Genomic DNA, 57,671 nt, shown 5'->3' with positions numbered 1-57,671 from the left:
GCAGCCATGAGACAGCGCCCCCAACTTCTTATAAAATCGTCTTTTCCATATTTAATCTTCTTCCATCCCATTTGGATAAATGCAAATATTATATAGAGATACAGTACAAGGCCTACAAGGCCGAGTCTAACGGCCACATCAATCAATAAGTTGTGAGGAGCCTTATAAGCAATTGGTTGCCTATAGTTAGTAGGCACCCTTGCATTGTATTTGTCTAAAAGCTTTTCATCTGCATACGTTTGCATCCCAAAACCGATACCAGTGATTGGGTAATCTTTAATAACTTCGATAAAATTATAAGCTATTCCTGTTCTAGGATCGTCCCGTAATTTATTTATAATATTTTCCATGTTGAGACGGTGCCTTACAGGCAAAAACGCGATAGCGATTAAAAGAGATACAGTAAAAACCATCAATACCTTTTTATTTTTCAGAGATAATATAGTTAATGAAAAGACCATAGCAAGCAAGGTGCCGCGCGTTTGCGTTAAAAGTGTTGCCAGAGATGTTATTATTAGGCAAATAACGAGGAAGGTTTTACGATATACATTTGTTACCTGGCGGAAAAGGTATAATGACAGGATAATTGCAAATAAGGTTACAATGCCAATAATATTAATTGGGATTTCAGTAAAACCGAGACCAAGTTGGGTTGCTATATCATTTCCCAGGAAGAAGTAAAAATAAGTGATTGCCCAGGTTGAAAAAGCCGCTGCTGATAAAATTATGATCCATATTAGAACTCCGAGCCGTTTCTTAGTATTAAAAAAATTGACCAATAGATAATAGAAAGCCAGATACTTTAGTAAATGTGCATAAAAATCATGGATGCTATTTGGCTTATCAAGCGCAAAAAAGAGGCCAAAGAAACTCCAAAGAACAAACAATGTAAAAGGGATGGATAAAGGTGTCTTAAAGGAAAAAGCAGTCTTTTTAAAAACCAAAAGCAGAAGTACGATGAAAGCCGAAAGATAAAAACAAATTTCTTTTATAGTAGTTGTGTGGGGAAATGGGTTGAAGAATAGGAATATTCCCATTAACAGAGGAATACTTATGTTGAGCGAGTTAATCGCCTTCCCGTTTAATTTAAGTTTTCTTAACTGATACATGGGACTTTAAGCTATATCGTACATACAGTCCGTTTTTTGATAATTTATAATAAGAGGAGCTACGGCTCGAATACCCCGGTTATATATCATACTTTCCTATAAATTTCATTGTCTTAATGGCACCGTAGTGGTATGAAAAGTGTAAAGTACGGTCAGCTAACTTCTTATTTCTATGGATATCGTATCCATTTGGCCTGCTTACGGTCAGCGCACAGCCAGATTTGGGGAGTCACAACGCATGCGTCTCAGAATTTTCATAAAAGGCGTGCCATTTTTTGTTTTTATGAAGGGAATGCCTCTATTTTTGAAAAATTATTATGAGATCAAACGACAGGCACAACAAACAAAAATGGGTCTCCCCTTTGGGGGAATGTATCCTTGTTTAGAGGACAGGTATAAAGAAAGCGGAATCGCATCAGGACACTATTTCTATCAGGACTTGCTAGTTGCTCATAAGATATTCAAAAATAAACCAATTAAACACGTCGATATTGGCTCAAGAATAGACGGCTTTGTTGCTCATGTTGCATCGTTTAGAGAAATTGAAGTCTTTGATATTAGGGAGTTAAATAGTAATATTCAAAATATTCGCTTTAGGCGTGTCGATCTTATGGATAGAAATTTCAATTTAACAGATTACTGCGATTCAGTCTCATGTCTTCATGCGCTGGAACATTTTGGCCTCGGTAGATATGGAGATAGGTTGGACTATAATGGACACCTGTTAGGTTGGGAGAACATTTATAAGATGCTAAAAAAACGGGGGAAGCTTTATTTTTCCGTACCTATTGGTGAACAAAGGATTGAATTTAATGCCCACAGGGTTTTTTCCATAGAATATCTGTTAAACTTGCTGGGTGATAAATATAAAATCAATGCCTTTTCCTATGTAAATGATCGTGGCGATCTTATTGCAAATGCCGACTTAGAAGAAGTATCCATCAAAAACAATTTTTCGTGTCATTATGGATGTGGCATATTTGAGCTTTCCAAAACCTGATGATTTCGCAATCGCAAAAAATGGTAAGCTGCCTTGAGGGCGGTCACCTTACACCACCAAGACTCATTCCACTCCATAGGGACATTGTTACAATCTGTTCGACCAATAGCGCATGAATCATACTTCCGGGGTGAGAGTTGTGGATAATCGTTTGCAATATCACAGAGAAAGACATAATCTTCCGGTTTCATCAGGGCTGCCAGATCATTTCCCAGTATGGCCTCAGTTGTGCAATTTCCATCATAGGTCTGTACCCCTGTTTCAGCAGGAGGATAAACACGAATAGGGATTTGTTCATCATCCTGGTCTTGCTTGGGATTTATCAACGCACGCATAGCCCGTTTAAGCTTTTGGTTCCAAGATAATCGAGAATTGGGGTCCAGAGGTGTTCCTTCGACTGGTGGTGCATTCCAGCAGCGGACACGTGCATGACGGGGCAAAATATCGTGCATGTGAAACAAGGCGTTTCTCCGGTTCGTGGGCATTACATGCGTTTCAATGAACCAGCGTGCAAATGTCTCTGTATGGAGGCTATCCAGGAAATATATATCGTAATCTAATGGCCCCGGTTTTGACAACTTTCTCGCGTCCCCCACATGCAAGTTGACAAACTCTACCAATTGATGTTGTTTGAATAATTTGGCGGCAGCGTTTGCAGCTTTTGCGTCTAATTCATAGGTATCAAGTTTACCTTGGCCGTTCTTCTTAAGAGCTATCGCCATGAACATAGCTGAATAGCCTGAGGCAGTAGACATTTCCAGAATTTTGTCCGGCTTCAAGTATCGGATCAGGCAATACAGCAGTTGGCCCGAAAACCAGTCATATTGACCCGTTGTAGGAAACATAGTTTTGTTATAACGATTCTCGGACAAAAACTCTAATGCCCCTGTTTCGGAACCGAACTGCTCAATTGCCCTATGAAATAAGGTGCGGATATCTACGACAATCTCTTTCAAAGAAAAGATTTCCTCCACACGAGCCAAACAAAAATCAGAAGTATACGGTAACCTTGCTATAAGTCTTTTAATTTAATATGAATATAACTTGGGTGCATGTTTCAAAGAAACTTGACATATACATCACTCCAGAGAAATTCGCCATCCAATGAATTTACTCTCTTGTATAGCTCCTCAGGTCCTACCCAGTCTGTCAATAATAGATCCTTGATTCGCCAATCGACCTATTGATAAAAGGTAATTTCTACAATTTTTCGCGTCATAAAAAATTCCCTTGTAACTTCAAAAGATATTAAAGAAATCGGGCGGGTTAAGCCCCTTAACACTTGTTCTTCAAATCCTTCAACATCTTTTTACAGAATGCGGGGCGTCCATCTAAGCTAATTAACGTATCAAGTGTCGTGGTCGATAATTGTTTTGTCGATTATAATGACGTTTTTTGTCTTTTCCAAGCAAAAAAATCATTCTTTTAATAAGATTATATCTATGTTAAGTATTATTCGAATTCCTAAAATAATAGCCAACTTATGGACAATAAGACACCTTTCTCTGTAGCTATCATAACCAAAAACGAGGCAAATAACCTGCCCGATTGCCTCAAAAACATAGATTTTGCCGGGCAGATTGTGGTGGTGGATTTTGGGAGCACGGATGACACGGTAAAAATTGCATCAGACTTTGGGTGCGACGTATTCATCGAACCCTGGCGGGGATTTGGTCTCCAGAAACAATTCGCCATTGATAAGTGCAGAAATCGGTGGGTCCTTGTACTGGATGCAGATGAGCGAATCCCACCGGAAACCGCTCTTGCTATAAAACATATTGTTTCTAAAGATTCAGGAAGTATTGCCGGGTATAGCTTCCCCAGAAAAAACTACTTTCAGGGGCGATGGATCAGGCACTCCGGATGGTGGCCGGACCGGGTTATCAGGTTTTTTCAGAAGGATCGCGGCCAAATGTCCCCGGCAAACGTTCACGAATCCATCGTGGTCAATGGCCCTGTGCAGGACTTGGATGTGCCCATAGAGCATTACACTGAAAGTCGCCTCAGCCAGATTTTACTCAAGATCGATCATTATTCCGCCTTGGCCGCCCAAGAGGCATTTGACCAGGGCAGAAAAGCCTCGGTCTGGTCTGCTGCCCTGCGCGCAGTTCTTACATTTTTACAGGATTATTTTTTAAAATTTGGGGTCCTGGACGGCGCACAGGGATTCACCTTGGCCATTACCGATTCGGTGAATAAATTTTTTAAGTACGCCAAGTTAGCTGAATTAAATAGAGAGGGTAAGTCACGTACATATAAGGATCAATGAGTGGATTTTTTTGTCATAGGCCATCAATGGATATTTCAATCATTATCGTCAACTGGAACACGAAAGACCTGCTGCGAAACTGCCTGAACTCCATCTACGGGACAGTACAAGGTATCGCCCTTGAGATCAGCGTGGTTGACAATGCTTCTCATGATGGAAGCGTGGCCATGCTGCGCGGGGAATTCCCCCAGGTTAATGTGATAGAAAATAAAGAAAACCGGGGATTTGGGGCGGCCAATAACCAAGCTTTTGGTATTATGAAGGGTCGATATGCATTGTTGCTGAATACAGATACAGTTTTAAAAGAACATGCCGTTTATGAACTATTTTTTTTCATGGAGGCCCATCTGGAAGCGGCTATGGCCTGCGGACAACTTTTAAACGCCGATGGGAGCAAGCAGAATTCAATAGCAAATTTTCCCACCTTATTAACACTTCTTTTCAATACGCCCCTCCTCGAATACTTGTTTCCAAAGCGCTATCCAAGCAAGCGATATGATTATAAGGGGCCGATTGAGATTGATTCAGGGATTGGGGCATGTCTTATGGTGCGTAAGCAGGCCATAGATGAAGTCGGAATGTTCGATGAACGCTACTTTTTCTTTTTTGAAGAGACGGACTGGGCGTTACAGATGAAAACTGCAGGCTGGAAGATTTACCATGTCCCTTCAGCCTTTATTTATCATCTCCAGGGACAGAGTATCGGTCGGGATGTTCGTTCCCGGATCGAGTTTTATCGTTCCAGATACCAATTTTTCAAAAAATGGAAAAGTCATAGCTACTATCAACTTGTTTCTTTCGTTATCTTCGTACGTACCATCATAAATTGGTTGTTAACGTCGTTTGGGAATCTGATCACGTTTTTTACTAATAAAAAATTAAGAAATAAATGGGTAGTCAATTCAAAGCTTATACTCTGGCATTTAAACGGTTGCCCCTGAGTGGATAGATGTTTATTAAAGGTCAACCTCTTCAAAAAAGAGATACAAAAAATATCCTCATCATACAACTGGGGGATATTGGTGATGTGGTCTGGGTTACCCCGACCTTATGGGCCGTCAAAGAAAAATATCCGGACGCAAAAGTATCTATTCTTGTGTGGGAAGGTTTTGGAACAATTTTAGAGGAAGATCCGTCTCTCCATAAAATATTTGAGGTCAGGCGTTATAAAGGAAGCTTCTTTAAAAAAGCCATCGAGCAAATACGCTTTATAAGAGGCTTGCGTAAGGAACAGTTTGACCTTGTCTTTGATCTACGGGCCGGGGATCGGGGGGCAATAATGGCCTATATTACAGGCGCCCCGGTGAGAGTGTCCATGTTTTACCGTGACGTGCCCTTCTGGCGGAATATGTTATTTACCCATGTAGTCGATCCCCCGGTACCAACAAAAAAAACACTGGGAGCTGCAGAGCAATCCCTCCGTATTGTGAGAGAATTCGGCATCGATACGGAAAATATTGTCCCCAAATTGTGGGTTTCTGAAAATGTTAAAGAGCGGGCGAGGCAGATACTCGATCGCCAAAACATTCTTAACGTCAATCAACGATGGATCACACTGAATCCTTTTTCCAGGTGGCAATACAAGGAATGGGATTATGATAAATGGGTTAAAGTTATCGACTGGATATGGGATAAGTTCAAGTTTCCAACAGTCATCGTCGGCTCTCCCGAGGAAAAAGATAAGGCATCTGAATTGGTTAAAAAATGCCGCAGAAGAGTGTTTAGTCTCGCAGGCCAGACCACATTGGGTGAGTTAGCTGGAGTACTGGCCCTGAGTTTTTTACATATAGGGGTAGATAGCGCGGCTCCTCATATAGCTGCGGCTGTGGGCACTCCCACCATAACCATCTATGGTCCCTCAGACTGGAGGGACTGGGCGTCTCCAGGCGACATCCATAGAGTTATCACCCCCGATGACGACTGTGTGCCCTGTCATCAGAAAGGCTGTGATTCCATGGGGTGGAGTAAATGCCTTCATAACTTAGAAACGGATAAGGTACAAAGAGCTATTCAAAAGATGATGGATATATTAGCGTCGAGGTAGTATCTCTGAGTATAAAAAATTGTTATTGTAATTATTCGGGTTGTTTGGTTTACAGTTCACGGTTGGTTTCCTTATCTTCAACCCGTTCAATCTTCATCGCTTTCTAGCCGTGAACCTTGTAACTTTGAACGTGTGTAGTTACGTTTTATTAACTTAACAAGATGATTTTATTAAATCTTTTTTGCCTCGTCAATCAACATGACAGGTATATCGTCCTTGATCTCGTATAGGAGTTTACACTTATCACAGATCAATCCGTCTTTCGACTCGTTCAATCTGACATCGCCCTTACATTTAGGACAGGCCAAAATCTCTAAAAGTTCCTTGCTAATCATGGTAACTCCTTAATTGGACGTCCGCCTGAGCGGACTGGTACACGCAGAAAAATATTTGTCAAGTTGCCTTTTCCAGAAAAAAACATAACAAAATTTATTATAATCTCCCCAACTATATTTTCAGTCCTTTGGCAATAGGTTGATCCTGTTCCATATCACCTGCAAAACCTCTTCCACCTCGATTGTACTCATGCATCTCGGATCGGTACACTTTTTTTTGAAGCAGGGACTACAGGGCAGCTCCTTGCGAATAACCACATGGCCATCCCCAAATGGTCCCGTTCTCCAGGGGGCGGTAGGGCCAAAAAGGGCTACTACCGGTGTCCCTACGGCGGCCGCAATGTGCATAGGTCCGGTGTCCGTCGTCACCATCACCCGACTGAGGCTGTAGAGATGAGCCAGCTCCCTTAAGTTGGTTCGTCCGCAAAGATTAACCGCCCTCTCCTGCATCTGTTCCATAATTGACTGAATCGCAGCGTCATCTTCCTTGCCACCGGTAAAAATAACCGGGAGCTTAAGTTCCTTTATACAATGATCAGCCAGCAGGGCAAACCTTTTTTTATCCCAGAGCTTGCTGTCCCACTTGGCTATAGGGTTAATGGCCATAAAAGGCCCCGCGATCCTCTCATTTTCTAATATCTGTCTTGCGGAATGCCTATCAGCATCTGAGATGGAAATCGGAAAGTAATAACCATTTGGCCGCGCTCCAAGGTATCTTGCCAGGTTCATGTAACGCAGAATAGCATGTTCTTCGATATCATACGGAGGAACCTTTTCGTTCAAAAAAATAGAACTGCCTTCATCTCCCCGGGCATAGCCGATTTTTCGCTTGCCCCGGGCGAGAAAGATCAATAGCCCGCTCTTTAAAAGGGCGTGCAGGTCGAGAACAATATCGTATTCAGTATCTCTTAGTTCATGAATGAAGGATTTTATCTCGCTTATAGCCCTTTTTCTATTACCTGCGTGGCCGAGGGCCTTAAGCCAGCTTTTGCGTTTTGACACAATAAGGCGATCCAGCAAAGGATGGCCTTCGAGTAAACTGGAGGCGGCTTCCTCTACCAGCCAGGCAATGTGGGCCGAGGGAAATCTCTGGCGCAACGCGTAGAGGACAGGCAGGGAATGAACTACGTCGCCGATAGCGCTTAGTTTAACAATAAGAATCTTCATATCTCACCGCAAAGGCGCAAAGACCGCGAAGATAACATATTGTTATCAAAGAAAAAACTTTGCGTCCTTGGCGGCTCTGCGGTGAATACTTTCTTATCTTCTTCTTTTATCACTTCAGGTCCTTCTTTGCGTCTTTGCGGTGAGATGATATGTCCTGGAGTATCCACCGGGCTGCTTCATAAAGGTCTTCGGCCACAAAATCCGGCCTTATAGGACTTGAGTCGCCCTGATACATCAACTCCCCTCTGCCGTAACCGGTCAGTACCAGGATGCCTTTGGCCCCGGCATTATGGGCAAGCTCGATGTCCAGAAAGCGGTCGCCCACCACATAAGATTTCGAGAGATCAATAGCCAACTCTTGAGCCGCTTTTTTTAACAGGCCGGCTCTGGGCTTGCGACAATCGCAGGCCACCCGGTAAGAAGGAACAACGGCCTCGCGGTGATGCGGGCAGTAATAAATCCCATCGAGGCGCGCATCCTGTTCTTTCAGGATATCTATCATCTTGTCATTTACCGCGCCGATCAACTCCTCCGGGAAATATCCCCGGGCCGGGCCGGACTGATTGGTAGCCACAACTACCTTTAATCCGCTATTGTTTAAGAGCCTTATGGCCTCAGCCGCATGCGGGAGGATATGAAACCGCAAAAGGTGATTAATATATCCCATCTCTTCATTAATAGTCCCGTCCCGATCCAGAAAGACACCAATATTCAATTTCTATACTCCTCGTAATAGTCCACCGCAAAGGCGCAAAGAACGCAAAGTATTCCAATCTTGACGGCTTCGTAAAAAAGCCTTTTTCACTGCTGAGCACTTATTTTTCGTTGTCCGTAGTCCGTTGCAACAGGCTACTAACTATTGACTACTGAATGTTATCTCAGCGTTCTCGGCGAGCACCGCGGTAAATTTTACTTTTTGCGAAATCATCAAAATTGGTCAATAAGGATAGCGTGGCCTCATAGACCTCCTCCGTTGTAATTTCCTTCATGCAGCGAAAGTCTGCCGGACAGACCGTTTTCAGGCAAGGGCTGCAATCTATATCCTTACGCACGATCACGGCCCGGTCTGAAAATGGCCCGGTAGTCACCGGATTGGTAGAGCCGAAGATGGCCACCAGGGGAATATGCTGGGCTGCGGCTACGTGCATCAGGCCTGAATCGTTGGTAATGAAGACCCGGCAACAGGCCATCAAGGCCATGGCCTGGCCCAGGGTGGTCTTCCCGGCCATATTGATCACGCGCCCCGATGCCGCGGCTAAGGCCCCCTCCCCTACTTTTCTATCCGCATTAGTCCCGAAAATGACTACCCTGGCATCCGCCTGTCTTGTAAGCATCCCGGCCAATTCTACAAAACGTTCCGGCAGCCACCTTTTGGCCGGGCCATAGGATGCTCCGGGATTGATGCCGATCAGTTTATTATCATCTGAAAATCCCCCTGTATCCCCCTTTTCCAAAGGGGGACTTAACGTATCTCCCCCCTTAGTAAAGGGGGGGGAGGGGGGATTAGTTTCATTGTTCTTTGTGTTGCCATGCGACATGTGTGTTTCATTTTTCACACCCGCATCGAGGAGCGCCTTCTGTGCCCAGGCCATATCATCAGGCGCTGGTTTTAAAAAGAGCTGCGGCTTTTGCTCCACCTCCAGGCCCAGACCTTCCAGCATACGTAAGTAGTAATAGACCTGATGTATCTTCTTTGTCTTTTTTTTCAGGGGGACGCCATGTGTCAGGAGAAGACTCCTTGCATCCGTATTATAACCGGCACGTCTGGGGATGCGCGCCAGATAGGCCAGCCAGGCCGCCTCAAAGGCGTTTTGCAGTAAAATAGCCAGGTCAAAGCCTTTTTCAGCCAATTCCTTGGCCAGACGTACCTGCCCACGCAAACCCTTGTGGCTATGCATGCTGTCATAGCCAATAATGTGATCAATACAGGGATTGGCGGCAAAGACATCTTTGACCCAGGGCTTGGCCAGGATGCTTATCTTCGCAGCGGGGAAATTCTGCCGGATGGCCTGAATGGCCGGGGTGGTCATTATGGCGTCGCCGATCCAGTTGGTGGATCGGACAAGGATATTCTTAATGTCTTTGTCTTGCCTTAGCTGCATTAGATGCCCATACGCTCATCGATAAAAGACGCAAAATCAGACTCAAAGATAAATTCTGTCTTTAAGACACCGATAGGGATCGACATCCCTAATTCAATCAGTTTTTCAATTTTAACGGCGTCTTTTTCTGTAGTGATTATAAACTCTGCGCCTTTCCCGGCGGCCCTCTCCTCGATCTTTTCCAGGTCACCTCTATGATAATCATAGTGGTCACGATAAGCTATAAAATCAACCAGATCAATACCTAAACGAATCAGCATATTCCGGAAAGACTCGGGATGGGCTATACCGCAAAAGGCAAGGGCCTTCTTTCCTTTTAGTTCTGATAGGTTATGTGATGCCTTTTCATCTGAAAATCCCCCTGTATCCCCCTTTTCCAAGGGGGGAATTGACGGGTGGTTCCCGTCTTTTCCCAGAGGGGGGCTGAACGTATTCCCCCCTTTACTAAAGGGGGGTGAGGGGGGATTATTTTCATTGTCCTTTCTGCCTGTGCGTTGCACGCAGACAGGTGTGTCGCCATGCGAGATGTGTGTTTCATTTAATAAATAAAATGAAATCGGCTTACAGTAGCTTACAAAAACCGGTTTATCGGGGAATCTTTTTTGCAAAAAGAGCCGTTGTTCCTCCATGACAGACCCGGAGTCTTCCTCCGCATAGGTCAAAATAAAGGCATCCGCACGCTTAAGCGCTGAAAGGGGTTCGCGTAAAGTTCCGGCCGGAAATACACGCCCATTTCCAAAGGGTTTGACCGTCCGGAGAAGAAGGAGATTTAGATCTCTGGCCAATCCCAGGTGTTGGTAGCCATCGTCAAACAAGACCACATCGGGGCTAAAATCTTCTATGGCCCTCATCCCCACCGGGAACCGCTTTTTACCGATAAGAAGCGGAACACCCGGAAGACTGCTGGCCATCATGAACGGCTCATCTCCGGCCTCATCCGGACCAAGAAGGGTGCGCTGACCGTCAGCGACGATGGATACGGATCCCTTATTTTTTGCCTTATAACCCCGGCTCACTATGGCAACCTTTTGACCCTTGTCCTTTAGGTATCTGGCCAGCCATATAGTCAGGGGCGTCTTTCCCGTGCCCCCCAGTGTCAGGTTGCCAATGCTGATGACCCGGCAGGGCAGACTCCGAGTCTTAAAGAGACCAAAGTCATAAAGTTTTGCTCTCAATCTCATGATCTGGCCGTACAGATAGCCAAGAGGTGATAAGAGATAATTAAGCATTGTTACGAGTTACGAGTTGCGAGGTGCGGGTTGCGAGTTATGGTCTTGGAAATAAGGTCAACGGCCTTCTCCACTGCGCCTCTATTTTCCTCAATCACCTGAAAGGCCCTCTCCCCTGCCTTTTGGGCCAAAACATCGTTAGACAGGATAAGTTCTAAAATAGTTACAAGTTCGTTTTCACTATTCACCATGTAGCCACCACCCCTTTTTATCAGGGCCGCTGCCGCCTCTTTAAAATCCTCTGTGTGAGGCCCGAATACGACCGGCTTGGCATGGGCAGCGACCTCCAGGACGTTATGTCCCCGTTTCGGCACCAGACTGCCGCCGATAAAGGCTACCGTGGCCAGGGCATATAATTTCGAAAGTTCCCCAAGGGTATCAAGAACAACTACCTGAACCGTGTTACTTTCCGGCAACCCCGGGAGTTCAGTCCTTTTATAGGCCTCAAGGCCAGCAGATTGGGCCAGCCTCTTCACCTCGTCCGCCCGTCCCGGGTCTCGTGGAGCCATTAAGAGAAAGAGATCAGGATAAGTAAAAATTAACTTACCATAGGCCGAAAGGATTATCTCCTCTTCTCCTGCGTGGGTACTGCCAGCGATAACGACTTTACTTCCAGGAGGTATGTGCAGATTACGTCTTAACTCCCCGGTCTCCTTTTCTCCGACCTGAACGCCTTCCTGATCAAATTTCAGGTTACCGACCCTGTATATCTTCCGGGGACTTATTCCAAGCTCTATCATCCTTTCTTCGTCGGCGCGTGACTGCATGGCAATTTTGTCTATTAAAGAAAAAATAGGGCCAAAAAACAGGCTGAACCTTTTATAGCGAATAAAAGAAGACCCGGATATACGGCCATTAAGCAAAATAATCGGTGTCCCACGGCGTGAAAGGGCGCTCAGCATATTGGGCCACAGGTCGGTCTCAATCAGGACAAAAAGGTCAGGCCTGATGCCTTTAACTACCTGCCGCACCGACCAGAACAGGTCGAGGGGATAAGTAATCAGGTAATCGACCATGTCACCGAGTTTTTGCCGCGCGATACCCGCGCCTGTGGCTGTGGAGGTAGAGTAAATTATCACCCAATCCGGAAATCGCCGCCGCATCCCCCTGACCATGGCTGTTGAAGACATCACCTCACCCACGGACAGGGCGTGGATCCATATCCTGGGGCCGGAGTCATTTACCGCATTCATGGAAGGGGGGCGTAGCCCCAGCCGGTTTAAAATCCTCTGTCTGTACTTTGGCGTAAAAGCTATTTTAAGCAGGATAATTGGCAGACATATAGTAAGGAACGTTAATTGTAAGATGTTATACAGTATAAACATGTCACAAGCTATCAGCTATCAGCTATCAGCTATCAGCTATCAGCTATCAGCTATTAGCTCTCTGTATCCTTTGTGCTCTCTGCGGTGAGATCTGATTCATCCCGGAACTGCATATCGTGCAATTTACGATATTCGCCGCCCAAGGCCAAAAGCTCATCATGTTTTCCTTCTTCTACGATGGCGCCATCCTTGATGACGATAATCCGGTCGGCATTTCGAATAGTGGAGAGCCGATGTGCAATTACCAGGGTGGTCCTTCCCTGCATCAAATTATCCAGGGCCTTCTGCACCTCAAGTTCAGACTCAGTGTCCAAAGAAGATGTGGCTTCATCCAGAATTAAAATAGGCGCATTTTTAAGAAGCGCCCTGGCGATGGAAATCCGCTGCCTTTCGCCACCTGAGAGCCTGACTCCCTGTTCACCGATTGCGGTATCCCATCTCTGAGGTAACCTCTCAATAAAATCGTAGGCATAGGCGGCACGAGCGGCCGCTATTATCTCTTCTTCCGACTTCCTGACGTCGCCATAGGCTATGTTGTTACGTACCGTGTCATTGAAGAGGATTGTCTGCTGGGTCACTATGCCTATTTGGGAACGGAGGGAAGAGATGGTAACGTCTCTGATGTCTGTGCCGTCAATATAAATTGCGCCATCGGTTACGTCATAGAAGCGGGGAATAAGGTTGACCAGCGTGGTCTTGCCTCCGCCGCTAATCCCGACAATGGCCAGGATTTCACCGGCCCTCACATTAAGATTTATATCCCTGAGTACAACTGCCTCGTCATATTTAAAGGATACATTTTTAAACTCAATATGCTGCCGGATAGGCGGTAGCGCTACAACACCCTCTTTGTCTCTTATCTCAGGGGGAGTATCTAAAAGGTCAAAGACCCGGATAGCGCCGGCTACCCCTTGCTGTATCGCACTGTTGGCGCCGCTGAGGTTTTTCACCGGTTCATACAGCATTATCAGGGCTGTTAGAAAGGAAAAAAATGTACCCGGCGTTGAGGTGCCTTTTATGACCTGTAAGCCTCCGTACCACACTATAAAGGCAATTCCAATACCACCCAATAATTCCATAAGGGGATGGGCGACAGCCTTTACCTTAACGTCGCTCATAATGATGTCGTAAAGTCTTTTAATCTGCTTTCTGAATCTCTTGATTTCATACTCTTCCATAGTAAAAGCCTTTACGATACGACTGCCGGTAATACCCTCATGCAGTAATACAGTTACATCTCCAACAATCTGCTGGCTTTTGGTGCTGATGTTACGTAGTTTTCTGCCGAATTTAACGATAGGAATTACTGCGGCAGGAAATATCGTCATGGCTATAAGCGCCAATCTCCAGTCCTGATAAAAGATAACAAAAGTCAATCCGATTACAGTAAAAGCATCTTTTAACGTGCTAACAACGACATTTGAAACCGCACCCTGAATCATGCCTACGTCGTTTAGAACTCGTGAGATAAGGACGCCGGTTGGCGTACGATGGAAATAGGATAGGGATAGGCAATTTAAGTGCCTGTATACCGCTTCCCTGAGATCTGCCACAATCTTTTGTCCCACGGAGTTTATAAGGTAAAAATAACCATAGTAAAAAATACCTTTGCTCAAGAAAAGAAAAACTATGGCCAGCGGAATCAAATGGATCATGGTCATGTCTTTCTTAAAGAAGACTTCATCCAGCATGGGCTTTACTACATAGGCCGTGGCCGAGGTAAGAAGGGCCACTCCCACCATGCAGATCATGGCTACGGCCATTCTCTTCCAGTAAGGAACGATTAAGTTAAATAGACGTTTATAAATTGACATACAATTTCCGCCACACGAGCAGATGCACCCGGTCCGCCCAGCCTGTTTTTTACTCCTTCAAGTTCATTTTTCACAGTCTGGTAATACTTATCATCCACTATAATTTTATAAACCCCTTCCGCTATCCTCTGGCCGTTAGCCTCTTCCTGGACCAGTTCAGGGACGATCCTTCGACCGGCCACCAGGTTGACCAGGCCAATATGGGATACCCTTACCATTATTTTTCCCACAAGATAACTTAATCTCGAAACCTTATAGACGATTATCATAGGCACACCTATAATAGCCGCCTCCAGGGTTACCGTACCCGAAGCGGCGATAACGGCACGAGCCGCCTTCATAGTATCATAGGTCCCAGCTTCAATAACCTTAACGTTAAGCCCTGTTGGATGAATAAAGGCCTCAACGCATCTTCTATCGATAGTTGGAGCCAGGGGCAGGACAAACTGGATGCCCGGAATCTGTTTTTTTAATCTCCCGGCTGCGTCCATAATAGAAGGCATGAGGCTCTTTACTTCTTGCCACCGACTGCCGGGAAAGAGGCCAACAACAGGCCGGCTGCGGTCAATCTCAAAATGTTTGTAAAAATATTCGTCATCCAGGGCCGGCTTAACTATATCCAGAAGTGGATGCCCGACAAAATCCACCTCCATCTGATACCTACTGTAAAACTCTACCTCAAAAGGGAGGATAACCACCATTCTATTTACAAGCCGTTTTATCTTTCCGACCCGCCCGCTGCGCCAGGCCCATACCTGCGGGCTTATATAGTACATAACCGGAATTCCCAGGCCCCTGGCTTTGGCCGCTAAGAGGAGGTTAAAATCCGGATAGTCAATCAGTATAACCAGATTCGGCCGCTTATCACGCATGGCCTTTCGTAAAATACGCTGGGCCTGAACAATCTGCCATAGATGTGTGAATACTTCGGAGATGCCTACTACGGCCAACCGGGTAGAATCAAGGAGTGTTTTAACCCCGGCCTCGCGCATCTTTTCCCCGCCCAGCCCCCAAAAATCTATTTCGGGATTAATATCATGCACGGCCCGGACCAGACTGGCCCCGTGCATATCACCGGAGGCCTCCCCGGCTACTATGAGAATGTTTTTAGCTGACCCGGCAGGCATGTTCCGGCAAGGACATATTTAGTGAGCGACCAAGGTTCCCTATAGTCCGATTTATTTGTTTCATAATCTTTAAGGCCACATGGAGGGCCCTTTGGCCATCCTCGCCTGAAACAACCGGCGGCTTCCTGGTTCGGACAGAAGAGACAAAGGCCCTGAGTTCTTCTGCCAGAGAGTCACTCTCAGGAAAAGAAGCGACCTGTTCCTCAATGCCCGGGAAACCATACATACCGTTTTGGGTAGTTTTCTTAATAACTACGATTTCCCTTCGTGCATAATCGACGGACAGGTAGGCGTTGGGCTGGAATATTCTGATCTTCCGCATATTTTTATTAGAGATGCGGCTTACCGTGACATTGGCCGTACAGCCATTTTCAAATTCCAGACGCACATTGGCTATATCTGTATTAGGCGTGATAACCGGCACTCCGACCGCATGGATATTCTTAAGCTTTGATTTGACAATATTCAAGATAATATCAATATCATGTATCATGAGGTCCAGGACTACGTCCACATCGATTCCCCGGCCCTTAAAAGTTGAAAGCCGGTGAGACTCGATAAAAAGCGGATTCTCAAGGTGGTCCCTTAAGGCCACTACCGCCGGGTTAAAGCGTTCCAGATGGCCGACCTGCAAGATAAGATTTTTTGCCTTCGCCAGTTTAATCAACCGGCTTGCTTCGGATAGGGTACAGGTCATGGGCTTTTCAAGTAAAACGTCTATCCCCTGTCTGAGAAAATGGCCGGCGACCGGGTAGTGTAGAGTGGTGGGGACGACCACACTTACCGCTTCAACCTTTCCGATGAGATCCTTATAGTTAGTATAGGGTTTAGCTCCATATTTTTCTGCAATTTCATGGGCCCGTTTTTTGTCGATATCCACTACCCCAATCAGATCGGCCTCTGCCATAGATGCATATTTTTCGGCATGGTACTGGCCTAAATAGCCTACACCTACAACCCCGACTTTAACTTTCTGCATAACCTCTCCGAAAATGAATTTCACCGCAAAGGGCACAGAGAAAAACTGTATCTTTCCTTAGCGTTCTTTGCGTCTCTGCGGTGAATAATTTACAATAAGTTTACAGGGCAATAACGGCAATTTTACTGCGGTCGGCCTCCCGCAGCATCTCCTCTTTTTCAAAAATCAATACCTTGTCCGATTCGACGGCCAGACAGGAGGCCCGTACCTCCTGCATAGTGCGGATGGTCTGAAGACCAACCGCCGGTAAATCAAAACGAAGATCCTGTTTCGGTTTAAGAACTTTTACCACGACCGCCCCTTTATTAGCCAGTTGCCCGCCCCGCCGGATAGTTTCATCCGTCCCTTCGATGGCTTCCACTGCCAGAACGACCAGGTCTTTAACCACAATGCATTGCCCGATATCAAGTCCACCGATCTCCTTGGCCACTTTCCATCCGAATTCTACGTCGTTCATCTCCTCTTCCGTGGGCTTACGCCGGGTCAAAACACCCTTCGGCGACAGAAGAGACCGGAGAAACAGGGTTGATTCGCGGACTGTTATGCCCTCTTCCTCCAGGACACCGGCCAATGCCCGCAAGATGCCGTCATCCAGCCGGTTCTTTAACCTCGACCATACAGAAATGGCCTTCAGATCCGGCCAAACCTTTCTATAGATATTCTTTTTATCTATACCCCCGGCCATGACCACATCGCGCACCCCTTCTTGCTTGAAGATATCGATTATCTTCCCCAACTGGCCCAACTTTAGCCAGAAAATCTTATCTACAGTCTCAGCCAGTTCCGGCCTGGTCTCTCCTTTGTGCGCAATAGCTATGACCTCAAAACCTTCCCGGCGCGCCGCCTCGGAAAAAATGAGCGGGAACCTGCCGCTGCCCGAGATGATCCCGATTTTCCTGGTCATTTTCTTGGAATGCCCCTCTTGGAGTTCTTAATAAAATCGATAAAGTATTGAACCTCTGGCACCTGCAAAACCTCTTTTTCTGCGGTTTCAACGGCCTCTTTAAGAGTGAGCGGCGAACGGACTATTAATTTATAAGCCGCCCTCAGGGCATCTATGACCTCGGGCGAAAAATTATGCCTCTTTAAGCCGATAATATTTATACCAAAGAGCTTGGCCCTCTCCCCTGAAGCTATAACGTAAGGCGGGATGTCTTTAATGATACCGGATAAACCACCCACAAAGGCATAACCTCCGATACGGGAAAATTGGTGGACAGCTACCAGGCCGCCCAGGATGGCATGATCCTGGATTTCCACGTGCCCTCCCAAGGTGGCGCAGTTAGCGAAAATAACATGGCTTCCGATCTTACAGTCATGAGCTATATGTGTATAGGCCATCAAAAAGTTATAGTCGCCGATCCGGGTGACTCTTCCACCGTTTTCTGTCCCCCTGTGAATGGTGACATACTCCCGTATAATATTGCCGTTGCCAATCTCAACCGCGGTAGGGTTCCCTTTATATTTCATATCCTGGGGAGCCGCACCGATAGTCGCAAATTGCGCTATCTTGCAGTCTTCACCGATAGTGGTGCAGCCCTCTATGGTAGTATGGGGACCAACTGTAGTCCGGGCCCCGATCTTTACATCATTGCCAATTATGACATAAGGACCGATCTCGACACCCTCTGCCAAAACAGCGTTTGTATCGACAATAGCTGTAGGGTGAATCTTCATGTGATCTCCTTTTCTATAGCTATCAGCACTCAGCTATCAGCGTTCAGCTTAAGATATCGTGTGCCTTGATATTTTACTGAGAGCTGATGGCTGAACGCTGATTGCTAATTTTCATCCGACATAGCAGCCATCAGCTCGGCTTCAGCCACCAGCTTGCCGTCGACCGTGGCCCGGCCGGCCATCATGTACACCTTCATTTTTCGTTTCAGCATGGTTAAATCAAAGACAATCTGATCTCCGGGGACTACCGTCTTCCGGAAACGAACCTTATCCAGGCCGATAAAATAAAACAGCCTGTTTTTCATTTCCTCCTCGTTGGAAAGATAGGCCAGTATCCCCCCTACCTGGGCCATAGCCTCTAAAATCAGCACCCCTGGCATGATCGGCTGACCCGGAAAGTGGCCCTGAAAAAATGGTTCGTTAATAGTGACATTCTTAAGGCCTTTTATCGATTCTCCCGATTTGCACTCCAGGATCTTATCTACCAATAAAAATGGGTACCGATGCGGTAATATCTTCAATATTTCTCTGATATTTATCTTGTTTGTTTCCATGTTCATTTCTCATGTCCCCCTGCGTTCTTTTCCAGGTTGGCGATTCTCTTCTTAAGATTACGGACTTCTTTAAGAAGATCGGGTAAACGTCGATAGACAGCGCTGGCTTTTAACCACTCCTGGTGCGAAATGGCCGGGATGCCGGAGACTGTCGAATCTTCCGGCAGGGAACCCGGCACGCCCGATTTTGCCCCGACCATAACCCGGTCGCCGATTTTAATGTGTCCGGCCACTCCTACCTGGCCGGCCAGAATGACGTTGTTGCCGATCTCCACGCTGCCGGAAATACCCACTTGAGAAATGAGAAGCGTGTCTTCTCCGACTATCACATTGTGAGCCACCTGGACCAGATTATCAATCTTTGTGCCACGCTTAATCCACGTCTTTCCCAGGGCAGACCGGTCGATAGCGGTATTGGCGCCAATCTCTACTTCGTCATCAATCTGCACAATGCCAAGTTGCGGGATCTTAACATGTTTAGCCCCGTCCCTGGCATAACCAAAACCATCGCTGCCGATTACCACACCACTGTGTATTATGACCCGCGCGCCGATAATACACCTATCCATTATGGTTACATTCGGATAGACAGTACTCCTCTCGCCGATAGAAACCTCGTTTCCGATATACACGCCGGGATAAATGGTAACTCCCGAATCAACCCGCACATTGTCTCCAATATAGATAAAGGGATATATGCTGACGTTGGGATTAATCCGGCAGTCTTTGCCCATCCAGGCCTCTTTACTTATACCCCTTGCCTCAAATGGCCTGGCGCTGAAAAGGGCGGCTGCCCGGGCATAGGCCAGATAAGGGTTCTCTGTCCTTATAATGGGTACACGGGCCCCGGTCACCTCCATAGGCACAATGAGAGCCGATGCCCGGGAGGTTTCCATCTTTGTCAGGTATTTTCTCTGGGCGACAAAACTGATCTGGCCGTCTGTGGCCTCATCAAGGCTGGCTATACCGGTGATGATGAGATCGCCGTCTCCTACCAGTGACCCATGGCAATATTCGGCTATTTCTTTTAGTGTTTTCATTACGTAAGGGCTTTCAGCGATCAGCCGTCAGCCCTCAGCTTCAGATCCCACAGGTGCACCCATCATAGCTGATAACTGAATGCTGATCGCTGAGGGCTTATTTAAAAGGCTCCTCCAATTGTAAAATCCCAGCTACTCGATTTTTCACCCGGCTCAGGGTCTATGTTATAACCCCACTCCAGGCGCAGCGGCCCAATGGGTGAAAACCAGCGAAAACCGAAACCAACGCTGGTTCGGAGGTCGGTCAGGTTGTAACTGTCCTCTTCCCGAAAGGCGTTACCGGCATCAAAAAAGACCACACCCTTTAGCCCGGCCTTCTTTATCAGGGGAAATATATACTCAACGTTGAAGAGCAGCATCTTCTCGCCGCCTATGCGCTCACCGGTGGCCGGGTCGATAGGACTGATGTCACCGAACTTAAAACCGCGCACTGAATTTAGACCGCCCAGATAAAACTTTTCATATACAGGCAGCTTACCGTCCGGATTCTCCTTCACATAACCTATAGCCCCGTTAATGTGCCCCACTGTATCCCAGAAAAGCGGATAGTACCAGCCTGATTTGGCCGTGTACTTAGTATAAGCACTGTCACCCCCCAGGAATCCGCCCGCATACTCGATGGAAAAGCTGTTTATCGACCCGGCAGTGGGATCGACGTAACTGTTGCGTGTATCCCTCTCTATAGCGGCATTTAAGGAGCTGGTTACATGGATGTCCATGGACTCAACTATCACCCATGAGGCTGTGGAACTAACGTCCGACATGGTGGCATCTTCGAATCTATAACCGCCAAATACCCTCAGATTGTCGGTTAAGGGATAGCCCAGCCTTAATCCTCCGCCGGTACTCTTCTTGGTATAATCATCGTACTCCGTTTCCCAGTTGAAAAGGTCGACGCCGGTGGCCAGTTTGGTATCAAGAAAATAAGGCTCGGTAAAACTAAGGTTATAACGGGTGGAACGGCTGCTGGTTTGAGCCCGCAGACTCAACTCCTGCCCGCGGCCAAAAAGGTTTCGCTGTGATATCTCGGCCATACCAATAAAGTGCTCCACAGAGCTGTAACCGCCGCCTATACTGAAGGCCCCGGTAGGCTTTTCTTTAATCTCGACGTTGAGGTCCATTTTAGTTTCGTCAGTGCCTTTGACCGGGGCTATATTCACATCCTCGAAGAAGCCAAGCCTCTGCAACCTCTGATTGCTCTTACGCAGGCCTTCGGCGTTAAATTGATCTCCTTCCGCTATCCTGAGTTCACGTCTTATAACCTTATCCCGCGTCTTGGTATTCCCGGATATCTCTATACGATCGAAATGGACTTTTCCCCCGGGCTGAATAAAAAAAGTTATATTTACCTTTTTCCCCATATCATCCTTGGCGATCTCGGGTGCGACCTCGGCATAGGCATAACCGGCGTCCGCATAGACATCTGTTAAGACCAGGATATCCTTCCTTAAGACATCACGACTGTAGGTCTTTTCCTGGCGAATCTTCAATATCGACAGCAACTCCTCTTTTGGCTTTATGAGCTTACCCTCAATATCCACCGACCCCACTGTAAATTGAGACCCTTCCTCTATAGGGATAGTGATAAATATGAATTTCTCCTTGTGTTCGATCTCAGGCTCTCCGATCTTGGCCTCGATATACCCGTTGTTATAGTAAAATGAAGTTATCTTGGATAAATCACGCTCCAAAACATCCCGGTTTAAAATGCCGGAGGATGTGAGCCAGGATAAAAACCCCCTTTCCGTAGTTTCCAGCATATCTTTTAATTGCTTGCTGCCAAAGACCTTGTTTCCAACGAACCGGATCTCCTTTATATGCACCTTTTCGCCTTCTTTAATGGAAAAGGTCAGTATAGCCTCATTATTAGGCAGGTCTGATAACTTGTGATCCAGAAGTGTTCCGTAATAACCTTTCTCCCGATAGAGAGATCTGATCTTTTCCTCGGACTCCTGGATATCCTTGAGCTTTAAAATTGAGTTTGTCCGGACGCTGATTACTTCTTTTACTTTCTCCGTTTCGACACCGATATTCCCTTCTACCTTGATGTCTTTTATAACCGGCTTTTCTGTAACCATAAAGGTTACAATTTTCCCTTCCGGAGAGTCTTTAACATCGATATTTATCTCTGTAAAATAACCCATCGCAAAAATGGAGCGCATATCTTCGCTCAACCTGTCCTTGTTAAAAATATCGCCCGGTTTGGACTTGATATGGGTACGGATGGCCTCAGATTCAATCCTTCGATTACCGGAAAAAAAGACCTCTCCTATACGTTCTTTTTTTAAGACGGCGAACTGGATGTTGCCCACTATCTTATGCAGCGCCTTATCCAATTGTTCGGCCCCGGTGGTTTCGGCATAAAGTGGCATAGGACCTTTAGTGCCGGCGACCTCAAGCAGCCAGACATCCAGGCTCAGACGCTGGCCGATTTTAGTAATGCTGCCCCATACGATGCAATCCGCCCCCAGCTTCCCTGCCGCATCCCGCATATATTTGGCATCAAAAAGCCTGCTTCTGTCGATCTCCCCGACTACCCGGGCCGGTTCAATCACTTCAAAGCCCGCTGATGCCAGAGCAGACATCAGGTTCTTTTCCATCGAAACGACCAGGGAACTGATGTCTTCTTTACTGTGCACGATAAAAGGCGCAGCCGCTATAGTCTTTTTTTCTGCGGCTATGGCCGGTTGAAAAATAGAGCTCATCATGAAAAACAGGATCAATGACCTTAAAAATATCTTCATATCAAGAAAATCTCCCGGGATCAGATTGTTCCAGGCGTCCGTCAACTATAGTCAGGCAGCGTCCCATGCACTGGGCCAGCCGCAGATTATGGGTTACCACGATTGTGGCCATATTATTCTTTTCCCCCAGGCTCAAGATAAGATCGTGTACCTTCTGGCCTGTTTTTGCATCCAGATTCCCTGTGGGTTCATCTGCCAGAAGGAGCCGGGGGGACAGGACAATGGCCCGGGCCAGGGCCACCCTCTGCTGCTCACCTCCGGAAAGTTCTCCAACCCTGTGCCTCAGGCGGTCTTTTAACCCGACCTCACAAAGAACGTCTTCGGCCAGGGCGCAGGCGCTCTTTTTCTCCTGGCGGGCGATAAGGGCCGGGATCATCACATTTTCAATAGCGGTAAATTCAGGCAAAAGGTGGTGGAACTGAAAAACAAAGCCTATATATCTGTTTCGAAAGGCGGCCAGATCCTCGTCAGTTAACTTCGATACATCCAGTCCATTATAAAGAATACTGCCGCTATCCGGTAGTTCCAGGGTGCCAAGAAGGTGTAACAGTGTGGACTTGCCTACCCCGGAAGCGCCGACTATGGCCAAAGACTCTCCAACCTTTACAGTCAGGTCGATGTCTTTCAGCACTTCTATCCTTTGCCCGTCTGTGGCAAATGATTTGTGGATGTTACGGGCCTCTATGACCGGTCCGGTTCCCTGGCCCATGGAGAAGCCGGTGAGCAAGCCCTTGCTATTCATATCTCAAGGCAGTCGCCGGTTCCAGCCTTGAAGCCTGCCAGGCAGGATAAAGGGTAGCCAAAAAACTGATAACTATAGCCGCAAATGAAATTAAGGCCACATCCAGCGCCTCCACCTTTACCGGCAGGGTGGATATGTAATAAACATCGCTGGGCAATTTAATGAACTTATATTTTTTAAGCAGGCTCGTGAGGCCAAAACCACCTATAATCCCAAGTATGGTCCCGGTAAAGCCGACAATTACCCCTTCCATGACAAAGATTTTCATGATGCTCTTCCGCGTAGCGCCCATAGACTTTAAGATGGCTATATCCTTGTTTTTCTCCATAACCACCATTATCAGCGTACTGACAATGTTGAAGGCCGCCACCAGGACAATCAGGGCCAGGATTATGAACATGGCTATCTTTTCCAGTTTTAAGGCCGAAAAAAGGTTCTTATTCATCTTCATCCAGTCTCTGGTCCAGTAAGGATAACCAAGCGTGTTGTTGATAGCGGCAGCCACCTGGTCGGCCTTATAGATATCTGCTACCTTTACCTCCAGGCCGGTTATTCTGCCGCCTAAACCCAATAAAGATTGGGCCGCTCTCAGGGATATGAAGGCCATCGAAGAATCATATTCAAACATGCCACAATCAAATATACCGACTACCCTGAAGGCCTCCATCCTGGGTATGACCCCCACAGGCGTAATCATGCCGGTCGGGGACATAAGTTGTACCCGGTCGCCCCTTATCACACCCAGATTTTTGGCCAGTTCCCTGCCGATTATAATACCCGGAGTCCCTTCTGTGTTTCCCCCCGGCGCTTTCTGCCCGGAAGGAATCTCCAGATTTTCCAATGAACCTTCGACCATGTATCGATGCAGATTGATGACCTTTTTGGATGACTTAAGATCAATTCCTCTTAAGACCACGCCTGAGGCCCCGAGCTGCGAGCTCAGCATGGCCTGAGAATAAATAAAAGGAGTAGTAGCCACTACCCCTTTTGTCTTTTCTGCCTTTTCCTGCAGCCCTTTTACATCCCCAATGGAATCACCATATTTAAGCACCAGGACATGGGCATTAAGGCCCAGTATTTTACCCTTCAGATCCTCTTCAAATCCGGTCATAACCGCCAGAACGACTATCAGGGCCATTACCCCGACCATGACCCCGGCCACGGAAATAAAGGTAATCACCGAGATAAAGGTTTGCTTTCTCTTTGCCTTCAGATAACGAAGGCCGATAAACCATTCAAAGTTCATACTTGGTCGCAGGCCATAACCTATGAATTTAACGCTCAGGACGCAGATGCGGAAATAGAATTACGTCCCGGATAGAAGGTGAATCCGTAAAAAGCATAACCAGCCGGTCTATCCCGATCCCCTCCCCGGCCGCAGGGGGCATGCCGTACTCCAGGGCCCGGAGAAAATCCTCATCCAGAATAGGGACGATTTCCTCGTCCTCATCTACCGTATCCCTGTTCATTATCTGTTTAACCAACCGCTCCCGTTGATCAACCGGGTCATTCAACTCGGAAAAGGCATTGGCCATCTCCCGGCCGGCGATAAACAGTTCAAAACGATCTACCACCTCGTTATCCGCCTCATTCTTTCGGGAAAGCGGAGAGACCTCCAAAGGATAGGCATAGATAAAGGTTGGTTGGATTAGCTTCGGCTCCACCAGATGATCAAAGAGCTTTACGAGCGTCTTGCCGAGGCCGTCTTTTTCACCCAGTTTAATACCCAGGGAAACGGCATAGGCCCTGGCCCCTGCCTCATCATGAAGAAGCTCATCCTTCAACCCGCCGACTTGCACCAGGGCATCCTTCAATGCATACCTCTTCCACGGAGGGGTGAAGTCTATCTTATAATCCTGGTAAGAAATGACCGGCTGACCACAAATCTTACCGGCCAGCATGAAAAACATCTCTTCGGTAAGGGCCATCAGATCTTCATACGTGGCATAGGCCTGATAAAATTCCAGCATGGTGAATTCGGGGTTGTGCTGGATAGAGATGCCCTCATTACGAAAGTTGCGATTAATCTCAAAAACCCTTTCAAATCCGCCCACGACCAGGCGTTTCAGATATAACTCCGGGGCGATTCTCAGGTACAGCTCCATATCGAGGGCATTATGATAGGTCTTAAATGGTTTGGCCGTGGCCCCACCGGGAATGGGCTGCATCATCGGCGTCTCAACCTCCAGAAAACTCCTTTCAGCAAGAAAATTCCTCACTTCCTGGATTATCCGGATACGTTTCAAAAAGACTTCCCGTACCTGGGGATTGACCATTAAATCGACATACCGCTGGCGATAGCGCGTTTCCACGTCCGTAAGGCCATGGAACTTCTCCGGTAAAGGACGGAGTGATTTGGTCAAAAGGTTTAGTTTCCGGGCCAGAATCGTCAATTCGCCGGTTTTAGTCCTGAAAGTTGTCCCTTCAATACCCACAACATCGCCGATATCCAGACGCCTGCACACCTCATAACTTTCACTACCCAGGACATCCTTCCGCAAATAGACCTGAATCTTTCCATTCCCGTCCTGGACATGGGTAAAGATGCTCTTTCCAAAGTCCCTCAGTGCAATCATCCGGCCGGCTATAACGAACTTCTGATCCTCGCCGGGCAGATCATTAACCTGGGCATATTTACATATTATGTCCCCTATCCTGTCCTTGACCCTGAAGTTATTGGGATAAAGGAGAAATCCCATTTCTTTCAGGTCACTGGCCTTTTTTTGTCTCTGCTCTATAAGCTTGTTAAAATCTTCCACTTCTCGCACCGTATTGAACAAAAAAATTGACCGTCAAACCTAATTAACTAATTTATTTTCTTTGAATAGTCAAGCTAAATAGAGGCTATATAGCGCAGCCCTTCAAGTAGGACAAATCGTCCCAGAACAACCACTTCACAGGGCATGCTTTTGACAAAGACGGTATTCTCAGAAAGGCCGCCGGAGAGGTAAAGCTTGGGTGGGGATCCGGCAAAACGGTAGGCGTTTAGGGCGATGCCTTTAATGAAAGAGGCCACCGCCTCTTCCGGCCTGGCACCCTGAATAATGGCATCAAAGATGTGGCTGAGGCCCAGCACCCCGCAGGTCACTGATAAGTGGGTAGATGGCACGGACATTCGGCGGTGATCGAGATCATAATACCTCTCCAGTAATTCTATGGTAAACCCAAGGGAGGCCCCGCACTCGGCATTCCACCCCGTATCCCTGACCTTATCCCCGCTGAAACTCACAAATTTCAGGTCCCGGCTGCCGCAATCCAGGATGACAAAATCGTCCTCTTTAATCAGCCTCTTCGCGCCGCGGGCCAGGGCCGTAAGCTCATTAACGTAGCGTTCTCCGAACCGCGCCCCATTATGGCCGGTGGCCAACGTAGTACGGAGACCGCCAGCTATATCCATACTGCGCACAATGCGCGGGACAGGTTCTTTTTCTATATCCCATAATTTTGTATATGATGTGCCAAAATCGCCTAATATCAATTTATTGCTCCATTTAGCTCAAGAAATGCTTGAACTTTTGACCTAGTGCTGTGCCCCATATATACATCAGCATCCACATAGAGTCCACAGGGATGTCTTCTGGCCAGATAATAGGCTAAGGCCGTCTTCTGACAAAAAGACTGGGCAAAGAATACGGTAGGGACATCAGGGTTGGCTATTTTTTCCAACTCTGCATCAGCCGGGGTCTTATTCTCCATACACCTCGTCCAGCCAAAGACATGGGTGCGCGCTGGGAACAGAGTTAAAATAGAAAAGTCCCTCGGCGGTACGCCCCAGAATCCGGCCACCGGCTCACATCGAACCAGATCATTTTTTATTGCCTCCGGCTCTAACACACTCTGCGTTATCAGCTCCATTTTTTCCACCAAAGGCAGGTCGCTCTCGCAGACAGGGTTACCGAAACGCGTCTTATCTTCGTTGCGTGTCTGAATAATCGGGATATTAAGTTCTACTTTCAAGATATCAGCAAGATAAAGGGCCCCGCTGCACTTTCCCTCGCCCACATCTATGTAAATGGCATCTAAAGACATCTTCTTGGCATTGGTCAAGACCGTGCGCAGGATGGCACAATAAACCCGTGGTATATACGAAGCCGTAATCTCAAGGTCAGGTTTTACATGCAGGGCATCAAGATCATAAATCTTCGCGCCTTCCCCTTTAAGGCGGAACATAACCTCCCTCGGAGGCATACCCACTATTCCAACGTTTATATCCACTAGACGATCCCCAAGGATTTCGATCAGAATAATAACCAATAATTAAGAAAAAATAAACAAAAGTTGGTCTAATGGAAGGTTGAATGCCTATTGGTAACTATACATGGTCAGAGATAGATAAGACAAAAAATCGTTGATGTTTTGACAACCATATCATATCCTAACTTTTGGATAGTTTTAGATATCGGCAAGCTATACATAATTTTTAGCTGAAGAAATAACCACAACGTTTATTTGTCGGTCTACCTAAGCCCTTCCTCTGCGTAGGACGAAATGATTGCGTAAGTGTGAACCCTGTAGGATGTTGACGATATCGCCGATATTATGAGAAACTATTTGAACATGCATAGCGAGTGCATTCCCCGCTGCTTGCAGCGGGATTAGCGAGCGAATACGATGCATTTTACCTTGCATACGGAGATCCCCCGTCCGCCCAAGGCGGACTGCGGGGAGCTTCAAACCGAACCTGCCTTGAAATAGCGAACTGAAATTGTTGGCTAATCTGGGAGTCGCAAAATGAAAGATGAAGATAAGACAAAAGAGCAACTGCTGAATGAATTGCTAGAACTGCGCCAGCGGATACCTGAACTGGAAGCGTCAGGAGAGGGGTGCAAGCGGGCAGAGCAGTCATGGAGAGAAAGCGAAGAGCGATTCCGGACTATTGTCAATACCGCCCTGGATTCAATTTTCATTAAGGACGGTTCCTGTAAGTATCAGTTTGTGAATACGGCCATGGAGAGGCTATTTGGTGTTCCAGCTTCGGGGCTATTAGGAAAAACCGATGAGGAACTCTTCGGGAACGATGCGGGAAAACATATAAATGAGATAGACCGTCGTGTACTCCAGGGGGAAGTTGTGGAAGAAGAGCACACAAAACCTGTGCAAGATGTTTTGACAACCTTCCACGTCATAAAAGTACCGATGAAGGATACCGCCGGTAACATTGTTGGCTTATGTGGCATAGCAAGAGACATCACCGGGCGCAAGCAGGCTGAGCAGGCGCTGAAAAAGACTCATGAGGAGTTGGAACGCCGTGTCGAAGAGCGCACCGCCGATTTGGCCAACAAAAATAAACAGTTAGAGTTCGAAATCGCCAAGCGGAAGCGAGCGGAGGAAACCATAAGGCGCAGGCTTCAATCTGAAAAAGTCGTTTCCGCTATATCTTCGCGATTAATCAATGTTTCCAAATTTGATGATGCCATTAATGATTCACTTGCCGATATGGGGAAACTCAGCGGTGCGGACCGGGCTTATCTCTTTCTTTTCCGTCAAGATGGGGCCATCATGGAAAACACTCATGAATGGTGTGCCGAAGGAGTGACTTCAGAAATAGATAATCTCAAAAATCTTCCTTCCGAGATGTTTCCCTGGTGGACGAGGAAACTTCATAAGGGAGAAGTCCTTAATATCCAGGATGTTTCAACCATGCCTGCGGAGGCAAAAGCCGAAAAGGAAATGCTGGAACGTCAGAACATCAAATCGTTCTTGGTATTGCCTGTCAATATTAAAGGGAAAATCGCCGGATTCATAGGCTTTGACAATGTAAGGGAAGCCGGGGCATGGACTGACGATGATTTGGCGATTCTGCGCACCTCTTCAGAGCTTATCGGGAACGCCCTCGAGCGCAAGCGAGCAGGGGAGGCCCTGCAGGAGAGCGAAGAACGGTACCGAACACTGTTTGATTTGTCCCCCCAAGCGATAGCGCTCACCGATGTATCCAGCGGGAGATTGATTGGGGTTAACGACAAATTTTGTGAGCTGACAAAATATACCGTGAAAGAGATCCTTGGCCGGACTACCACAGAATTGTTTTACTCGAGGGATAAGCGGGATAACTTCATAAGGAAGTTGCAGGAATCAGGAGAGATCCATGGATTGGAAATGGATTACAGTGCCAAGGATGGCTCGATTATCAATACACTCATGTTTTCCAAACTAATTCGGATTGCAGGAGAGTCATTCATCCTTACAATATTTCTTGACCTGACGCATCTCAAGCGTCTCGAGGCTCAACTACTCCAGGCCCAGAAGATGGAAGCCATCGGTACTTTGGCTGGAGGTATTGCTCATGACTTTAACAACCTGCTCATGGGTATCCAGGGAAATGCTTCTTTAATACTCCTAGACATCGACCCGGATCATCCACATTACAAAAGGATAGAAAGCATCCAAAAACAGGTTCAAAGCGGGGCTAAACTGACCGGGCAACTTCTTGGATACGCCAGGAAGGGAAGATATGAGGTCAAGCCTCTTAATCTCAACGAACTGGTAAAAGAAAGCTCTGAGGCTTTTGGCAGAACCAGAAAGGAGATTACGATTCATCGAGAGCTTCCAGAGGATTTATTTACCGTTGAGGCAGACAAGAACCAAATTGAGCAGGTGTTGTGGAACCTGTATGTCAACGCGGCAGATGCCATGCCTGGCGTGGGAACCCTTATCTTGAAAACCATGAATGCGACCCATGAAGATATGAAGCGCAACCTGGGTGATCTAAGCCCGGGCCACTATGTTCGGTTAACAATTACTGACACAGGCATAGGGATGGATAAAAAAACCATGGAGCGCATCTTTGATCCGTTCTTTACGACCAAGGAGTTGGGCCGGGGTACAGGTCTTGGGTTGGCTTCTGCCTACGGCATTATCAGGGGCCATGGCGGATATATTGATGTCGATTCTGAGAAAGGGGCAGGTACTACCTTCAGTATTTATCTGCCTGTATCAGAAAAAAAAGCCCGGAGAACTACCAAAGCTGCTGAGCGACTTGTCAAGGGAACGGGAACCGTTCTCCTGGTAGACGATGAAGAGGTAATCCTGGAAGTAGGTCAAGAATTGCTGAAGGTCATGGGCTACAGAGTACTGATAGCCAGGGATGGAAAAGAGGCTATTGATGTGTATAGAAACAATCGGGATGACATAGACATTGTTGTCTTGGACATAGTAATGCCCAACATGGGTGGCGGTGAAGCCTATGACCGCATGAAGGAGATTAACCCCAATATAAAGGTACTCCTATCAAGTGGGTACAGTATTGAGGGCCAGGCAGCCGGGATATTGGAACGTGGCTGTAATGGTTTTATTCAGAAGCCCTTTAATATCAAAGCACTGTCTCGTAAGATAAGGGAGATTTTGGAGAAGCAATAGGCTATAGTGCTCCACCCGAAATGACAACTTACTATATATTGTGACAGCGTTTGGTTAAAAGTTGTCTTCGTCGGTATCCGTAGAGTCGCAAAAACTAAAAAGGGCTATCCGCCTTTGGTGGATAGCCCTCTGATTTTAAATGGCTGGGGGACGAGGATTCGAACCTCGGTAGACAGATCCAGAGTCTGCCGTCCTGCCGCTGGACGATCCCCCAACAATATTATATTATCCTATGGCTTACGCCGTGAACATGCACAGCGAGCGCATTCCCCGCTGCTTGCCATCCAAGTCCGACCTTGGTGGGCTGCAGGGAGCTTCATTAATTAAGGAAAAAACCGGGAAAAGTCAAGGACAAATTGGGCTCCGACCTTTAACAGCCCTGACCTTAATCAGACAGGCCGTAGCGTTTTATCTTCTCGCGGAGGGTCTTACGATCAATGCCCAGCGCCCTGGCTACCTCGGACTTGTTCCCTTTATAGCGATGCAATACGTGCGCAATATGATTGCGCTCCATATCGGAAAGGGCGTAAGAACCGGCAGATAGTGACGGGCTGGAACCCGGCAACCCGGCATACATAAAATCATGGACGTCCAAGGTCGGCTTTTCGGTCAGGATAACCACACGTTCGAGCGTGTTTTCCAGCTCCCGCACATTACCCGGCCAATTATAGTTCATCAATGACTTCAATGCCTCATCAGATATAGAAAGGCCGTCTCTTTTATACTTGGCGCCAAGTCTCTCCAGAAAATACAGGACCAATACCGGAATATCCTCCTTACGCTCACGAAGAGGAAGGAGATATACGGGCATGACGTTCAGGCGGAAAAAAAGGTCCTCGCGAAATGCCCCGCGCTGGATGGCCCCATCGAGATTCTTGTTCGTAGCCGCAATAATACGGACATCTACTTTAATGGAACGATGGCTGCCGACCTTGGATATGGTTTTCTCTTCTACGGCCTTGAGCAGCTTGGCCTGGACATCCAGGCTGATATTGGCGATTTCATCAAAAAAGATAGTGCCGCCTTGCGCCAGCTCGAATTTGCCGATCTTGGTAGCCTCTGCACCGGTAAAAGAGCCTTTGACGTGCCCGAAGAGTTCGCTCTCAAAAAGGGTTTCCACCAGTGTTCCGCAATCCACGGCCACAAAGGGATTTTTACTGCGCTGGCTCATCTCATGGATCTGCCTGGCCACCAGTCCCTTTCCGGTTCCGCTCTCACCGGTTATAAGTACGGTGCTGTCCGTCGGCGCTATTAGTTCCATCATACGGATGATCTTGGACATCGCCTTGCCTTGATAGACAATGCGGGGCGTACCCTCTTTACTCTTAAGCTCCTGTTTCAGATAAATATTCTCCATGGCCAGGCGCCTGGTATCCATGGCCCGTTTTACCAGTATGCGAAGCTCGTCCGGCTCAAAAGGCTTTGGGAAAAAGTCATAGGCCCCGGATTTCATGGCCTCTACCGCCAAAGGTATAGTGCCAAAGCCGGAAATAACAATTACCACCGCCTGCGGGTCCTGCTCCTTGATCTGGTTAAGCACCTCCATGCCGCCCATATCCGGCATCCTCATATCCAGCAGAACCAGATCAAAGGAAGACTCTTCGAATGCCTTCAAGCCAGACCGGCCGGTGGCAGCCGTGCCCACCTCATAACCTTCCCTGGAGAGGGCATGGTAGCAGCCGTCGCGGATGGCCTCGTCATCGTCGATAATTAGTATCTTACCGCGCATCCTCATGGTTATCTTTTCCTACCGGCAGTTGGATGATAAATGTCGTGTCCTCTCCTGGTCTGGAGTTGATCTGAATCGATCCCCCGTGCTTCCGGATGATTCCGTGACTGATGGAAAGGCCCAGTCCAGTCCCCTTGCCACGTTTTTTCGTCGTAAAAAAGGGCTCAAATATCTTGTTCAGGTTTTTCTTGCTTATACCCGGCCCGGTATCTTTAAAGTACATGAAAAAATTAGACTCTTCCTTCGAATATCCGGTCTCAATCGTTAAGGTCCCCTGCCCTTCCATGGCCTCAGCCGCATTAATCATCATATTTAAGGCTACCTGCTCCAGATTGCTGCGATTTCCCCATACCCGGGGCAGATTCTCGCCCAGCTTCATCTCTACGCGAACCGGCCTGAAGAGGATGTGGTCACAAATCAGGTCGAACATATCGAGGATAACCTGGTTGATATCCACCCACTCCCTTTCGGCCGTGTCACTGCGGCCAAAATCAAGGAGCCCGCGCACAATCATACGGCAACGGGTCGCTAATCTGGAAATCTTCTCCAGACGCTGGGCCTGGGCATCGCCTTCAGGCAGGTCTTCCAGGGCCAGTTTCGCGTACATCAGTATGCCGCCCAGGGGATTATTAATCTCATGCGCCAGCTCTGCGGAAAGCTTACCCATGGCCGCAAGTCGCTCCAGATGTAAAAGCTGTTTCTCCAGCCTTTTGCGTTCACTGAAATCCCTGACAATCCCCTCATAGCCGACGACCTTACCGCTTCCATCCCTTATGGCATTCCCGGTCAAAGAGACGGAGATCTTGCCGCCGTCCTTTTTTCTGAGCGTAAGTTCATAATTACGTATAAAACCTTCCTGCTCGATCCTTTTTCTAAAATCCTTCTCATCCTGCGGATAGTAAGATAATTGATGGATTGACCCCACGGCCAGTAGTTCCTGCGGTGAGGCATATCCAAGGAGGCTGGCGCCATAGGGATTTACAGCCAGCAATCGACCCTCCCTGTCCGCTATAAAAAGCATCTCCGGGGCCTCTTCAAAAAATCGGCGAAAACTTTTATCAGAAATCTCCATCGGATTTGTTCTATCGTAACAATTTAGATTTTCGAAAGCCTGTCGTAAATGCGATGCCCCTCCAGAGGCGGGTCTTTGAGTTATAAAGCCTAAAGTGTTACCACTTATATGAACGAATCCGGAAATCAAGAAATCAGGAATAGAATAGTATTTTTCTTCATGAGTTCCTGAGTTCCAAATTTAAGAATCTGTAGTATTCCAGGCTCTTGAAATCCAATGTTTTCAACCAGCTAATAATGTCACATTCTATCTAGTTCCCCTTCGGAACCCCGTCGCGTTCTTCTTTTGTAGGAGCACCTTCCAGGTGCGATTTCTGCTTCCCAGATGGACACTATCTAATAACAAACAGGGTAAAAGTCAATGTCAACGTCCCTACGTGCCCTCGATCCGTCTGCGGTCCGCCGTAGGCGGACTCCGGTAAGTTTCGCTCAGAAACACAGGGGTTCCCTAAAAAACTAAGGAAACTCCGGGCGCTTAAAAACTTGACACCTTCCAGCCCAGGTGTTAAATAATGCTCACGGTAAAAAATCGGGACGTAGCGCAGTTTGGTAGCGCACCTGAATGGGGTTCAGGGGGCCGGAGGTTCAAATCCTCTCGTCCCGACCAGATTTCTCGAAAAGCGGTCTATCCACCAGATAGGCCGCTTTTTTTGTGCTTTTGAAGGTCGCTTATCCGCGGTTTGATGTCCGGGCCTTGTCCTTGGGCTTGAACAGGAGACAGGACGTTCCTGAGCTTGTTTGCACTACTTGCGACGGGAACTCCTGGCTTTTGAAATTCATGGCCCGACACCCGTGCGGAAAGTTTTTATCCCAGGTCACATAGTAGTGTTTGCACTTATGGCAGTCGATCATGTTTCCAATCTAAAAAGGCTGTCAGCTATCAGCGTTCAGCTTTCAGAAGTCAAAAGTCAAAAGTCAAAAAACATTCGAACGACTCGAACAATTAGAACGCTTGTAACACGTTAGGTGTTTGAAACAGTCCTACATTCAGAAAAGGCTATTAATCTGGAACTCAGAAAATCAGGAAAAGATAGACCCCTTTATTTGGGTTTGCACTTCCCTGAGTTCCTGATTTCCAGATTTGATATGTTTCTTTGCACTTTTTGTCATGCGTTTTCAAAACACTAAATTGTTACGAACGGTTGAAGGCCAATTACTGATTGCCGGGAGGGCTATGTTGAGGCCGGAACGAGACATGACCTGATATTCTGACCGATCTCCCGAACCCTGGATAACACCTCTTCTTCGTTTACAGTCTTGATAATCCCGTTCTCCATGATGACCCGGCCGTTTATCACCGAAGAAATCACATCCGCGCCACTTACGGCATAGACCAGGTGCGAGTACAGGTTATAGACCGGCGTCAGATGGGGCTTATTCATATCTATGACGATGATGTCCGCCTTCTTGCCGACCTCGAGACTTCCGATCTTTCTGCCGGACCTGAGGACCTTGGCTCCATTAGTAGTAGCCATGCGTACGGCCGTTCTGGCATCTATAACCGTGGGATCCAGGCAATAAACCTTGTGCAGTTTAGCCATGGTGTCTATCTCCTGAAAAAGGTCCAGGTTATTGTTACTGGCGCACCCATCCGTGCCTATGCCTACGGTTATGCCTGCTTCCAGGAGCTGCGGCACCGGCGCCACCCCCGAGGCCAGTTTCATGTTGCTCTCCGGGCAATGGACAACCTTTACCCTGTTTTCAGCCAATGCCTCTATATCCGCCTTATCCAGCACTACACAATGGTTGGCCACCAGATGCTCATCCAGAAGCCCTAATTCCTTCAGATGAATGACCGGTGAATGCCTGTACCGGGCCCGGATAGCCTCCACCTCGCTCCTGGTTTCAGCCAGGTGGATCACGATAGGCACATCATATAATACGGCCAGGTCTTTGGCCCGCTGAAGGAGGTCCGGCGAACAGGTATAGGTGGCATGGGGATCGATGGTAATAGAGATAAGAGGGTGTCCCCTCCACTTGAGAATGAGTTCTTCTGTATATTTGAAGCCGTTTTCCAGTTCGCCGTAATTGGGCGAAGGGAAATCAAATAATCCCTCGCCGATCCAGGCCCGCAGGCCGGCCTTGGCCGCGGCCTGAGCCACCTGATCCGTAAAGAGATACATATCACAAAAGGTGGTGGTTCCGGAGCGTATCATCTCCACACAGGCCAGAAGGGTTGCCCAATAGACCACATCCGCATTCATCTTACGCTCGGCCGGAAAGATATAATCGTTAAGCCAGGTCATAAGGGGCAGGTCATCGGCCAACCCCCGGAAGCAGGTCATGGCCGCATGGGTGTGGCAGTTGATAAGGCCGGGCATAATCACCCCGCCCCGGGCCTCCAGCACACGCCCTGCCCTTACTGAACCGGCAACTACCGGCCCCGGACCAACGGCAATAATGCTGTCACCCTTTATAGCCACGGCCCCATCTTCAATAATTTCCCCGTCGGCATTAAGGGTAAGCACCGTACCCCCGGTAATGACCAGGTCAGCCGCCATTTTATCGTTACCACCGCTCATATAATTTCCCTTCATGTATTATTAAGTATTGTCAAAAATAAACCACAGAGGACACAGAGTTTTTAAAATTTAAAATTCTTTTTCTCTGCGCTCTCTGTGGTTAATCTTTCATGGCCTTAAGCAGTCTCGAAACCAGAAGGACAAGATTTGGCTCCGCCTTGCCGGCAGTAGCAATAACATCTTCTAAATGTATAGGCTGCATGCACTCAGGAAGATTCACATTGGCGATCACAGAGACGGCAAAGACCTTGATCCCGGCATGGTTGGCTGCTATAACCTCCGGCACCGTGGACATGCCGACCGCATCCGCGCCGATCATCCGCAAAAAACGGGTCTCGGCCGGGGTCTCCAGACTGGGGCCGGAAACCGCCACATAGACGCCTTTTTGTACGGGGAGGCCGGATGCCAAGGCGACCTCCTCCGCCTTATCACAAAGCGCCCGATCATAAGGCACAGACATGTCCGGAAAACGCGGCCCCCATTCGTCAATATTCGGCCCCCGCAAAGGATTTACCCCCATGAGATTGATGTGGTCACGGATAATCATGAGGTCTCCCGGCTTAAAGAGCGGATTTAAGCCTCCGGCGGCGTTTGATAAGATCAATGTCCTGACGCCTAAGGTAGCCAGTACCCGTACCGGAAACGTAACTTCCTCCAGAGAGTAGCCCTCGTAGAAATGAAAACGCCCCTGAAAGGCCAGGACCGCCTTACCGCCCAGATGCCCGGCGATCAACTGCCCGGCATGACTCTCCACGGTAGATTCGGGAAAATGCGGGATGTCATGGTATGGGATGATCTTGTGCTTCTCAATCCGGTCCGCCAGACCGCCTAAGCCGGTTCCCAGGATAATGCCGACCGTGGGCTTTAGATCCAGCCCATCGGCTAAAAAACGCGCCGCCTCGTCAATTTTTTTACGGTATTCAGATACGCTCACGGCAGTCCATGCTCCTCCGCAATGCAATATTGAAAAATTACCTCAGAGACCGCCAAGAACGCTGAGATAACATGTTTAATAGTTTACAGTTTTTCTCTGCGAACTCTGTGTGCTCTGTGGTGAAAAGGCTTTTTACGAATTGTTCAATACTTCACCGGCCTAAAAATGTAAAGGACATAAATGTAGCCAATATCACCGGGGAAAGCAACTGCAAATAGGGAGTACGAACATATACTTCGCCTTCGGTGGCCATAATCTGTCTAATGTTTAATTACAATTTTATCCTGTTGTATTTTTTAGCAAATTTCTATACGATACTTGTCATATTCAGCTCAGACGAAAAAAGTAGAGTCTACATGATATATATAAGTTGGCGTGAGGAACCATGACAGAAACCTACCAATTCGCGTTGAAGTACGATGGCGAAGCGTTTCGCACGCACGAGATGGATGCGAGGGATCTCGCACCTGCACTCATCGGCCTCTGTGACCTTGTTGACGAGGCGAACCGCACTCTGAACGCCGGACGATCTCGCATTGACATCAAAGTGCGCACCTTGCGCGACGGCAGTTTTCAAATTGATGTTGCGCTCGTTCAAAGCATCGTTGATCAGGCGGTTGATCTGCTGTCCGGCAATAATGTCACGGCTCTCATTGCATTGGTCACATTGCTGGGACTCGGCAGAGGTGCGTGCATTGGCCTTATTGAATTGATCCGGCGACTCAAAGGCCTTGCGCCGCGAGCGGTGAAGGACCTCGGCGAAGGAAAGGTAGAGATTCTGTTGGAAGATGGTCAGGCGCTTCAGATTCACAAAGAGACTCTGCTCGTCTATCAGTCCCGAAAAGCAAGAGAAGCCGTGCACAGAGTGGTAAAGCCATTGGAACGTGAAGGAGTGGACACCGTTGACATCCTGCACGACACCGAGATTGTTCAGAGAATCACGAAGGATGAGGCGAAGTACTTCGAACCGACATTTGAAGAAACCAGAAGAGTCACAGACCGCCGTACAATATTGAGCATTCAAGCTCTCTGGTTTCGAGGCGATAACAAGTGGCGATTCATGGAGAGGGACGCCCCTATTTCAGCCACAATCGACGACCAAGCGTTTATTGAACGAATTCTGAAAGAGGATGAACCGTTTCAGCCCAGTGATCAACTTGAAGTCGTCCTGCAACAGACCGAAACCACCACGCCCCAAGGAGATTTGAAAGTCGAGTACAGCGTGAAAGAAGTCTTAAACCATATTAAGGCGCCGAGACAACAGAGGCTCGGGATATAACGCCAACGGGCTGCGGATGAGGAGAATCCGCAGCCCGTTAAACCGTTACAGCTATGGCGACTCCAGATTTTCTGTACAAGTACCAATCACTAAGCGCCCATTCGCTGGCCGCGTTGACCAACAATACCATTTGGCTAGCGAAGCCAAAGAGCTTCAACGATCCGTTCGATTGCGCCATAACGCTGGACCGCCAGAAGTACAAGGAGTCCGTCATGCACGCAATATCTGTGGCTATGGAGCGTGCCAAGTCAGATAGACTGCGGCCTGAACATCTTCAAGATGTCTGGCCCGGGGATAAGGAAGCGTTCGAGCGTTTCAGGGACAGCTTGCTGAAGTTGGTTCAAAACATGGGCATTTGCTCGTTTAGTGCATTACCAAACCATCTGCTGATGTGGTCGCACTATGCCAACCACCATCGCGGGTTCTGCATCGGATACGACTGCTGTGAGGGCACCAAGTTTCGAGAGCTAGCGCATGAAGTGCGATACGAAGATTCAGTACCGAGCCTGACCGTGGCTGACTTCGCTCCTCCAGACAACGAAGAGGCATTAGACGCACTGTGGCTCACAAAGGCGAAGTGCTGGTCGTATGAGCAGGAGTGGCGTGTCATGATGAACGAAGGGGACAAGGCCTATCAAGCTCCTTCGTCGGTAGTCTCCGTAATCTTTGGTGCTCGAATGCCAGAGTCTGATCGAATCATGGTCGCACAAGCTCTTCGGCATCAGCCAGAAATCGAATTCAAAGAGGCGATCCTCAGACAAGGTGAGTTCCTCATTGAGATCGTCGAAGCATGAATCAGCGTTATGTTCTGAACGTGGGTGCAGGCGTCGGCAAAGGCCGCGCCAGGATGGAGGCACCCACTGTTTAGGGGGATAGACGCTAATGGATATCGAAGGCGCACTCCGAAGATACATATTGGACGAGTTGCTTCTCCTTATTGGCACCCGCATCCGGCAGTTGTATGATGACCAGAAGCCGATAGCCGAAGAGACACTGGAGCAACAACACGGCTTACTTGTTCGTCGCGCCCCAGTCACGCTTACGGCTTGGCAGCTATCGGACCTCGCTTACCTTGCAATACTGCATACCCATGATTTTGCAAGTCGGATGCCCAGCCGAGAGGATCTCGTGGAGTTGATGAACCTCTTCCACGAAAGGGACGGCCGAGTTGGCAGCGCATGGTTTGAAGGCCTGAGCGGTGAAGACGCAACCATGGGATTTACACTTGGCTTCTCGCAGAAGCAGTTCTGGTATCAGGAGCTCCATAGGATTCGCGCCGAGTTCAATCGACAAGTGGAAATCCTCGAAGTGCTCTCACCCTGTGCTTTCCCGAATCTTGGACTAGATTCGATATGTCAGGAGGCTACCGGGTTCGATCTCCGCACCTTCAGGAAGCTGGCATTCGCCCTGTATGCTGTCGGTGGGAGAAATACTGACTTGACCCACTTCAGCTTTGACAGGAGGAGCGGCAAGCTCGATGAGGCCATCACTACCGCAAACGTTCATCGGCTGATGGACTTTTATACGGCAGACTACCGTCAGATCCGACAGAGCCCGCTGGCCGAAAACGCCTTCTTCGCATGGCCGATTGTTCGGACTGCTACGAACCGGCGAATTGCCGTTAATGAGTACTTTCTTGCTCGCAAGATCGCGGATGGACCCTACTGGATTCTCCGAGACCATTTTATGTCTCTGCCAAACCGTTCCGACCAGGAGACCTTTGTTCGGCACTTCGGCAAGTTGTTCGACCTGTACTTCGAGGAACTACTCAAATACTACTTCCCGCGAGACTCTTTCAGGAGAGTTGCCGAGATCCCCGGAAGGCGGAACGCGGACTGGATTCTGCAATACCACGACTGGACGTTCATAATTGAGCTCAAATCCGCGTTTATTCCTTTGGCAGTCAGAAGGAACTACCCAGATCCGGCAGCCATAAGAGCCTACTTGCCAAAACTGTCCGACGGAATCCGGCAACTAGACGCAACTGCTGCGGACATTGGCGATCACGACCACGTTCTCAAGATCCTTGTTCACTACGAGCCTCTGTTCGTTTCTGACGGTGTTCTCCGTCCTTTGGCCATCCGAGATTGCTCCAAAGAGTTGGTCTCTCAGGAACGGGTCTTCTTCTCTGACCTGGAAGATATCGAATCCCTGTTCCAAGTTATGTATGACGCACCGACTGTGGCGCAGGCCATCCTCCGGGGAAAGCTCGACCTTGAGACTCGAGACGATGGGGCTGCACGAGGAAGGGAGTTTCATCAAGTGATCCAGCGGAACACAGAGCCTGAGGTCAACAGATTTGTGCATCATCACATTGATCACTATTCAAAGTACATTTTCCCGGATGGTGCGCGCGGTGGCGAACTCAACGACGCCGAAATCGCGGGAACATAACAACTGCATTCACTCGGATGTAAGTTCCGCTGCGGATGAAAAGAATCCGCTGATTGCTCGGCGCAAAGCGCCTCACAACCTGCGGATTGAGCAGACGCCCTCCGGGCGCTCCTCATCCGCAGCCCGTTATACGAGGCAACTACATGAAATGAATGGTGAATCATATGAAAGTATTTCTTAGTCATGCATTAGTAGACAAGGAAATTGCAGAAAAGGTTAAACAACTATTATCCTCAGTATCATTGGGGTTGATAGACCCTTGGTTATCATCTTCACTAGATGGCCTAAAACCAGGCGATGTGCTATGGAATGAGATTCATGAACAGTTAAGAAAAGCTGACAAAATAATTACCATTTTAACACCTAACAGTTATTTACGTCCCTGGCTTTTGTATGAAAGCGGGTATGTGGCTGGCTCAAAGGGAGCTAATGTCGTACCGCTCACCGTTGGCATTACCAAATCCGACCTTCCATCTCCACTTTCCGCTTATGTTATATATGCAGCAGATAAAGAAGACGACTTAGCCAAACTGCTATTCCAAATGCTTTCAGAAGTAGTTCCCTCTCCAAATAGAGAATTAATTAATACTCAATCACTGCAATTTATAAAGGAAAGTAAAATCTTATTTGATAAGCTTTCTAAGATAGACGAATTAAATGAATGCAAGTTCTTGGACGCATTAAATATAAAGCTAATCGATAAACTGAAAGCCTCTGAAATTCTCCACAGAAAACTGTCCGATCCTGATGTAAGCAACATTTCAATCATCACTTATACTAATGAAGTAGAAGCTGGCGCTATAAATCACTACAGAGTGCAAGGGAGAAAACAAATTCATATTTTTAAGAGGTCATTATTTGCTGATTTAAGCGAGCAGCAATCATGTAATATTTTACGCATAAGAGATGGCGCATCAGTGAAACAATGGAATAAATATAAAATATCCTTACAGGCGTCTATAGCTCTCGAAGATGAGTTTAAAGAAAATGATGCAGTCAAAGTGGAACAATATTTTTATGACTCCCCACCTTCAAAGCGTGCATATCTTTTTGATGAAACAGAGGCAATTATCGCCTTCTATGAGAATGCAGAAAATCCTATTCTCATAGGGGGTAGCAATTACAAAGGTATGAACAAGTCACAAAGCCTTTGGGTAACCAGTAAAACAGATATAGGCAAATTTCTTATAAATGAATTAATTCAGACAACTAATACTTTCAAAAAAACATGTCGCACATGGAATGAGGAAAAAAAATGCGTAGATAATTTGATGGGCTGGAGACAAGCGGTCCGGCAGCCTTGCTGTAATCCTAAAGCCGTCTTTTTGGATATGGATGGTGTTTTGTATAATTCTTTGCCAAATTATGTAACTGCATGGCAAGAAAGTTTCAAATTGATCGGTATAGAATTTCCAGAAATTGAGGTTTACAGACAAGAAGGAAGACCGGGAAGAGCAACAGTAGAGGCCTTCTTAAAGGCACAAAAAATTAAAGACATTACTATTTCTCAAATTGATGCAGTATTAAAAAGAAAAGCTGAAGTGCTAACTCAGTTGGGGCACTCTCATATTCAAGAAGGTGCCACAGAGCTAGTTGAAGCGATAAGAAAATCCAATCTCGGAATGTGGGTTGTTACTGGGTCTACAAAGGATGGCATAAAAGAGCAAATTGTCAAAAATTTTTCAGGCGTTATTCCAATTGAAAATATCATAACAGGCAATGACTATGCCATCGGGAAGCCGTATCCATTCCCTTATCTTATAGCAGTTTTGAAAGCCAAAATTTGCGCCGAAGATGCAATTGTAATTGAAAACGCACCATTAGGTATCGAATCTGCTGACAAAAGTGGGGCATATTGCATTGCTGTCAATACAGGTATTCTTGAAGATATTGCCTTGGAGGTTGCAGGTGCGAGGGTGATATTTCGCTCTTGTCGCCAGTTGGCTGACAAATGGGCACAGATTTTAAAAGAACTGCAAAATCACATATAAAAGATCGATGGTGACGTTGTTTCTCACATTGCATAACGTTCGACAGATGGAAACGCATGCCCGGCGTTCGGAACATAGATAACCTCGCAACATTTGCCTCAATATTTTTATTTGACTCAGAAGGCTATGGAGTTTATACTTTAAAGTATAAACTTAACCCTTGGAGGATTCCGATGAAAGCCACAGCAAAAGATCTGAGATTTCGCTCAAAAGAACTCATCGATTCTGTCGGAAGAGGGGAAGAGGTCATTATCACTTTCCGTGGCAAGCCTTGTGCCAAGCTCGTTCCCTATCGGGAAATTAAAAACAAAACAGAAAAAAATAAGTTGTTCGGCATGTGGAAAGATAACGACAACGTCGAAAATGTTAATGCGTATGTCCGGAAGTTAAGAAAAGGAAGATTCTAAATGCTTGTCGATACAGATGTGCTCATTTGGTACTTGAAAGGAAACGAGAAGGCCTACCAAGCCATTGAGAATCTGAATAATCTCTATATCTCCGTTGTGAGCTATATGGAGCTTGTCCAAGGAATGAGAAACAAAAAAGAATTGAATAATCTTCGCAAGGGTCTCCATGCCTGGAACGCACAACTCCTTTATATTTCAGAAGAAATCTCTGCAAAGGCAATGTCTTATGTTGAACAGCACTTCCTTAGCCATTCAATGCAAGTAGCAGATGCACTAATAGGCGCCACAGCAATGGCTTACGGCATTCCTGTTCTCACAGGGAACGACAAACACTATAAAGTCATAAGCAATCTTCAAATCAAAAAATTCAGGCCATAGCATATTGAAATATAGCGAATCGAACCGTTTTTTATGTAATTTATCATTCGACCAGATTTAATTGACTTTTGAGAGTTAACCCGCAGGCGAGATTTCCAGGCGGTAGGTTTTATGCATATTCGTTTTGCAGTTCTTTTAATGAAGAAAATCTCTCTCCCCCCTTTTTTTTAGATTCTATCGCCTCTCTGGTTCTCATGTTGACATATTCGATGCAGAAAAGCGACGAACAAATATGTGAGGTCACAAAAATGAAAAAAACAGTATTGGATGCAGAAGAAAAAGATATCCTGGAGTCCTATGAGCGCGGAGAATGGATGCTGTAAAGACGGCCTAATCGGATAACCGGGGGTGTTGCATGCCGAGAGATCCACTAGTAGCTACTGAGCACGTTACCTTCGAGACCGCTGCGGAGCATGCTTCTACCGAGGTTCCGGTCTTTTCCCCGGGACATCGTGCTGATGAAACCCGACAACAGCTAATGGGGCAGCGATATGAGTGTGCGACTCACGTAGTCGTTTGCGATCATAAGAAGTTTCTGGGAGTGGTAAGGATCGAGAATTTACTGGCGGCAGCCGCTGATACTACCCTGGAAGACCTGATGGATCGCGATGCCCCCGTTGTTGCGCCGGGAGTAGATCAAGAAGTCGCAGCATCGCGCGCCGTGCGCAACGAGGAATCCGCCTTGGCCGTTGTTGACCAGGAAGGGCGCTTCGTTGGGATTATCCCGCCTCACCGGCTGCTTGCGGTATTGCTGTCCGAGCACGAGGAGGATCTGTCCCGTTTAGGCGGCTTCACCAAGAGCACTGCGGTTGCACGCACCACCAGCGAGGAGCCGGTTCAGCGCCGCTTTTGGCATCGTGTTCCGTGGCTTCTGGTAGGTCTCGGCGGAGCCCTGCTCGCTGCGGACTTTGTCGGCTGGTTCGAGGCACAGCTTCAGGACAAAATCATACTGGCGTTCTTCATCCCGGGCATCGTCTATTTAGCGGATGCCGTCGGCACCCAGACCGAAACCGTTGTCGTCCGCGGGCTATCCGTTGGAGTCACTATGCGAAGGATGATAGCGCGGGAACTGCTGGCCGGTCTCGTGATCGGCTTGGCCCTCGCGGTGGTTGCAGGACCTTTGGTATGGTGGCGTTGGGGGGACTCAGACATTGCGTTTTGCGTGGGGCTGTCTGTATTTGCTGCATGCTCGACGGCCACGTTGACTGCTATGGCGCTTCCCTGGCTTTTGGATACCTTCAGACTCGATCCAGCTTTCGGTAGTGGACCACTGGCCACTGTAATTCAAGACCTGTTATCGATCCTCATTTACTTTGCCATTGCTTATGCCGTGGTGCAATGACAGGAGGCCGCCTGATCAGACGCTTCACCTGACTGCCTTGTTCGGCAAGGAGGGCATCCAGGCCACGGTTGACTCGTGACAAATAAATGAGGATTATACAAAAAATAAAAATACGCCGGCCAGACTTGGGGAAAGGAGGTGATAATGTGAAGAGACTGATTATTGCTGTGTTGTTTATCGTACTAACCTCAGGGGCAGTATTTGCATCAGGGGGCAAGAATCGGGGAACAACGGGATCCGGAACAACATCGACAGGTTCCACTTCCCAAGGTACGGCATCTCAGCCGCGTACCGGTCGATAGTGAGATACAACTCGCAGGAGCAGAGGCCTCCTGTTCCTGCGAGTCAGTCGATTTTCCCGTAAGCCTCTTTTAAAAAGCCTTGACAACGACATGCCGTTAGCGTATAAATGAAAATAATTATCATTTAATGGTTACTCCTAATTATGTTGAAATCTGGGCAAAGATACAAGGCAATGGTGGATAAGCTCAAGGAACACCATCATAAGTTGACGCCCCAGCGCCTCGCCATCATTAATATTCTCTCTCACAGCGAAGGCCACCCCAGCGTTGAAGATATTTACCGACAGCTTCAAAGTAACTTCCCCGGGGTCAGCGAAGCGACCGTGTATCGTAATATATTGCTTATCAAATCATTGGGCGAGGTCCTCGAACTTGGATTCGCAGGGGAGAGCACTCGTTATGATGGCCGCAAACCGCATCCTCATCCCCATATAGTGTGCGTCAAATGCAAGAAAATCGTCGACCCTGACCTGGAAAGTTTGAATGAAATGACGAAGGAAATTACTGAAGAAAGCGGTTTTGATATCCTGACGTATCGGCTTGATTTTTTCGGCATATGTCCGGATTGCCGCAAAAAAAGCAGATAATTTTTTTCCTTTTCTATTGCGAATGATTCTCATTTGTAATAGAATAGTAAATAATTATGAAAGTTAAGACGAAAGGAGACCAGTATGAAAAAAACTAAAAAGTTGACCACCAGGAACGGTGCCCCCGTCGTCGACAACCAGAACGTCATGACTGCCGGGCCGCGAGGGCCGCAGCTCTTGCAGGATGTCTGGTTCATCGAGAAACTGGCCCACTTCGACCGGGAAGTAATACCCGAGCGCCGCATGCACGCCAAGGGTTCCGGCGCCTACGGCACCTTCACCGTAACCCACGACATCACCAAGTACACCAAGGCGAAAATCTTCTCCAAGGTCGGCAAGAAGACCGACTGCTTCGTCCGCTTTTCCACCGTCGCCGGCGAACGCGGCGCCGCCGACGCCGAGCGCGATATTCGGGGTTTTGCGATGAAGTTCTACACCGAGGAAGGAAACTGGGACCTCGTGGGAAACAACACGCCGGTCTTCTTCCTGCGCGATCCCCTCAAGTTTCCCGATCTCAACCACTCCGTGAAAAGGGATCCCCGCACCAACCTGCGGAGCGCCCTCAACAACTGGGATTTTTGGACTTCCCTGCCCGAGGCGCTGCATCAGGTCACCATTGTAATGAGCGACCGAGGCATCCCTGCCAGTTACCGTCACATGCACGGCTTCGGCAGCCATACCTTCAGCTTCATCAACGCCAAGAACGAACGCTACTGGGTCAAGTTCCACCTGAAGACACAGCAAGGGATTAAGAACCTGACCGACCAGGAAGCCGAGGCGATCATCGGCAAGTGCCGGGAGAGCCACCAGCGAGACCTCTATGGGAGCATAGAGAAGGGTGACTTTCCGCGCTGGACTTTCTATGTGCAGATCATGCCGGAGAAGGAGGCGGCAAAATGCCCATACCACCCCTTCGACCTGACTAAGGTCTGGTTTAAAAAGGATTATCCGCTGATCGAGGTGGGCATTCTCGAACTGAACAAAAACCCGGAAAATTATTTTGCCGAGGTCGAACAGTCGGCCTTCAACCCGGCCAACGTCGTCCCCGGCATCGGTTTTTCACCCGACAAGATGCTTCAGGGGCGGCTCTTCTCCTACGGTGACGCCCAACGCTATCGCCTGGGGGTGAACCACCACCAGATCCCCGTCAATGCCCCCCGTTGCCCGTATCATAGTTTCCACCGCGACGGCGTCATGCGGGTGGACGGCAATTATGGCAGCACCTTGGGGTACGAACCCAACAGTTACGGTGAGTGGCAGGAACAGAAGAATTTTGCCGAACCGCCCCTGGCCTTGGAGGGAGCCGCCGACCACTGGGACCACCGCGTGGACGATGATTACTACTCCCAGCCCGGCAAGCTCTTCCGTCTCATGAGTGCCGCCCAACAGAAGGTTCTCTTTGAAAACACCGCTCGCGCTATGGGCGATGTGCCACGGGAGATCAAGATCCGCCACATCGGCAACTGTTTGAAAGCCGATCCGGCTTATGGCAAAGGAGTAGCCATGGCACTAGGCATTCCTCTGCGCGAAATTCCGAAATAGACAAGTGCAACTAATCGGGTAAGGGCGGGCTTTTCTCCCGCCCTTACCACAGCGCCCCGCATCCGCCTGAGGGGGGCGGCATTTACCCTATCTCCCGAACCCGGGGCTTTGTCATGTTGTGCTGACTTGCCCGGAGACTTGGCCTTGTATGCCGTTTACTCGCCACGTCCTGTGGCTCGCCCTTCGGGCCAGCAAATCTGTTCAAAATCGTTCATCCTGACGATTTTGTCTGTTCGTCGGCTCATAGCTTTGCGCTCCGGGTTACCGCTCCCTGCGGTCGCTCTCGCCGTTGGCTCGTGGTCTCCGCTGCGCTTCGAACCCTTCAGACAGTCTCTCACGATTCCGCCCTTGCCTTCGGCTGGTACTTCTGCTAACGTATCACTACGTGGGCAGGGTTCACGTACAGGGGGCTTGCACCCCATAAGTTCACGCCCATGCCGGGCGTACACAAGTCGCTCAACCGGACGAGCGAAAAAGCTGCGTACCGGTTAGCTTCACATTCGGCATAAAACTAATGATCAAGAGGAGGATCTAATGAAACTACAAAAAATGTCGTTCGTGATTTCGGCGGTGTTTTTGCTTGTTTTATCGGCAGTAGTAGTGGCAGCAGGCGATTTTGACTGGACAAGAGATTTTAACAGCAGGGCTGGAGCTGATCCGTCAGGATTCAGGGCAAGACTTGCTACCCGCTTTAATATAGGCGATGCACAAATCACTGCCGTACTCAGCAATGTTGGAAGACCCGCAGATGCCTATATGGTATTACGTCTTGGAGAAATGTCAGGAAGGCCAACAGATTATGTTATCGAGAGATATAAATCCGGAAAAGGCAAAGGCTGGGGGGTACTTGCGCAGAGCCTGGGTATCAAACCCGGATCAAAAGAATTCCATGCCCTGAAGCGTGGCAACGATATTTACGATGGCAAAGATAAAGGCAAATGTAAGGACAAAAATAAAAGTAAAGGTAAGGGCAGAGACTGAAGGCGAGAACAAGGTCTATCGAAATGAGAATATGAAAGCGGGATTGCCCCTGGATTGCCAATAAAGCCGGCTCCCAGCGATGCCCATCGTTAAATGCCGAAGGAGGAGAAAAGATGAGCATTGAAGTCACGCGCAACTTTCTTCTGTGGTGTACGATCATTAACTACGGAATATTGCTGGTGTGGTTTCTGTTCTTCGCGCTTGGGCACGATTGGATTCAGCGCATACACGGCAGGTGGTTTCGACTGTCCGGTGATCAGTTCGACGCTCTTCACTACGCCGGGATGGCGATCTTCAAGATCGGAATCATTCTGTTCAACTTGGTGCCCTTTATCGTTCTATGTATCATCAGCTGAAGATATTCTCCGGCCAAAATGAGAGTCGGTATGTGGAATATAGCGGAATATAGTCTGTCTGGACGATGGGATGCCCTTAAGATTCTAAGTTTACAATGTATTAGAGTGGGACGGAATACGAGGGACGGTCATGTTTTTATGCAATTTATCATTCGACCAGATTTAATTGACTTTTGAGAGTTAACCCGCAGGCGAGATTTCCAGGCGGTAGGTTTTATGCATATTCGTTTTGCAGTTCTTTTAATGAAGAAGACCTCTCCCCTCTTTTTTTAGATTCTATCGCCTCTCTGGTTCTCATGTTGACATATTCGATGAAATCGCGGTCTTCTTTTATTTTCAAAAACTCTATATAATTGAGCACTTCCTCTTTTTCCCGGCTTGATAGCATTTTGATGCCATTCAGAATTAATTTATCAACCTTAAGCACCTGTGCCACGTATCCCTCCCCCCTTTTCTGAAGTTTTGTCGAACGATAGCACTGTAAACTTTAAAAGGCAATAAGCTTCGGCGCTGGGTTGCAATGCGATTGGATAGAAGGCGGAGGGTATCCCCGTTGCTCCTTCCATCTTGACATACGACCTGTTTATGGACTATATTTAGTCATACCCGGAAAGGGAGGCAACCCATGAAACTGTCCAGCCAGATCAAGCCTATCAGTTACCTGAAAGCCCATGCCGCCGAAATCGTAAGGAATCTGGGCAAGCAGCGTAAGCCGCTGATCATCACCCAGAACGGCGAAGCCAAGGTGGTCATGCAGGACATCGAAAGCTACGAGCAAACCCAGGAAACGATGGCTCTTCTAAAAATACTGGCACTCGGGACCCGCCAGATCGAGGAAGGCAAGGTCCAGCCTGCTGAGGATGTGATCAAACGCCTGCGCGAGCGACGGGAGGCTCGTTGATGCCGTTCGCGGTTTTGCTGACCAATGACGCAGCACGTGATCTCGACGAGCTTTATGACTATATCGCTCTGTACGATGCGCCCCAAAAAGCGGACTACGTCTTGGAGCAGATCGAGAAAGCCTTCTCCAGGCTGTCCGAATCCCCCGAGCGGGGCGCCTATCCGAAAGAACTGCTGGCGTTGGGGATTCGGGAATACCGCGAGGTTTTTTTCAAACTCTACCGCATCATCTACAGAGTCATGGACAAGAACGTCTATGTTCTGCTGATTGTCGATGGCCGTCGTGACATGCAGACGCTGTTGCAGCGGCGATTGTTAGACGCGTAATGTAGTGCCGGATTTGTAACGGGGTGTAAAGAAAGGAGTTGGAATCAGATGAGCAATGAACCGAATAAGGTTATTTACTCCATGATCGGGGTAAGCAAGTATTATGATAAAAAGCCGGTCTTGAAAAACATCTATCTCTCCTATTTCTACGGGGCGAAGATCGGTGTCCTTGGTCTCAACGGGTCAGGAAAAAGCTCCCTTCTCCGTATCCTTGCAGGAGCGGACAAAGAGTTCAACGGAGAGACGGCCATCTCCCCCGGCCACACCGTAGGGTTCCTCGCGCAGGAACCGGAACTGGATGACAAAAAGACAATACGGGAGATTGTGGAGGAAGGGGTGCAGGAGATAGTAAATACCCTTAACGAATACAATCTCATTAATGAAAAATTCGCTGAGCCGATGTCGGATGATGAGATGAGCAAGCTTATCGAGCGTCAGGGAGAGGTCCAGGAAAGGCTGGATGCGCTGGACGCATGGGACCTGGATTCACGTCTGGAGATGGCCATGGATGCCCTGCGCTGTCCGGCCGGGGACACACCAGTCAGTATCCTCTCCGGAGGGGAAAGACGTCGCGTAGCCCTTTGCAGACTCCTCCTGCAGAAACCTGACATTCTGCTCCTGGACGAGCCCACAAACCACCTCGATGCCGAGACCGTGGCCTGGCTGGAGCGCCATCTGCAAGTCTATCCGGGCACCGTCATCGCAGTGACTCACGACCGCTATTTCCTTGATAATGTCGCCGGGTGGATTCTGGAACTGGACAGGGGACAGGGTATCCCCTGGAAAGGAAATTACTCCTCCTGGCTGGAACAGAAAAAAAACCGCCTGCAGCAGGAGGAGAAAACCGAGAGCGAAAGGCAGAAGACCCTGCAGCGCGAGCTTGAGTGGATACGGATGTCTCCCAAGGGACGCCATGCAAAATCGAAGGCGCGCATCAGTTCTTATGAGGAACTTCTCACTCAAGATATCGAAAAGAGGTCAAAAGATCTCGAAATCTATATCCCCCCCGGACCCCGTCTGGGTAATGTCGTCATTAATGCCGAAAACGTCAGCAAGGCATATGGCGATAACATTCTTATGGAAGGCCTGACCTTTTCCCTTCCTCCGGGCGGGATTGTCGGGGTCATTGGAGCTAACGGAGCGGGAAAAACTACCCTTTTCCGGATGATCACCGGCCAGGAAAAGCCTGATTCAGGCACCCTCAGGACAGGAGAAACCGTAAAGCTGGCCTATGTTGACCAGAGCCGCGACGACCTCGATCCGAATAAGACCATCTGGGAGGCAATCTCCGGCGGAGAGGATGTCATTCAGCTCGGCAAACGGCAGGTCAACTCACGCGCCTATGTGGGGCGCTTTAATTTCTCTGGAAGTGATCAGCAGAAGAAGGTTTCCATGCTGTCCGGCGGAGAAAGAAATCGTGTCCATCTGGCCCGCATGCTGAAGGAGGAGGCCAACGTCCTTCTGCTTGATGAGCCTACCAATGATCTGGATGTAAACAGCATGCGTGCCCTGGAAGAGGCATTGGAGAATTTTGCAGGCTGTGCCATGGTCATCAGCCACGACCGATGGTTTCTAGATCGTATCGCTACCCACATACTCGCCTTTGAGGGCGACAGCAAGGTGGTCTGGTTCGGAGGGAACTACTCTGAATATGAGGCGGACAGAAAGGCCCGTCTCGGTGTTGCCGCAGACCAGCCCCACCGCATCAAATACAGGCATTTGTCGAGAGGGTAAGCGCCCCGTGAAAGGGGGAGTATAAATACCCCACGCGTACTAAAATTAAACTATGCCCGACGAAAAATCGAAGTTAGTGTATTCCACAGAACAGGCGATCCCCCGGAAGGAAAAGCCCGTTGAAAAGAATCTCCAGGCAGACTTGCGTCCCGCGCAGCAGAAGGTTACTGTCCGGATTGACCGGAGAGGCAGGGGCGGGAAGTCCGTCACGGTCATCGAGGGCTTACAGATGCCGCAGAAGGAAAGCGAGGCGCTCCTCAAGCAATTGAAGGCGAGGCTCGGCACAGGCGGCACGGTTAAGGATGCCTCCCTCGAAATCCAGGGCGATCACCGTGACGCGATCATCATAGTGTTGGAGAAGATGGGCTACAGACCGAAACGCTCCGGCGGCTGAGAATAGAAAAAAGTCTATAGACAAGGAAGAATTGCGGGACGACTTTTTAAATATAATCTTCCCTTCTATCTTTTCCCTTGACAACTGTTCCAGAACATCGTATTGTCACGCAGGGATTTTGGAAGTTTTTGCGTTTACAGAGGCCACAAAGACTTTTGACTTTGTGGCCTTTTTTGTTGAGGCCTTCTGAAATTTCAATTTATAGAAAAGGAGGTAAAACAAATGGCACAAGGAACTGTGAAATGGTTTAACGACAGCAAAGGTTTTGGTTTTATTGCTAGCGATGATGGAAGTGAAGCTTTCGTCCACCACACGTCCATCCAAGGCGACGGATTTAAATCCCTTGCCGAAGGTGACAAGGTCAGCTTTGATACTGAAAAAGGCCCGAAAGGCCCCAAGGCAATCAATGTCGTAAAAGTCTAATTAGCGGGGCAAGGCTCCCTCAGCGGAGGGAGCCTTGCATCTTAGAGTAAAATGAACAACAGCATGAGCGGCAGAAAGAATGCAACACACCCCAATAGCGCTGCCCTCCAACTTTGATCAATTCGTAAAAAAGCCTTTTCACCGCCGAGCACGCAGGGTGCGCAGAGAAAAACTGTAAACTATTCAATATGTTATCTCAGCGATCTCAGCGTTAAAATTTTACTTTTTACGAGTTCATCAACCTTAAGATCGATTAAGATCTCGCGTCCCTCTCCCAGTGTTGACCCCCACCGTGTTTTTGTAAGAAAAAATAAAATCAGAATAATAAGCGCGAGAAAAGCAACAAAAAGCGAAAGAAAGCAACAGGTCTTAGAAGAGCCCGGCAAATTCCAGGAACTTTTTCCATTCCTTTTTCTTGCCGGAGGGGAATTCCTCCATCAGCAACTGTTCCCAGCGGGGGGCATGGGGCTTCTTTAATAAGGTCATGCCGGCTTCCCCAAGGGTCTTGCTCCCCTTTTTCAGGTTGCACTTTTTGCAGCAGAGGACCACGTTTGACCAGACGGTCTTTCCGCCCTTGGAGCGGGGTATAATATGGTCAACACTTCTCTCCTTGGAGGCCCGGACACTTTTGCCGCAATATTGACAGGCGTAGGCGTCCCTTACAAACAAGTTGGCCCTGGTGAAGATAATATCTGTCTTGGGAAGCTGATCAAAGCGGGAGAGAATGACGGCATCCGGGGCCACAATAGAAAAGCTGGGGCTGTGAATCAAGCGTCCGTTGTTATGGAATTGTGACACCTTCACCCATTCGGCAAAGGAATGGGTAGTCCAGTCCAATGTAATCACCTTGGCCGCTCCCTTGTAGAGGTGACAGATGGCCCTCTGTACGGTGGTCACATGAACCGCCTGATAATATTTATTTAATACCAATACCTTATTATCTAATATCTTCAACAAAGGATGCTCCTTATGCAGGATAGCCACGCAAGATAGTCATTAAAGACAATACCTGTTTCCGGGTCTCTTCAAGCGGGCCGTTATTGTCCACCAGATAATCAGCCAGTTTTTTCTTTTCGTCAATAGGCATCTGGGCGGCAAGCCATCTTTGGGCCTCGGCAAGGGATATGCCGTCTCTTTTCATCAGGCGATCCATCTGTACCTCGGGCCGGGCATAAACCAGGACGGTCTTATCAAAACAGCCTTTCCAGCCGGCCTCGAAGAGTAGCGGGACCTCAGCCACCACAAGATCGGCCGTCCCACTTTCCTCAATCTTCCCTAAGTCCTTTAAAATAATCTCCTTTACCCGGGGATGGATAATTTTGTTCAAAGCAAGGCGCGCCTTCTGGTCGGAAAAGATAAGCCGCTTTAACCGGCTGCGTTTAAGGCCCATATCCGGGGCAAAATAACCCCGTCCAAAATGTTTATATATTTCCCACCAGGCCTCCTGATAGGGCTGGGCTATCTCGTTACAGAGCCGGTCGGCGTCTATAACGGTCACCCCCGAGGCCCGGAGTATCTTGAGAACAGCGCTCTTCCCGGTAGCCAGGCCGCCTGTAAGACCGATTTTTATCATGAAAGGGCCTCAATTATCTCTTGCATATCAGGGGGCATCGGGGAATGAAATTCCATAAACCGGCCGGTTCGGGGATGTACAAACCCAAGCTCCCTGGCATGCAGTAACTGACGGGAGACACCTTTTATAATGTTTCTCATGGCTATCTTACGGATATCCGCCCACTTCTGTTTACCTCCATAAACCGGATCTCCTACCACCGGATGCTGCATTGAAGAGAGGTGGACACGAATCTGATGGGTACGGCCCGTCTTAAGGGTCAGTTCCAGGAAGGTCAATCCATTGAAAGACTGAATGACCTGCCATATAGTAATCGCTTCCCTGCCACCTGCGCTCCTTACAGACATCTTCTTTCGCTGGGTGGGGTGCCTGCCGACAGGCGCCTGAATAATCCCGCTCTTTTCCCGAAAACCGCCGTACACGAGCGCTACGTACTTCTTATGAACCTCTCCGGCCTTAAACTGTCTGGCCAGTTCCTGATGGGCCCGATCATTTTTGGCGACCACCATCAGACCGGATGTGTCTTTGTCCAGACGGTGAACGATACCCGGCCGCAGAATGCCGCCGATGCCGGAAAGATCCGAACAATGATGGAGGAGACCGTGCACCAGTGTCCCGCTACCGTGCCCGGCCGCAGGATGTACTACAATACCCGGCGGTTTGGACAAGACCAGGATGTCTTCATCTTCATAGAGGATGGTAAAGGGGACTTTCTCCGGTTGAATACCTAATGGACGCGGCGGTGGGATTTCTATGCTTATCGAATCATGGAGGTTAATCTTATGGCTGGCTTTAACCGTCTTTCCGTTAACCTTGACCCGGCCCTCCCGGATAAGACGGTTGATCTGCGAACGGCTAAGAGAAGCGAGCTTTTTCGTCAAATAGACGTCAACCCGCTGATCTTTGTCCGCAGGTTCCGCACACAATAACTCCGGCATGATATTGTGAAATTTACAATTTCAAATTTCGAAGTTAAGACGTGGCCCGGCCGTCATGAGGCATCAAAAAGCGCTTCAATATCCTGCCTGACCCGGCCTTCTTTCACATTACGGGATATGGAAAGCTCCTTTACCAGCAGATTCATGGCCGTGTCCAGCATCTTTTTTTCACCAAATGAAAGCGGTTTTTCATCTTTCAATATGTACAAATCCCGCAAAACCGCGGCTACTTCAAATACTGAGCCCGTCTTTATCTTGTCCATGTACTCCCGGTACCGCTTATTCCATGTCTGGGTCGCAATCTCAACACTTCGATCTTTCAAGATATCCAACACCATGGGAATATCTTTTTTGTTTATAATGCTTCTAACGCCTACTGATTGTAAATTGTGGGTAGGAATCATGATGACCATATCGGTATCAATGATCCTCATGATGTAAAAGTTCTGTGTTTCGCCGTTGATCTCCCGGCGTTCAATAGACTCTATCACGCCTACGCCGTGGGCCGGGTACACAGCTAATTCCCCTGCCTTAAACATCCGCCCCAACCCTCCAATTTGAAAGAAACATTTTAATATTATTAATATTTAACATTATTTATTAAATAAGGCAAATACAAATTGACAGAAAGACTGCCTCCGTGTTATGGATGCGCGTTGTAATTTACTGTCATGACTTTAGACCCCATCCCATCATTCACGGCCAATGGACTGGCGTCCCTGATCGGCAGCCTGCCCCTTAAAGACCATGAGCAGGCCCTGGACATGATGTTAACCTATGTCCCGGAGATCCCCCTGTGGATACAATTGCCGGTCTATCCGGAAGAACGGCTCCTCACACAATTTTCCGGGGAACTGCCGGGAGTAGTCATCGAAGGCGATCGGGTATATTTTGACACGGCCTCGCCGGGTTTTGAGGATGAACTCCTTGCTTTTTATGAGGATTACATCTCGATTTCTGAAGGCAACTCACCCCTTTTAAAGTCCCGTTTCGCCCTGGGGCCACATACCGGAAAAGGCCTGGCAGCATTTATCAACCGTATGGGCAAGTTGGCAAGACCTCCCTACGCCATTAAGGGACAGATCACCGGACCCTTTACCTTCCTGACCGGGATTAACGATCAGGAAAAAAGATGTGCCTTCTATGACGAACGCCTGCGTGATGTTGCGGTTAAGGCCTTGTCACTAAAGGCCGCCTGGCAGGTGGAAGTGCTGCGGCAATTCAAGTCGCCGGTCTTTGTCTCTATTGACGAGCCGGGCCTGGCCGGTTACGGGTCTTCTGCCTTTGTCAGTATAAATCGTCAGGATGTAATAACCATGCTCAGAGAAATGGCACAGGCCATACACAGGGCCGGTGGACTGGCCGCAGTGCATGTCTGCGCCAATACAGATTGGTCCCTGCTCATGGAAAGCGATATAGATATTATCAGCTTTGATGCCTATAATTATTTCGACCGGTTTATACTCTACCGGCCGGCCATCCTTTCCTTCCTGGCCCAGGGAAGGATTATCGCCTGGGGCATAGTGCCCACTGCCAACCCTGCTGATATTGAAAAAGAAAGTGTGTCGTCACTGGCGGCACGCTGGAAAGAGGAGGCGCAGGAACTGGCAGGAGACGGGATTACCCCGGCGGCCCTACTGAGGCAGTCGCTTATTACCCCCAGTTGCGGCACCGGTTCCTTACCCCAGGCCCTCTCTGAACGCGTCCTGTATCTGACCAAGGAGGTCTCTGCGCAATTAAGGAAGGAATTCCTTTAACCCTGATCCACCATCAAGACATCATCTGCGGCGTATTGCTCCATACGCCTCAGTCGTCGCTTCTCGGCGACTTGCATCTAATATCTTGCCGGTGAACAGGAATACTCTATAACCTGCTGATTTTAATATTGTTTCTATCCCGTCTTTTGCTTTTTCTCCAGGCCTTCGCGGCGGAAAACGGCGATGCCTATAGGCCAGGCATAAGAGATCGCTTCGCCTTTCTGGAGCAAGGCCCCGGCAATATTTTCAGCCGCCGCAGCCTTATTCCCAAAGAAACCAAAAAATACGCCCCGCACCCGGAGGACTTCCAGAAAGTCGCTTGCCCTGCGGAATCTCTCCTCCATACAATATCGTTCAAAGCGGATGGGTACCAGGCCCGGCAGACTCCTTACCACCTCGTTCCAGTTTAGCCCGCGTGTACCCCGAAACGGATGCCAGGCCGGCTGCATCTCTTTCAGTCTCCGAAAAATGGTCAGAAGCAGGCTGTTTCCCTCTTTTTTCGGAAAGGGCATGATCAAAGGAAAGGAGATGACCAGGACGCCGTTTTCCTTCAGGGCATCTCTCAAGGCCCGCCGGTCTCCAGGGGACAACCAGTGGTAGGACATATTGGCTATAATGAGATCGAATCTTTTTTCAGAGACCGGAAGGTCTTTGGTATGTCCGTAACAGAATGTGACGGTCCTTATATCTCCTTTCTTCTTTCTGGCCATCTCCAGCATGGAAGGGGATCGGTCCAGCGCCGTGATCTCGGCCCGGGGGAAATGTTTAACGATCTCTACTGTAGAGATGCCCGTGCCGCAACCAACGTCCAGGATTACCTCCGGCTGAACGTGTTCTCGCGCCAGGATACATAGTTTTTCCGCCAGGTGACTGTAAAAAAAGTGGTGCCGGGGCTGATCGTAGGAGGAGGCCACCTGGTCATAATGGAGAAATGCCTCAGCCATGAACCACCTGCCCGGCCAGCCACGACCAGATCACACCCCACGTCTCGCGTGAGGTAAGTATGTCGTGGTGGCCGCTGTCTTTTATCTCTTTGACGGTGTAATTATCCGGCGGCACTGCCTCAGCCGTCTTCTTTACCACCGGAAGGTCATATTGCCCGAACAATAACAGGCCCTTTTTATCAGGATCAGCCGGTAAATCTTCGCCCAATCTGTTTAATGTCTCTACCAGGCCGGCAAAAGGGGCTGCCTCCCT

General features: G+C 48.3%; 54 protein-coding genes and 2 tRNA genes (2 of these 56 cut by a window edge). 23 read left to right on the top strand and 33 right to left on the bottom strand.

Annotated elements, in window-relative coordinates:
• Window positions 1-1,109, bottom strand: partial view of an O-antigen ligase family protein gene (locus RDU59_08020; protein MDQ7838424.1) — the 5' portion only. Its footprint begins 154 nt before the window's first position; 1,109 of the gene's 1,263 nt are visible here — the first part of the coding sequence; it begins with the start codon at window positions 1,107-1,109; its stop codon lies beyond the left edge, outside the window.
• Between the two features lie 238 nt (window positions 1,110-1,347).
• Between RDU59_08020 and RDU59_08015 the strand changes: the two genes are divergently transcribed.
• A complete protein-coding gene (locus RDU59_08015) occupies window positions 1,348-2,109 on the top strand; it encodes a DUF268 domain-containing protein (GenBank protein MDQ7838423.1) in 762 nt (253 codons plus the stop codon).
• On the opposite strand, the gene RDU59_08010 is transcribed toward RDU59_08015, so the two are convergent.
• Complete coding sequence (locus RDU59_08010) at window positions 2,073-3,065, bottom strand: class I SAM-dependent methyltransferase (GenBank protein MDQ7838422.1); 993 nt, start codon at window positions 3,063-3,065, stop codon at window positions 2,073-2,075. The two genes, RDU59_08015 and RDU59_08010, sit on opposite strands and share 37 nt — an antisense overlap.
• A 527-nt stretch (window positions 3,066-3,592) precedes the next feature.
• Between RDU59_08010 and RDU59_08005 the strand changes: the two genes are divergently transcribed.
• From RDU59_08005 to rfaQ, 3 genes are read left to right on the top strand one after another with little or no spacing between them, the layout of a single operon-like run.
• Window positions 3,593-4,378 carry a glycosyltransferase family 2 protein gene (locus tag RDU59_08005; protein ID MDQ7838421.1) on the top strand — a complete coding sequence of 262 codons (786 nt, stop codon included), beginning with the start codon at window positions 3,593-3,595 and terminating at the stop codon, window positions 4,376-4,378.
• A 26-nt stretch (window positions 4,379-4,404) separates the two neighbouring features.
• Entirely contained in the window at window positions 4,405-5,319 is a 915-nt protein-coding gene (locus tag RDU59_08000) for a glycosyltransferase family 2 protein (protein MDQ7838420.1), read from the top strand.
• 8 nt (window positions 5,320-5,327) lie between these two features.
• Window positions 5,328-6,422 (top strand): putative lipopolysaccharide heptosyltransferase III, encoded by a 1,095-nt coding sequence (gene rfaQ, locus RDU59_07995; protein ID MDQ7838419.1) that lies wholly within the window; start codon window positions 5,328-5,330, stop codon window positions 6,420-6,422.
• 170 nt (window positions 6,423-6,592) lie between these two features.
• On the opposite strand, the gene RDU59_07990 is transcribed toward rfaQ, so the two are convergent.
• The 19 genes from RDU59_07990 to RDU59_07900 form a co-directional block, all read right to left on the bottom strand.
• On the bottom strand, window positions 6,593-6,757 hold the full coding sequence (locus RDU59_07990; protein MDQ7838418.1) for a Trm112 family protein: 165 nt from the start codon (window positions 6,755-6,757) through the stop codon (window positions 6,593-6,595).
• A gap of 120 nt (window positions 6,758-6,877) precedes the next feature.
• Window positions 6,878-7,924 (bottom strand): lipopolysaccharide heptosyltransferase II, encoded by a 1,047-nt coding sequence (gene waaF / locus RDU59_07985; protein MDQ7838417.1) that lies wholly within the window; start codon window positions 7,922-7,924, stop codon window positions 6,878-6,880.
• A 109-nt stretch (window positions 7,925-8,033) separates the two neighbouring features.
• Complete coding sequence (locus tag RDU59_07980) at window positions 8,034-8,639, bottom strand: HAD family hydrolase (GenBank protein MDQ7838416.1); 606 nt, start codon at window positions 8,637-8,639, stop codon at window positions 8,034-8,036.
• Window positions 8,640-8,802: 163 nt separating this feature from the next.
• Window positions 8,803-10,026 carry a lipopolysaccharide heptosyltransferase II gene (gene waaF / locus RDU59_07975; GenBank protein ID MDQ7838415.1) on the bottom strand — a complete coding sequence of 408 codons (1,224 nt, stop codon included), beginning with the start codon at window positions 10,024-10,026 and terminating at the stop codon, window positions 8,803-8,805.
• Window positions 10,026-11,255 carry a tetraacyldisaccharide 4'-kinase gene (gene lpxK / locus RDU59_07970; protein MDQ7838414.1) on the bottom strand — a complete coding sequence of 410 codons (1,230 nt, stop codon included), beginning with the start codon at window positions 11,253-11,255 and terminating at the stop codon, window positions 10,026-10,028. The genes waaF (RDU59_07975) and lpxK overlap by 1 nt, the downstream gene beginning before the upstream one ends.
• A 2-nt stretch (window positions 11,256-11,257) precedes the next feature.
• Window positions 11,258-12,580, bottom strand: a complete 1,323-nt coding sequence (locus RDU59_07965; protein ID MDQ7838413.1) for a 3-deoxy-D-manno-octulosonic acid transferase — start codon at window positions 12,578-12,580, stop codon at window positions 11,258-11,260.
• Between the two features lie 53 nt (window positions 12,581-12,633).
• The gene (gene msbA / locus RDU59_07960) at window positions 12,634-14,394 is read right to left on the bottom strand and encodes a lipid A export permease/ATP-binding protein MsbA (GenBank protein ID MDQ7838412.1); all 1,761 of its coding nucleotides are present in this window, start codon (window positions 14,392-14,394) and stop codon (window positions 12,634-12,636) included.
• A complete protein-coding gene (gene lpxB / locus RDU59_07955; protein MDQ7838411.1) occupies window positions 14,364-15,521 on the bottom strand; it encodes a lipid-A-disaccharide synthase in 1,158 nt (385 codons plus the stop codon). Before lpxB ends, msbA begins: the two co-directional genes overlap by 31 nt.
• Window positions 15,502-16,500: a Gfo/Idh/MocA family oxidoreductase gene (locus RDU59_07950; GenBank protein MDQ7838410.1), complete on the bottom strand. Its 999-nt coding sequence runs from the start codon at window positions 16,498-16,500 to the stop codon at window positions 15,502-15,504. Before RDU59_07950 ends, lpxB begins: the two co-directional genes overlap by 20 nt.
• Before the next feature lie 100 nt (window positions 16,501-16,600).
• A complete protein-coding gene (gene lpxI, locus RDU59_07945) occupies window positions 16,601-17,404 on the bottom strand; it encodes a UDP-2,3-diacylglucosamine diphosphatase LpxI (GenBank protein ID MDQ7838409.1) in 804 nt (267 codons plus the stop codon).
• A complete protein-coding gene (gene lpxA / locus RDU59_07940) occupies window positions 17,401-18,177 on the bottom strand; it encodes an acyl-ACP--UDP-N-acetylglucosamine O-acyltransferase (GenBank protein ID MDQ7838408.1) in 777 nt (258 codons plus the stop codon). The genes lpxI and lpxA overlap by 4 nt, the downstream gene beginning before the upstream one ends.
• 104 nt (window positions 18,178-18,281) lie before the next feature.
• The gene (fabZ, locus tag RDU59_07935; GenBank protein ID MDQ7838407.1) at window positions 18,282-18,731 is read right to left on the bottom strand and encodes a 3-hydroxyacyl-ACP dehydratase FabZ; all 450 of its coding nucleotides are present in this window, start codon (window positions 18,729-18,731) and stop codon (window positions 18,282-18,284) included.
• 2 nt (window positions 18,732-18,733) lie between these two features.
• Entirely contained in the window at window positions 18,734-19,771 is a 1,038-nt protein-coding gene (lpxD, locus tag RDU59_07930; GenBank protein MDQ7838406.1) for a UDP-3-O-(3-hydroxymyristoyl)glucosamine N-acyltransferase, read from the bottom strand.
• Between the two features lie 101 nt (window positions 19,772-19,872).
• Window positions 19,873-22,515, bottom strand: a complete 2,643-nt coding sequence (gene bamA / locus RDU59_07925; GenBank protein MDQ7838405.1) for an outer membrane protein assembly factor BamA — start codon at window positions 22,513-22,515, stop codon at window positions 19,873-19,875.
• Window position 22,516: 1 nt separating this feature from the next.
• Window positions 22,517-23,224 carry an ABC transporter ATP-binding protein gene (locus tag RDU59_07920; protein MDQ7838404.1) on the bottom strand — a complete coding sequence of 236 codons (708 nt, stop codon included), beginning with the start codon at window positions 23,222-23,224 and terminating at the stop codon, window positions 22,517-22,519.
• A gap of 25 nt (window positions 23,225-23,249) precedes the next feature.
• Complete coding sequence (locus RDU59_07915; protein MDQ7838403.1) at window positions 23,250-24,503, bottom strand: lipoprotein-releasing ABC transporter permease subunit; 1,254 nt, start codon at window positions 24,501-24,503, stop codon at window positions 23,250-23,252.
• Window positions 24,504-24,531: 28 nt separating this feature from the next.
• On the bottom strand, window positions 24,532-26,016 hold the full coding sequence (gene lysS, locus RDU59_07910; GenBank protein MDQ7838402.1) for a lysine--tRNA ligase: 1,485 nt from the start codon (window positions 26,014-26,016) through the stop codon (window positions 24,532-24,534).
• Between the two features lie 74 nt (window positions 26,017-26,090).
• Window positions 26,091-26,735 (bottom strand): ATPase, encoded by a 645-nt coding sequence (locus tag RDU59_07905; GenBank protein ID MDQ7838401.1) that lies wholly within the window; start codon window positions 26,733-26,735, stop codon window positions 26,091-26,093.
• The gene (locus tag RDU59_07900; GenBank protein MDQ7838400.1) at window positions 26,732-27,472 is read right to left on the bottom strand and encodes a hypothetical protein; all 741 of its coding nucleotides are present in this window, start codon (window positions 27,470-27,472) and stop codon (window positions 26,732-26,734) included. The genes RDU59_07905 and RDU59_07900 overlap by 4 nt, the downstream gene beginning before the upstream one ends.
• A 516-nt stretch (window positions 27,473-27,988) precedes the next feature.
• Between RDU59_07900 and RDU59_07895 the strand changes: the two genes are divergently transcribed.
• A complete protein-coding gene (locus tag RDU59_07895) occupies window positions 27,989-30,613 on the top strand; it encodes a PAS domain S-box protein (protein MDQ7838399.1) in 2,625 nt (874 codons plus the stop codon).
• Window positions 30,614-30,753: 140 nt separating this feature from the next.
• Here RDU59_07895 and RDU59_07890 read toward each other — a convergent pair.
• The 3 genes from RDU59_07890 to RDU59_07880 form a co-directional block, all read right to left on the bottom strand.
• Window positions 30,754-30,827 (bottom strand) — tRNA-Gln (locus RDU59_07890).
• A 171-nt stretch (window positions 30,828-30,998) separates the two neighbouring features.
• Window positions 30,999-32,348, bottom strand: coding sequence for a sigma-54 dependent transcriptional regulator (locus RDU59_07885; GenBank protein MDQ7838398.1), 1,350 nt, complete (start codon window positions 32,346-32,348; stop codon window positions 30,999-31,001).
• The gene (locus RDU59_07880) at window positions 32,332-33,414 is read right to left on the bottom strand and encodes an ATP-binding protein (protein MDQ7838397.1); all 1,083 of its coding nucleotides are present in this window, start codon (window positions 33,412-33,414) and stop codon (window positions 32,332-32,334) included. The genes RDU59_07885 and RDU59_07880 overlap by 17 nt, the downstream gene beginning before the upstream one ends.
• A gap of 529 nt (window positions 33,415-33,943) precedes the next feature.
• Between RDU59_07880 and RDU59_07875 the strand changes: the two genes are divergently transcribed.
• Window positions 33,944-34,020, top strand: a tRNA-Pro gene (locus RDU59_07875).
• A 565-nt stretch (window positions 34,021-34,585) separates the two neighbouring features.
• Here the strand turns inward: RDU59_07875 and RDU59_07870 are convergent.
• Both RDU59_07870 and RDU59_07865 read right to left on the bottom strand, forming a co-directional pair.
• Window positions 34,586-35,935: an amidohydrolase gene (locus RDU59_07870; protein MDQ7838396.1), complete on the bottom strand. Its 1,350-nt coding sequence runs from the start codon at window positions 35,933-35,935 to the stop codon at window positions 34,586-34,588.
• Between the two features lie 100 nt (window positions 35,936-36,035).
• Window positions 36,036-36,869 (bottom strand): purine-nucleoside phosphorylase, encoded by an 834-nt coding sequence (locus RDU59_07865; GenBank protein ID MDQ7838395.1) that lies wholly within the window; start codon window positions 36,867-36,869, stop codon window positions 36,036-36,038.
• Window positions 36,870-37,254: 385 nt separating this feature from the next.
• On the opposite strand from RDU59_07865, the gene RDU59_07860 reads away from it, so the two are divergent.
• From RDU59_07860 to RDU59_07810, 11 genes are all read left to right on the top strand, one after another.
• A complete protein-coding gene (locus RDU59_07860; protein ID MDQ7838394.1) occupies window positions 37,255-38,148 on the top strand; it encodes a hypothetical protein in 894 nt (297 codons plus the stop codon).
• 53 nt (window positions 38,149-38,201) lie between these two features.
• Entirely contained in the window at window positions 38,202-38,942 is a 741-nt protein-coding gene (locus RDU59_07855) for a DUF2971 domain-containing protein (GenBank protein ID MDQ7838393.1), read from the top strand.
• Window positions 38,943-39,030: 88 nt separating this feature from the next.
• Complete coding sequence (locus tag RDU59_07850) at window positions 39,031-40,542, top strand: hypothetical protein (GenBank protein ID MDQ7838392.1); 1,512 nt, start codon at window positions 39,031-39,033, stop codon at window positions 40,540-40,542.
• A 164-nt stretch (window positions 40,543-40,706) separates the two neighbouring features.
• On the top strand, window positions 40,707-42,533 hold the full coding sequence (locus tag RDU59_07845) for an HAD hydrolase-like protein (GenBank protein ID MDQ7838391.1): 1,827 nt from the start codon (window positions 40,707-40,709) through the stop codon (window positions 42,531-42,533).
• 56 nt (window positions 42,534-42,589) lie between these two features.
• Window positions 42,590-42,940, top strand: a complete 351-nt coding sequence (locus RDU59_07840; GenBank protein MDQ7838390.1) for a type II toxin-antitoxin system prevent-host-death family antitoxin — start codon at window positions 42,590-42,592, stop codon at window positions 42,938-42,940.
• A complete protein-coding gene (locus tag RDU59_07835) occupies window positions 42,941-43,318 on the top strand; it encodes a type II toxin-antitoxin system VapC family toxin (protein ID MDQ7838389.1) in 378 nt (125 codons plus the stop codon).
• 541 nt (window positions 43,319-43,859) lie between these two features.
• On the top strand, window positions 43,860-44,660 hold the full coding sequence (locus RDU59_07830; GenBank protein ID MDQ7838388.1) for a magnesium transporter: 801 nt from the start codon (window positions 43,860-43,862) through the stop codon (window positions 44,658-44,660).
• A 475-nt stretch (window positions 44,661-45,135) separates the two neighbouring features.
• Window positions 45,136-45,549 carry a transcriptional repressor gene (locus RDU59_07825; protein MDQ7838387.1) on the top strand — a complete coding sequence of 138 codons (414 nt, stop codon included), beginning with the start codon at window positions 45,136-45,138 and terminating at the stop codon, window positions 45,547-45,549.
• Window positions 45,550-45,633: 84 nt separating this feature from the next.
• Window positions 45,634-47,091 (top strand): catalase, encoded by a 1,458-nt coding sequence (locus RDU59_07820; protein ID MDQ7838386.1) that lies wholly within the window; start codon window positions 45,634-45,636, stop codon window positions 47,089-47,091.
• A gap of 534 nt (window positions 47,092-47,625) precedes the next feature.
• Window positions 47,626-48,072 carry a hypothetical protein gene (locus tag RDU59_07815; GenBank protein ID MDQ7838385.1) on the top strand — a complete coding sequence of 149 codons (447 nt, stop codon included), beginning with the start codon at window positions 47,626-47,628 and terminating at the stop codon, window positions 48,070-48,072.
• A 113-nt stretch (window positions 48,073-48,185) separates the two neighbouring features.
• Window positions 48,186-48,428, top strand: a complete 243-nt coding sequence (locus RDU59_07810) for a hypothetical protein (GenBank protein ID MDQ7838384.1) — start codon at window positions 48,186-48,188, stop codon at window positions 48,426-48,428.
• Between the two features lie 214 nt (window positions 48,429-48,642).
• On the opposite strand, the gene RDU59_07805 is transcribed toward RDU59_07810, so the two are convergent.
• Window positions 48,643-48,864, bottom strand: coding sequence for a hypothetical protein (locus tag RDU59_07805; GenBank protein ID MDQ7838383.1), 222 nt, complete (start codon window positions 48,862-48,864; stop codon window positions 48,643-48,645).
• Window positions 48,865-49,053: 189 nt separating this feature from the next.
• Here RDU59_07805 and RDU59_07800 point away from each other — a divergent pair, with 189 nt between their 5' ends.
• The 5 genes from RDU59_07800 (at window position 49,054) to RDU59_07780 (ending at window position 52,206) form a co-directional block, all read left to right on the top strand.
• Window positions 49,054-49,329: a type II toxin-antitoxin system Phd/YefM family antitoxin gene (locus tag RDU59_07800; GenBank protein ID MDQ7838382.1), complete on the top strand. Its 276-nt coding sequence runs from the start codon at window positions 49,054-49,056 to the stop codon at window positions 49,327-49,329.
• Entirely contained in the window at window positions 49,329-49,655 is a 327-nt protein-coding gene (locus tag RDU59_07795; protein MDQ7838381.1) for a type II toxin-antitoxin system RelE/ParE family toxin, read from the top strand. The genes RDU59_07800 and RDU59_07795 overlap by 1 nt, the downstream gene beginning before the upstream one ends.
• A gap of 48 nt (window positions 49,656-49,703) precedes the next feature.
• Complete coding sequence (gene ettA / locus RDU59_07790; protein MDQ7838380.1) at window positions 49,704-51,389, top strand: energy-dependent translational throttle protein EttA; 1,686 nt, start codon at window positions 49,704-49,706, stop codon at window positions 51,387-51,389.
• 76 nt (window positions 51,390-51,465) lie between these two features.
• On the top strand, window positions 51,466-51,783 hold the full coding sequence (locus tag RDU59_07785) for a translation initiation factor (GenBank protein ID MDQ7838379.1): 318 nt from the start codon (window positions 51,466-51,468) through the stop codon (window positions 51,781-51,783).
• A 222-nt stretch (window positions 51,784-52,005) separates the two neighbouring features.
• Window positions 52,006-52,206 (top strand): cold-shock protein, encoded by a 201-nt coding sequence (locus RDU59_07780; GenBank protein ID MDQ7838378.1) that lies wholly within the window; start codon window positions 52,006-52,008, stop codon window positions 52,204-52,206.
• Between the two features lie 369 nt (window positions 52,207-52,575).
• Here RDU59_07780 and RDU59_07775 read toward each other — a convergent pair whose 3' ends face one another.
• The 4 genes from RDU59_07775 to RDU59_07760 are packed head-to-tail and all read right to left on the bottom strand — an operon-like array spanning window position 52,576 to window position 55,256.
• Window positions 52,576-53,160: an HNH endonuclease gene (locus tag RDU59_07775; GenBank protein MDQ7838377.1), complete on the bottom strand. Its 585-nt coding sequence runs from the start codon at window positions 53,158-53,160 to the stop codon at window positions 52,576-52,578.
• Between the two features lie 13 nt (window positions 53,161-53,173).
• Complete coding sequence (gene coaE, locus RDU59_07770) at window positions 53,174-53,779, bottom strand: dephospho-CoA kinase (protein MDQ7838376.1); 606 nt, start codon at window positions 53,777-53,779, stop codon at window positions 53,174-53,176.
• Entirely contained in the window at window positions 53,776-54,717 is a 942-nt protein-coding gene (locus RDU59_07765; GenBank protein ID MDQ7838375.1) for an RluA family pseudouridine synthase, read from the bottom strand. Before RDU59_07765 ends, coaE begins: the two co-directional genes overlap by 4 nt.
• Window positions 54,718-54,770: 53 nt before the next feature.
• The gene (locus RDU59_07760; protein MDQ7838374.1) at window positions 54,771-55,256 is read right to left on the bottom strand and encodes a CarD family transcriptional regulator; all 486 of its coding nucleotides are present in this window, start codon (window positions 55,254-55,256) and stop codon (window positions 54,771-54,773) included.
• A gap of 132 nt (window positions 55,257-55,388) precedes the next feature.
• On the opposite strand from RDU59_07760, the gene RDU59_07755 reads away from it, so the two are divergent.
• Window positions 55,389-56,474 carry a hypothetical protein gene (locus RDU59_07755; protein MDQ7838373.1) on the top strand — a complete coding sequence of 362 codons (1,086 nt, stop codon included), beginning with the start codon at window positions 55,389-55,391 and terminating at the stop codon, window positions 56,472-56,474.
• 134 nt (window positions 56,475-56,608) lie between these two features.
• On the opposite strand, the gene RDU59_07750 is transcribed toward RDU59_07755, so the two are convergent.
• Together RDU59_07750 and RDU59_07745 are read right to left on the bottom strand one after the other, a co-directional pair.
• The gene (locus tag RDU59_07750) at window positions 56,609-57,418 is read right to left on the bottom strand and encodes a class I SAM-dependent methyltransferase (protein MDQ7838372.1); all 810 of its coding nucleotides are present in this window, start codon (window positions 57,416-57,418) and stop codon (window positions 56,609-56,611) included.
• Window positions 57,411-57,671: the 3' portion of an alpha/beta hydrolase gene (locus RDU59_07745; GenBank protein ID MDQ7838371.1), read on the bottom strand. 423 nt of this gene lie beyond the right edge of the window; 261 of the gene's 684 nt are visible here — the last part of the coding sequence; its start codon lies off the right edge, out of view — the gene reads right to left on this strand; the stop codon is at window positions 57,411-57,413. Before RDU59_07745 ends, RDU59_07750 begins: the two co-directional genes overlap by 8 nt.

The sequence above is a fragment of the Thermodesulfobacteriota bacterium genome, assembly GCA_031082315.1.
In the GTDB taxonomy this organism is placed as follows: Bacteria; Desulfobacterota; QYQD01; order QYQD01; family QYQD01; genus QYQD01.
Note: the sequence above shows the minus strand (reverse complement) of the source record. Positions and strands in the feature narration are given on the sequence as shown.

What these genes read in the sequence shown, in the direction of transcription:
- RDU59_08015 (MDQ7838423.1), top strand. Translation starts at nt 1,348, where the DNA reads ATGCGTCTCAGAATTTTCATAAAAGGCGTGCCATTTTTTGTTTTTATG.
- RDU59_08005 (MDQ7838421.1), top strand. Translation starts at nt 3,593, where the DNA reads ATGGACAATAAGACACCTTTCTCTGTAGCTATCATAACCAAAAACGAG.
- RDU59_08000 (MDQ7838420.1), top strand. Translation starts at nt 4,405, where the DNA reads ATGGATATTTCAATCATTATCGTCAACTGGAACACGAAAGACCTGCTG.
- rfaQ (MDQ7838419.1), top strand. Translation starts at nt 5,328, where the DNA reads ATGTTTATTAAAGGTCAACCTCTTCAAAAAAGAGATACAAAAAATATC.
- RDU59_07990 (MDQ7838418.1), bottom strand. Translation starts at nt 6,757, where the DNA reads ATGATTAGCAAGGAACTTTTAGAGATTTTGGCCTGTCCTAAATGTAAG.
- waaF (MDQ7838417.1), bottom strand. Translation starts at nt 7,924, where the DNA reads ATGAAGATTCTTATTGTTAAACTAAGCGCTATCGGCGACGTAGTTCAT.
- waaF (MDQ7838415.1), bottom strand. Translation starts at nt 10,026, where the DNA reads ATGCAGCTAAGGCAAGACAAAGACATTAAGAATATCCTTGTCCGATCC.
- lpxK (MDQ7838414.1), bottom strand. Translation starts at nt 11,255, where the DNA reads ATGCTTAATTATCTCTTATCACCTCTTGGCTATCTGTACGGCCAGATC.
- RDU59_07965 (MDQ7838413.1), bottom strand. Translation starts at nt 12,580, where the DNA reads ATGTTTATACTGTATAACATCTTACAATTAACGTTCCTTACTATATGT.
- msbA (MDQ7838412.1), bottom strand. Translation starts at nt 14,394, where the DNA reads ATGTCAATTTATAAACGTCTATTTAACTTAATCGTTCCTTACTGGAAG.
- lpxB (MDQ7838411.1), bottom strand. Translation starts at nt 15,521, where the DNA reads ATGCCTGCCGGGTCAGCTAAAAACATTCTCATAGTAGCCGGGGAGGCC.
- RDU59_07950 (MDQ7838410.1), bottom strand. Translation starts at nt 16,500, where the DNA reads ATGCAGAAAGTTAAAGTCGGGGTTGTAGGTGTAGGCTATTTAGGCCAG.
- lpxI (MDQ7838409.1), bottom strand. Translation starts at nt 17,404, where the DNA reads ATGACCAGGAAAATCGGGATCATCTCGGGCAGCGGCAGGTTCCCGCTC.
- lpxA (MDQ7838408.1), bottom strand. Translation starts at nt 18,177, where the DNA reads ATGAAGATTCACCCTACAGCTATTGTCGATACAAACGCTGTTTTGGCA.
- fabZ (MDQ7838407.1), bottom strand. Translation starts at nt 18,731, where the DNA reads ATGGAAACAAACAAGATAAATATCAGAGAAATATTGAAGATATTACCG.
- lpxD (MDQ7838406.1), bottom strand. Translation starts at nt 19,771, where the DNA reads ATGAAAACACTAAAAGAAATAGCCGAATATTGCCATGGGTCACTGGTA.
- bamA (MDQ7838405.1), bottom strand. Translation starts at nt 22,515, where the DNA reads ATGAAGATATTTTTAAGGTCATTGATCCTGTTTTTCATGATGAGCTCT.
- RDU59_07920 (MDQ7838404.1), bottom strand. Translation starts at nt 23,224, where the DNA reads ATGGGCCAGGGAACCGGACCGGTCATAGAGGCCCGTAACATCCACAAA.
- RDU59_07915 (MDQ7838403.1), bottom strand. Translation starts at nt 24,503, where the DNA reads ATGAACTTTGAATGGTTTATCGGCCTTCGTTATCTGAAGGCAAAGAGA.
- RDU59_07895 (MDQ7838399.1), top strand. Translation starts at nt 27,989, where the DNA reads ATGAAAGATGAAGATAAGACAAAAGAGCAACTGCTGAATGAATTGCTA.
- RDU59_07885 (MDQ7838398.1), bottom strand. Translation starts at nt 32,348, where the DNA reads ATGAGGATGCGCGGTAAGATACTAATTATCGACGATGACGAGGCCATC.
- RDU59_07880 (MDQ7838397.1), bottom strand. Translation starts at nt 33,414, where the DNA reads ATGGAGATTTCTGATAAAAGTTTTCGCCGATTTTTTGAAGAGGCCCCG.
- RDU59_07870 (MDQ7838396.1), bottom strand. Translation starts at nt 35,935, where the DNA reads ATGAGCGGTGGTAACGATAAAATGGCGGCTGACCTGGTCATTACCGGG.
- RDU59_07860 (MDQ7838394.1), top strand. Translation starts at nt 37,255, where the DNA reads ATGACAGAAACCTACCAATTCGCGTTGAAGTACGATGGCGAAGCGTTT.
- RDU59_07855 (MDQ7838393.1), top strand. Translation starts at nt 38,202, where the DNA reads ATGGCGACTCCAGATTTTCTGTACAAGTACCAATCACTAAGCGCCCAT.
- RDU59_07850 (MDQ7838392.1), top strand. Translation starts at nt 39,031, where the DNA reads ATGGATATCGAAGGCGCACTCCGAAGATACATATTGGACGAGTTGCTT.
- RDU59_07845 (MDQ7838391.1), top strand. Translation starts at nt 40,707, where the DNA reads ATGAAAGTATTTCTTAGTCATGCATTAGTAGACAAGGAAATTGCAGAA.
- RDU59_07840 (MDQ7838390.1), top strand. Translation starts at nt 42,590, where the DNA reads ATGCCCGGCGTTCGGAACATAGATAACCTCGCAACATTTGCCTCAATA.
- RDU59_07835 (MDQ7838389.1), top strand. Translation starts at nt 42,941, where the DNA reads ATGCTTGTCGATACAGATGTGCTCATTTGGTACTTGAAAGGAAACGAG.
- RDU59_07825 (MDQ7838387.1), top strand. Translation starts at nt 45,136, where the DNA reads ATGGTGGATAAGCTCAAGGAACACCATCATAAGTTGACGCCCCAGCGC.
- RDU59_07820 (MDQ7838386.1), top strand. Translation starts at nt 45,634, where the DNA reads ATGAAAAAAACTAAAAAGTTGACCACCAGGAACGGTGCCCCCGTCGTC.
- RDU59_07815 (MDQ7838385.1), top strand. Translation starts at nt 47,626, where the DNA reads ATGAAACTACAAAAAATGTCGTTCGTGATTTCGGCGGTGTTTTTGCTT.
- RDU59_07810 (MDQ7838384.1), top strand. Translation starts at nt 48,186, where the DNA reads ATGAGCATTGAAGTCACGCGCAACTTTCTTCTGTGGTGTACGATCATT.
- RDU59_07800 (MDQ7838382.1), top strand. Translation starts at nt 49,054, where the DNA reads ATGAAACTGTCCAGCCAGATCAAGCCTATCAGTTACCTGAAAGCCCAT.
- RDU59_07795 (MDQ7838381.1), top strand. Translation starts at nt 49,329, where the DNA reads ATGCCGTTCGCGGTTTTGCTGACCAATGACGCAGCACGTGATCTCGAC.
- ettA (MDQ7838380.1), top strand. Translation starts at nt 49,704, where the DNA reads ATGAGCAATGAACCGAATAAGGTTATTTACTCCATGATCGGGGTAAGC.
- RDU59_07780 (MDQ7838378.1), top strand. Translation starts at nt 52,006, where the DNA reads ATGGCACAAGGAACTGTGAAATGGTTTAACGACAGCAAAGGTTTTGGT.
- coaE (MDQ7838376.1), bottom strand. Translation starts at nt 53,779, where the DNA reads ATGATAAAAATCGGTCTTACAGGCGGCCTGGCTACCGGGAAGAGCGCT.
- RDU59_07765 (MDQ7838375.1), bottom strand. Translation starts at nt 54,717, where the DNA reads ATGCCGGAGTTATTGTGTGCGGAACCTGCGGACAAAGATCAGCGGGTT.
- RDU59_07760 (MDQ7838374.1), bottom strand. Translation starts at nt 55,256, where the DNA reads ATGTTTAAGGCAGGGGAATTAGCTGTGTACCCGGCCCACGGCGTAGGC.
- RDU59_07755 (MDQ7838373.1), top strand. Translation starts at nt 55,389, where the DNA reads ATGACTTTAGACCCCATCCCATCATTCACGGCCAATGGACTGGCGTCC.
- RDU59_07750 (MDQ7838372.1), bottom strand. Translation starts at nt 57,418, where the DNA reads ATGGCTGAGGCATTTCTCCATTATGACCAGGTGGCCTCCTCCTACGAT.